Below are 56708 nucleotides of genomic sequence, written 5' to 3' on the forward strand. Positions count from 1 at the left end.
CTGTGGTTGCTGTGGCTGTCCGAACCCGGGTCCGGGCTGCCCGTCGTCAACTGAGTTCGGGACCTTCGATCGACCCGCCGGGCGGTGTCCGATTAGTTACGGTGAGTTGACCCGTCCGAATGGTTGACACCGACCGCGCGGTCCGGCCCGGACCGGCGGCATGCTGTACCGAAGTGAGGTTCCATCATGGGGAAAGTCGTTGTAGCCGAATTCGTTTCGCTCGACGGATTCATTCAGGACCCGGCCTGGACGGCGCCGTTCTGGCATGACGAGATCGGCAACTACAAAGACGCGGAGCTACAGGAGGCCGACGCCTTACTACTGGGTCGCTCGACCTATCAGATGTTCGCGGCGTCCTGGCCGGGCCACCCCGAGGAGGGCGCCTACAAGGACAAGATGAACAGCATGCCCAAACATGTGGCGACCACCACGCTGACCCAGCTGGAGTGGAACGCCCAGCGCATCGAGGGTGATGTCACCGAGGGCATCGCGAAGTTGCGCACCGAGAAGAATCTGCTGGTCTTCGGCAGCGGCACGCTGGTCGACTATCTGCGGGCGCACGAGCTGATCGACGAATACCGGCTGGTGATCTACCCGGTGCTGCTCGGTAACGGACTGCGGCTGTTCAACCCCGCCGAGGCCGAGGCGACCCTGGCGCTGACCGGGTCGCAGGTGATCGAGAACGGGGTGATCCTGGCGACCTATCGGGTCAGCACCAATACTGTCGTCCGGCCCAGCTTCGGCTGATCCCGTCGCGTCGCGTCTGCCGCCGGTCCATAACCTGATGGCATGGACGTCGATACGCGGCTGCTGCGGTATTTCGTCGCCGTGGCGGAGGAGGGCCACCTGACCCGCGCGGCCGGGCGGTTGTTCGTCTCCCAGCCGGCGCTGACCAAACAAATCAAGCAGCTGGAGAACCGGCTCGGTGTGCAGCTCTTCGAGCGCTCCCACACCGGCATGACGTTGACGGCGGCGGGACGCGTGCTCGCCGAAGAGGTGCCGACGCTGCTGGCGGACTGGGACCGCATGCTGCGGGCGGCCAAGGGCGATGCCGCACAGGAGGCCCGCCTGCTGCGAGTCGGGTTCATCGCCAGTGCCGCAAACGAATTCACCGCCGACATCGTCGCCGCATTCCGTGCCGAGCACCCCGACTGGCGCATCGATATGCGGCAGTTCGGGTGGACCGACCCCTCCGCGGGGCTGGCCGACGGCGAGGTCGATCTGGCGCTGGTGCGCATGCCGTTTCCCGGTCAGGAGTCCTACCGGTTTCGGGAGTTGTTCTCCGAACCGCGGTGGATAGCCCTGCCCGCCGCGCACCCGCTGGCACAGCAGACGGAGATCGCGTTCGAGCAGTTGTGGTCCGAACCGTTCGTGGCAGCGCCGCCGGAGAACGGCAGCTGGCGGGACTTCTGGATAGGCGCCGACGAGCGGCCCGCGGACACGGCCGTCGTGGGTGCGATCGCGCACAACACCGACGAATGGCTGACCGCCATCGGCAATGGGTTCGGCATCAGCTTCACCCCGGCCTCTTCGGCGCGGTATTACCCCCGGCCGGGTATCGTCTATCGGCCGGTGACCGGAATCGGTCCGAGCGTGGTGGCCGTGGCGTGGCCGGCGGCCGCCGAGTCGAATCCCTTGGTACACAGCTTCATTCATTGCTGCCTCACCGTCACCCGCTCCGTGGGCCAATAATGGCAGGTCCCGCTGCCTGTACGGCGATAGCATGGCCAGGTGGTGGATGAGCGGCAGGCCGAGGAGGCCGAGCTGAGGGCACGGCGGGCGAATTCCTTTGGGCCGCAAGCGGCAGCCTATGCCGAACACCGGCCGGACTATCCGGCCGCGGGGATTCGATGGGTGTTGGAACCCTTGGGCGCCAAGGCCGCACTGGAGGCGGTCGATCTCGGCGCGGGGACCGGGAAGCTCAGTGCCGGACTGGCCGATGTGGGCGCCAGGGTGATCGCCGTCGAACCGGACGAGGCGATGCGGGCCGAGTTCGCCAGGCGGTGCCCGGAGATTCCCATCTGGGGCGGGAGCGCGGAAGCCATTCCGCTGCCCGATGGATCCGTCGACGCCGTGCTGGCCGGGCAGGCGCTGCACTGGTTCGATCAGGCGCGCGCATTTCCGGAGATCGCGCGAGTGCTGCGGCGGGGTGGTGTTTTCGGAGCGCTGTGGAACGCCTACGACGACGACGTCGCGTGGGTGGCGGGACTGGACCGGGTCTCGCGCTCGCGCGTCTCGTCCACCCGCTCCCTCGAGGACCGAGTCCCGGGCCATCGGCTGTTCCATCCGTTCGAGCGCGCCGAGTTCGCACACTCCCAGCGCCGCACCGCCGAATCGCTCACCGCCACGATCGGAACCCACTCGCATACGCTGGTGATCACTCCGGAGGAGCGCGCCGAACTGCTCGCGAGCATCTCCGACTATCTGCGCAGCCTGCCGGAGACCCGGGACGGGGAATTCGACCTCCCATTGCGCACCTTCGTGATTCGCGCCGTGCGCCGCTGAATCACGGCAGGTCGAGCACGGCCATTGCGGCATTGTGCCCGGCGATACCGCTGACCCCGCCGCCGCGGACGGCTCCCGCGCCGCACAGCAGGACGTTCCGGTGGCCGGTGCGTACTCCCCACCGCGCGGCGGGGTCGGGATCGGTATCGGTGCGGAAGGGAAAAGCCAAGTCGCGGTGGAAGATATGGCCGCCGGGCAGGCCGAGCTCGGCCTCCAGATCGAGCGGTGACTTCGCCTCCAGACAGGGACGCCCGTCGGGTGATGTGGCCAGACAGTCCCGAATCGGCTCGGCCAGTACCGCATCCAATTGCGCCAGCGTCGCCTCGACCAGACGCGCCTTGATCGCCTCGGGGTCGCTCGTGAAAAGCCTTGCGGGAGTGTGCAGCCCGAACAGAGTCAGCGTGTGGGTTCCCTGTGCGGCCAGTTCGGGCGACAGGATGGACGGGTCGGTGAGGGTGTGGCAGTAGATCTCCGACGGCGGTGCGGTCGGCAGCTGCCCCGCGGCGGCCTCGCGATAGGCGCGGTCGAGCTGGGCGTAGCTTTCGGCGATATGGAAGGTTCCGGCGAATGCGTCGCGGGGATCGACGCGATCACGCAGGCGCGGCAACCGTCGCAGCAGCATGTTCACTTTGAGCTGGGCGCCTTCGGGTTTGGCGGGTGTGCTCTCGTTCATCAGGCGCGCCAATTCGTGTGGTGCGGCGTTCACCAGGACATACCGCGCAGCGACCGCACCGCCGTCGTAGCGGACCTCGGCACGGGTGCCGTCGGTCTCGACTGCGGTGACCGCCCGACCGGTCACGAGTTCGGCGCCCGCCGCACGGGCGGCATCGGCGAGCGCGTCGGTGAGCGCACCCATCCCGCCGACCGGCACGTCCCAGTCGCCGGTGCCGCCGCCGATCACGTGGTACAGGAAACAGCGGTTCTGACGCAGGTCCGGATCGTGTGCGTGAGTGAAGGTGCCGATCAAGGCGTCGGTGAGGACCACGCCGCGGACCGTGTCGTCGGCAAAGGTGGTCTCGATCGTCTCACCCAGGGGGCGTTCGAAAATCGCCTCCCAGGCCGCGGAATCGTCGATAATGCGCTGCAATTCGGTTCGCGAGGGCAGCGGGGCGGTCAGGGTGGGGAACACCCGCTCGGCGAGGCGCCCCGTCATCGTGTAGAACCGTTGCCACGCTTCATAATCCGCATCGGAGCCGGTGAGCTGTGCGAAGCCGGCCCGCGTACGGTCCGGATCGGCGGTGTCGATCAGCAGTCCGCCGTCGCCGACCGGGGTGTAGGAGGAAATCCGCCGCCGCCGCGTCTCGAATCGTAGCCCCAACTCCCGCACCAGCTGCCGCGGCAGCAGGCTCACCAGATACGAATACCGCGACAATCGCGCGTCGACGCCCGCGAACACCCGCTCCGAGACGGCGGCGCCGCCGGTATGCGGCTGCCGCTCCAGCACCAGCACCGATCGCCCGGCCCGGGCCAGATAGGCGGCGGCCACCAATCCGTTGTGGCCGCCACCGACGATGACGACGTCGTATCCGGCGCGTGTGGGCTGCATCTGCCCTGAATATCACGAACCGGTTGGGCGCGGCGTCGATTGGTCGGTCCGTGTCCCCGACTTCCGGACCAGCAGATAGCCGTGCCGGGTGCGTTCCTCGCCCTCGGGTTCGCGCAGCATCCGGGCCACCGGCTCGAAACCGCCGTCGTGCAGCAGCCGGGCCAGGGCGCGCAGCGGCCAGACGCTCGCCTGTGCCACCTTGTGGTCATAGGGCTGCACATCCTGGGAATCGTCGACCGCCATGAAGCCCAGCAGCAGATGCCCGCCCTCGACCAGGACGCGACGGAATTCGCCGACAACGTTCGGCATCCGCTCCGGCGGAGTGTGAATGATGCTGTACCAGGCCACGATTCCGCTCAGCGAGCCGTCGGCCAGCGCCAGCTCCTCCATGGTGCCCTTGTCGAATCGCAACTGCGGATGCGCCGCCCGGGCCAGCCTGATCATTTCCGGTGACAGGTCGATGCCGAAGACGTCGAGACCCAACTCGTCCAGATACGTCGTGATCCGACCCGGCCCACAGCCGATATCGGCGACCGTCCCGTTGCCGTCGGCCCGCACCAATTCCGCGAACACCCCCAGCATCGCGCGGTCGAAGGGCTGGACGTCGAGGTGCCGTTCGAACATCGCCGCATAGAGCTCGGCAACGGCATCGTAAGCCGCCTCGGTGGCCTGAACATCCGGGAATTCGATCTTCTGCACCGAGCCAGCCTACGAGTGTGCGGGAGAATTCGAGCATGGAAACCCTCGGATCGAAGACGGTCTACACCAACCCATGGATGGAGGTCCGCGAGGACACCGTCCGCCGCCTCGACGGTTCCACCGGAATCTACGGCGTCGTGCACCGTCCCGATTTCGTGATGGTGGTACCGATGGACGGCGACCGCTTCCATCTGGTCGAGCAGTACCGCTACGCGCAGGGCCGACGATGCTGGGAATTCCCCGCCGGCACGCTGCCCGACCGGGCGAGCGGCGACCCGATCGATCTGGCGCACCGAGAACTCCGCGAGGAGACCGGCCTTCGAGCCGCTCGGCTGACCCACCTCGGCGTCGTCGACATCGCACCGGGTTGCCTCGCCCAGCGCGGCCGAGTATTCCTCGCCACCGACCTGACCCCCGGCGAACCCGACCGCGAACCCTCGGAACAGGACATGCGCTCGGCCTGGTTCGCCCGCAGCACCGTGGAAAACATGATCCGCTCCGGCGAAATCACCGACGCCCAAACCGTCGCCGCCTACTCCCTCCTGCTCCTCCACGAACGTCCCTGACCGCCGTCATGCCCGCCCGTCGCCGATGAAGCCCGGTATCCCGTGGGGTTTCGCACGAGCCAGCCGAATCGGTGGCTGCGCGCCGGTTCGCAGGGTGAGGAGGAAGCCGTTGCGGTCGTCGGGGGTGTTCTGCGGTTCGAAGCAGATGTGGGCGAATCCTGCATCCGAATGAGACTGGGCGGCAAGGCGATCCAGTTCCGCTTGTACCAGACTCCACTCGGCGCCCGAAACATATTGGCGCATCACCGAATGCCAGACCACTGTCAGGGTTCCGGGGGTCAGGTCGATTCCGGCGAGGAAATCGTGCGCGCCCAGGGGTACGACCTCGGCGGGGATCTTCTCCGCCAAGCGCAGCGCGCCGTCGAGGCGAGCCAATCGGTCGGCCTGGTCCGGCCAGACGTACGCGCGCAGTGCCAGTGCGTCGGGTGGCGACAGCGGATCCAGAGGTATCGGGTCGCATCCCCTCCGTTCGACGACCGTCACCCGCGGATGCCGCCGCACGGCATCGGCCAGCCAGGCGGGGACCGGCCCCTGCCAGGCATTGTCGAGGAGGACCGGCGAATTCTCCGGGCCCCACGCGAGAGTGCCTGCGACCCAACGGAAGTGGTCGGCACGCAGGTTGAGCCCGGCGCTACTGCCCAATTCCAGCAGCCGGACGGGCAGCGGCATCTCCGCCACGGCCGCCAGCAGTCCGGCCAGCAGCGGAACGGCCCGGCCGACCTCATTGGTCTGTGGCGGTCTGGTCAGCCACTCCCGAATCCAGTCCGACCGCTCGGCCACGACCCGCCGGAACGCCTCCCACGCCGCCCGATTCGTCTCGGTGCCCGCCCGCACGAGCGCACCGGTGCTCGGATAGCAGGCGGCAAGTTCCGGAGCCTGTCCGGACAGCGCCAGCGCATGCACGGCGGCCATGAAGCGCAGCGGCAGCCCGGCCTCGCGCGTGGCGTCGGCATGGTCGCTCAACACCTGCGCACACGGCCCACCCACCCGCAGGTCCCGGCCCACCTCGGTCAGCAACGCGGCATACAGCGGCGAACCGAGCTTTTCGCAAGCGCGAGCGTGCAATTCGACATTCTCCACGAGGGACATATCTGGACTCTGCGCCCGGACCGGCACGAAATCAATATTGATTATGATCAACCCGTGCAGTCGGAATGGATCGATTCCTCCGCCGCCGCGGACCGACTGGGTGTGAAGCCCGCAACGCTCTACGCCTACGTCAGCCGCGGTATCCTGCGCCGACGGTACGATCCGCAACGGCGGCGCAGCCTGTTCGATCCGGAGGAGGTCGAGCGGCTGGCCCGGCGCGGCCGCCCGCGCCGCAAGCCGGCGCCCACCGAGGTCGTGGTCGAATCACGAGTCACCACACTGGGTTCTGATCGGCCGTTCTATCGCGGTCGCGATGCCCTCACCCTCGCCGAGACGCACAGCTTCGAGGCGGTCGCCGAATGGCTGTGGAGTGGCGAGCTGTGCGACGCCGGCCCCTGGCGGTCGCGTCCGGAGGCCGTCGCGGCGGCGCGGGCGGCCCAGCGGCGCCTGCCCGCCGATCTGCTCTCGCTGGACCGGTTGCAGATCGTCGTCACCGCCATGGCCGTCACCGACCCGCTGCGGTTCCATCGCGAACCGGAGGCGGTGGTGGTGACCTCTCGCGCGTTGATTGCGGGCATGATCGAGGCGTTGCCGGCTCGGTCGAAGCCGTTGGATCGCACCAGCGCGGCCGTGCTGTGGTCCCGGCTGGCCGCCCGCCCACCGACCACCGCCGAGGAGCTGAAACTGCTGGAGACGGCCATGGTTCTGCTGGCCGACCACGAATTGGCCGCGTCCACCTTCGCCGCCCGGGTCGCCGCGTCGGTGCGGGCCGATCCGTATGCGGTCGTGAGCACCGGCCTCGGCGTGGTGGGCGGTCCCATGCACGGTGGTGCGTCACTGGCGGTGGAACGCATGCTCGCCGAAATCTCCGATCCCGCAGACGTTCCCCGCGTAATCGGCGAGCGGCTGCGCCGGGGGGAGCACATACCCGGCGCCGGTCATGCCGTTTACCGTTCCGGCGATGCCCGCGGCACCCGGCTCCTGGATCTCCTTCGTCGACTGAGCCCGGGACACCCGAAAGTTATTGTGGCCGAGCGCATTCTGGTCGAGTTGCAGATGCGACGCCTGCCCGCCTACAACATTGACTTCCCGCTGGCTGTGTTTACCACGATGTTCGATATGCCGCTCGGATCCGGTGAAACCGTCTTCGCCGTCGCCCGTACCGCCGGTTGGCTGGCGCATGCTCTGGAGGAATACCGAACCCGGACTCGGTTCCGCCCTCGTGCCATCACACCGCGGTAAGTCGGTGTAGGCACCGGGAATTCGTCACTTCCGGAGGTGGTGGTGGAGGAGTACGGCGAGTTGGGTGTGGGCGTCGTCGAAAGGGTGGCTGGACTTGAGGGCTCGGCTCTGGACGATTGCGCCCTCGATGGCCGAGAGCAGCAGGCCCGCCAGTGAGCAGGCGGTGGAGCGTTCTATGCCCGCGGCCACCAGGCCGTCGGCGAGGCGGGCGGTCCATTCGGTGAAGGCCTGGCCGGCGGTGGACTGTACCGCCGGATTCAGTTCGTCCAGGGCCGCGGCCATCATGAACGATCCGTCCCGATAGTCGCTGGACTCGAGGGGGGTGCGCCAGAAGGCGAGAAGGTCGTCCAGCCACTGCTCCACGGAGGGGGCGGTCGCGAAGGCGTCGGCCGTCGTGCTCAGGTGTGAATAGACCACCCGGGACACGATCCGCGCGGCCGCCTCCACCAATTGCCCTTTGCCGGAGGGGAAGTGCTGATACAGCGAATTGCGCGAGGCATTACTGCGTTTGAGCAGCTCACTCAGCCCGGCCGCGTGCACGCCGTGCTCCTGCACCGTGGCGATGGTGCTTGCGATCAGTCGGGCGCGCGGACCAGCGGTCGCCATGGAAGCTCCTCCAACCCTTGATTGAACCGATCGGTTCATGTTAGATGGTGTTCGCGTGAACCGATCGGTTCACCTGGAGAGGATGTCGTGCCCACCCCAATCGCCACCGCCACCCCGGTCACCCATGCCGCCCCCCTCGGTCTGGGGGTGTACCGACCCCGCCGGGTCGTGCCCAATGCCGAGATCGTCGACCGGATCAATTCCTCCGACGAGTGGATTCGCACCCGGTCCGGTATCGCCGCCCGCCGGTGGGCCGACCCGGACGAAACGATCGTCGGCATGAGCACCGCCGCCGCCCGCGACGCCCTCGCCGCCGCCGGTGTGGCGGCCGAGCAGATCGACGCGGTGGTGCTGGCCACGTCCTCGCAGATGGTGCTGGGACCGTCGGCGGGCGCGGTGGTGGCCACCGAACTCGGGATGCACGACACCGCCGCCTTCGACGTCTCGGCCGGATGCGCGGGCTTCTGCTACGCGCTCGCCAACGCCGCCAACCTGATTCGCGCGGGTCAGGCGGGCCATGTCCTGGTGATCGGCGTGGAGCGGCTCTCGGATCTGCTCGACCCGGCCGACCGCAGCTGCGCGTTCATCTTCGCCGACGGTGCGGGCGCGGTGGTCGTAGGACCCGCCGAATCGGAGGGCATCGGGCCGGTCGCCTGGGGTTCGGACGGCAGCCAGACCGCGGCGATCAAGCAGGACAAGGATTTTCAGCAATACTTCGCCGAGGTCGCCGCGGCCGAGGCGAGCGGCGGTACCTCGGTGCGCCCCTACATCCGGATGAACGGCCAGGCGGTATTCCGCTGGGCCGTCACATTTTTGGAGAAGGCGTGCCGCGACGCCCTGGACCGCGCCGGTGTGACCGTCGAGGACCTGGATGCCTTCGTCCCGCACCAGGCCAATATCCGCATCACCGACGCCCTGGTCCGGGCCCTGGGAATTCCCGACACCGTCGCCATCGCCCGCGACATCGTCGAAACCGGCAACACCAGCGCCGCCTCGATCCCGATGGCCATGGAACAACTCCTCCGCTCCGGCGACGCCCGCCCCGGCGACACCGCCCTGCTGCTCGGCTTCGGCGCAGGCCTGGCCTACGCGGGCCAGGTGGTGCGTCTCCCGGCCATCGCATGAGGCCGCGAAGGCTCAATTGTTCCCCTCGGGAACCGGCGGCTACGGCATTGCGGGTTGCGCCAGGCCGTAGATGACGTCGTTGGCGGCGATCTCGTCGAAATCCCAGTGCAAGTCGCGACCCGGTTCCGCGGACACGGGCACGAAAGGTGCTGCCATCAGCACGCCGCACACCGCGACCATGGATCCCCACCGCCATACGACGGTGCCTTTCCGCACCATCGCCATTCCTCCCCGTGCGGTACCGGAGTCGCCACCCCGACACCCGGAACAACCCGACTGTACCTATCGACCGCGGCCCGGGATGTCGATATGGCGCGGCGGGCGTCGACGTTTCAGGTGAGGATGGGTCATCCGGGCGCATCCCGCGATATCGAGCAAGGGGCCGATGATGAAGTACGTGATCATGATTCACTCCAACCCGCAGCCGTGGGGGCATCCGACCTCCGACTATCTGCCCGAGTATCGGGACATGACGCAGGCGGAGCGGGATCGGGTGAACTCCGAGTTCGAGAAGTTTCTCGGGGAGTTGCACGAGAAGGGGGAATTGATCACGGGGGAGGCGCTCGGGGCGCCGGAATCGTCGCGGCTGTACCGGTGGGGTGATGGGAAGCCGCTGGTCACCGACGGTCCGTACTCGGAGGCCAAGGAACATTTGGCCGGATTCTTCCTGATCGATGTGGAGAGCCGGGCCCGAGCCGAGGAGGTCGCCGCGCGGTTCGCCGGTCCGGGGGAGACCGTCGAGTTGCGGCCCACCATGTGGCCGGGCGGCGACGACCAGTGAGCACCTCGGTGGTGCAGGACGTGTGGCGGCGCGAGTCGCCGCACGTCCTCGCCGCCCTGCTGCGCAGGCACGGCGATCTCGGCGACTGCGAGGATGCGGCGCAGGAGGCGGCCGAAGCGGCGGCGCGGCAATGGGATCGCGAGGGTGTGCCCGACAATCCGCGCGGCTGGCTCATCCGGGTCGCCTCGCGACGGCTGATCGACCGGGTGCGTGCCGACCGCGCGCGGGCGGGCCGGGAGGAGGCGGTCGCGGTCGCGCAGCCCGGTGATGCATACGTGATGCCGTCGGCCGATCAGGCGTGCCACACCGAGGGTGATGACACCGTGCAGTTGTTCCTCCTGTGCTGTCATCCGAGTCTGAGCCGCTCGTCGCAGGTCGCCCTGACGCTGCACGCTGTCGCCGGTCTCGGTACCGCCCAGATCGCCGCGGCGTATCTGGTGCCGGAACGCACCATGGCACAGCGGCTTACCCGTGCGCGGGCCACGCTGCGGGCCGCGGGGGCGGTATTCGAGCTTCCGACAGCGGCCGAGTTGCCGGTGCGCATCGCCGCGGTGCTCGATGCCTGCCACCTGCTGTTTACCGAGGGGCACACGCGCTCCGCCGGTGGCGCGCTGGTGGATTCGGGCCTGGCCGAGGAAGCCATCCGCCTCACCCGGCAGCTGCACGCGGCGATCCCGGACCACGACGAAATCGCCGGGGCCTTGGCCCTGATGCTGCTCACACACGCCCGCGCGGGCGCGCGCACCGACGGCGGCAACCTGGTGCCGCTGGCCGAACAGGACCGCTCCCGATGGGATCGGCAGCTGATCGCGGAAGGAGTGCGCATCCTCGAGCGCGTCCTGCCGCGCGGGCACGTCGGCAGATTCCAGCTGCAGGCCGCGATCGCCGCCGTGCACGCCGAGGCCCCCGCCTCGGAGGAGACCGATTGGCGGCAGATCAGCCTGCTCTACGGCATGCTCGCGCGAGTGGCGCCCAGCCCGATCGTGACGCTCAACCGGGCGGTCGCGGTCGGCATGGCGCTCGGCCCGGAGGCCGGTTTGGCCCTCGTCGATCCGCTGCTCGACGACCCGGCCATGCTGCGGCACCACCGAACCCACGCCGTGCGCGCCCACCTCCTGGAGATGGCGGGTGACCCAGTGGCCGCACTCGACAGCTACCGCCGGGCCGCCCGCCTCACCGCGAGCAGGCCCGAACAGCGCTACCTCAATTCTCGAATACGCCGCCTGGATGCTGTCGATCCCTGAGGGCTACTGGCCGGACAGGGCCTCCCGCACGGCTTTTGCGCTGTCAGCCGGGGAGTAGTCGTCGGGGACGCCCTCGACCAGGATGATGTCACCGTCGATGTGGCGCGAGCGCAGCGGTGCGATCTCCTGGTAGGCGGGCGAGTCCCACCAGGCCCGCGCCTCGGCGATCCCGGGAAAGCCGATCACCACGACGCTCCCGGGCCAGCTACCCTCCTTCACCTCGTGCCGCGTCATATGCACGAGAAAGCGGCCACCGTACGGCTCGAAGGTGGCGGGGATGCGCTCGATGTACTCGGCGATCTCCGGGTGCGGGTCAGCCTCCTGCAGATGGGCAATGGCATAGGCGGTCATGGCATCCTCCGGTCGATCGCGCTTCGTTACGCCGCGATCATGGCATGCACCCGAAACCCCGGTCGATTACCTGTCGAGTAAGCAACCCGCTGCACACGTGTAGGGTCTCAAAACTCGTGGCATGTGCTGGTGGGCTGACCTCGGTGTTTCCGGTTTGCCTCAGGTCTTCGCGGCGAGGGTTTGTCTCAGTTCGATGGCATTTCCTCGGGACAGTGAGTTGGTCGGCGGCATTCGGGATCTGATGGCGTCGAGGACATTTAGGCCAAGTGGCGTCAGTGCCGCGCGGCCCCCGGCCGCTGCCCGGGGTGCGCGTGAAGCCGTCGACGACGACGCCGCCATTCACCGCGCGGTGCTGTCCAGCGACAATCCCGCGGAAGCCATGGCTCGACGGAGGACCACACATCGCGACAGAACGGGCACGGGCCGTCAGCCTCTACGCCAAGGCAAAGCGGTAATGAGCGCGGTGTCTCGAATTGTCCTCTGGCGGAGGAAGAAACGAGGCCGCCGATTGTCGGTAGCACCTGCCATCATGCACGCTATGACAACTTCCGACCCCTTGGCCCCATTCCAGTGGCTCCTCACTCACGACGGCCGTCACTGCCCGCTGGACGAGATCTACACCGTGGCCTTCTTCCGCGGGCTCAAGCCGTCGGAGGTGGTGCGCCGCTTCAGCCGCGGCGAGGACCACGGCCAGGAATCGAGCTTCGATGAGCTCATGGAGCAGGCCACCGAGAACGCCTCCATATCCGGCGGATCCGGGGGAGGCACCGTGGGTGTCGTGCAGGTCGGTGAGTGGAGCGTGGCCATCGAGCCGATGGGGTGGATGGCCACGCTCCACGATGTCCTGGCCGAATTGTCGCGTGATTGTGAGGTACTGGCCATCACTCGCCACGACTACGCCGAGGCCAGCTTCGCGTACGCGATCGACGGCACGATTGTCACGGGGTACAAACCCTTGGATTGCCCCTACCTTCGACACGGCTCCGAGCCCGACCGGCTCAACGGGTTCATGCGGGAACTCGGCATGGCGGTGGACAGGTGGGACGACGAGAACGATCGCGACGACGAGTACGACTGGGACGACGAGGACGACAGCGACTACTTCTCTGCCCTGCCGAGTGCTTTCGCCTTGGCCGCGAAGCTCACCCAAGTGCGGTTCATCCCGGAAATCCTCGATCGTGCGATGCTCGTCGGACCCGTCGCGTACAGGTGATCGTCAAGTAGCCGCAGCGACGAGTACGGAATCTCAGAACCATGGCGGATCCGCCACGTCACCGCCACTCATTCTGAGATTCCGTCACGAGTTCCGAGACCCTACAACACGCCGCTATCCGCGTGCCATGTCCACGAATCGGCTCAGGTGCAGCTGGTGGGCGACGGTGATTGTGGCGGTTGGGCCGTTGCGGTGTTTGCCGAGGATGAGGTCGGCTTCGCCGCCGCGGGGGTCGTCGCGTTCGAATGCGTCGGGGCGGTGCAGCAGGATGACCATGTCGGCGTCCTGTTCCAGCGAACCGGATTCGCGGAGGTCGGAGACCATGGGGCGCTTGTCGGTTCGTTGTTCGGGGCCACGGTTCAGCTGGCTGATGGCGACCACCGGGACCTCGAGTTCCTTCGCCAGCAGTTTGAGGCTTCGGGAGAATTCCGAGACTTCCTGCTGACGGGATTCGACCTTCTTGCCGGAGGTCATCAGCTGCAGGTAGTCGACCACGACGAGGCGTAGATCATGACGTTGCTTGAGCCGCCGGGCCTTGGCCCGGATCTCCATCATCGTCATATTCGGTGAATCGTCCACGAACAGCGGCGCCTCGCTGATCTCGCTCATCCGCCGAGCCAGCCGAGTCCAGTCGTCATCGCTCATTCGCCCCGACCGCATATCCCCCAGCTTGATCTTCGCCTCCGCCGACAGCAGACGCATCACGATCTCGGTCCGGCTCATTTCCAGCGAGAAAATCACACTCGCCAAACCGTGCTTGATCGACGCACTGCGCATGAAATCCATTCCCAGCGTCGATTTACCGACACCGGGCCGGGCCGCGACGATGATCATCTGGCCGGGGTGGAGGCCGTTGGTGATTTCGTCGAGTTCGGTGAAGCCGGTGGGGACGCCCAGGGACATGCCGCCGCGGCTGGCGATGGAGTCGATCTCGTCCATCGTGGGCTGCAGCAGTTCCTCGAGGGGGAGGAAGTCGTCGCTGGAGCGGCGCTCGGTGACCTCGTAGATCTCGGCCTGGGCGCGGTCGACGACCTCGGCGACGTCCTGGCCGTCGGCGCCGGCGTAGCCGTATTGGACGATGCGCGTGCCGGCTTCGACGAGGCGGCGCAGGATCGCCTTCTCCGCAACGATTTCCGCGTAGTAGGAGGCGTTGGCGGCGGTCGGGACGGTCTGGGTGAGGGTGACCAGATAGGGCGGGCCGCCGATGCGCTTGAGTTCGCCGCGCCGGTCCAGGGCGGCGGCGACGGTGACCGGGTCGGCGGGCTCGCCGCGGCCGTAGAGGTCCAGGATGGCGTCGAAGACCGCCTGGTGGGCGGGTCGGTAGAAATCGCCCGGGCGGATGACCTCGACGACGTCGGCGATGGCATCCTTGGACAGCAGCATGCCGCCCAGCACCGACTGCTCGGCGGCCATATCGTGCGGGGGCTGGCGACCGAAGTCCTCACCGGGCGTGTCGGAGTAGTCCGAGTGTCCGCGATCATCGACGACTGCCACCAGACTCGACCGTCCTCTCTCATCACACCCGGTGTCGACGGTATCGACCACTCGTTGTACGCCCGGGGTACGACACGTTCGAATTCCGTACGACCGCCCCACCGGATGCGCACCAGCTCAGAGGCGGTGTCGCAGCAAACCGATGGTGCGCTCGGAAAGGCTCACGAAAACGCGTCGTTCGGGGCGCCGGAGTGCGACACCGGGAAGAACCTAAGGGACCGAACTGGGGACTACCAAACCGTGGTGTGCACACGCCTGTGGATAAACTGGGGACTGTTCACCTGCTGTTGTGCAGCCCCTGTGCATTACCTGGGGAAAACCGACTCGGTAATACCAATTTCCACTGGTAGGCGCGGATTTTCATGGATGCCCACATGTGGATCGATTGCGCATCGGCGTGTCTTTCGAGATGAACAGCCGGGCGTGTTGGGTTAACAGTGCTCTCCCGGGTTATGGCCTGGATCACATTACGGGTGGTTGGTTTGGAAAGTTGTCCCCAAACAGTCCCGAGCTGGGGTTAAACCTCGCGGCCATAATCAACCATGCGGTCTGTTGATAGCTGGGCGCGGAATAGCTAATAAATAGTTACCCCCGAATTTTGCCCACACGGGCGCAGCCGAAGGCCACCCTCGTGGAGATACGAAGGTGGCCTTCGGCGATGCGTCAGCGGCGTGCCGTCACTCGGCGGCGACGACCTGCAGCTCGACCTTGGCACTCACGTCCGGGTGCAGGTGCACCACGACGGCGTGCTTGCCGGTGGTCTTGATGTGCGCCTTCGGCAGCTCGATGCTGCGCTTGTCGACGACCGGGCCGCCGGCGGTCTTGATGGCGCCCGCGACGTCGGCCGCGGTGACCGAGCCGAACAGCTTGCCGGTGCCGGCGGTCTTCACCGACAGCGAGACATCGGACAGGCCCTCGATGGCCTGCTTGAGCTCGTTGGCGTGGTCGAGGTCGCGCACGCGGCGGGCGTCCTGGGCCCGACGGATGCCCTCGACCTGCTTCTGTGCGCCCTTGGTGGCGGGGATCGCCAGGCCGCGCGGCAGCAGGAAGTTGCGGCCGTAACCGTCCTTGACCTCCACGGTGTCGCCGGGGGCACCGAGGTTGTCCACATCAGCGGTCAGAATCAGCTTCATCGTGTGCCTCCCGTTCTCAGCGAGCCGTGGACACGTACGGCAGCAGCGCCAACTCGCGGCTGTTCTTCACCGCGATGGCGATATCGCGCTGGTGCTGAACGCAGTTGCCGGTGACGCGGCGGGCACGGATCTTGCCGCGGTCGCTGACGTACTTGCGCAGCAGCGTCGTGTCCTTGTAGTCGATCTTGACCGTGCCGGACTTGCTCTCCTTGCAGAAGGCACACGCCTTCTTCTTCAGCACCTTTTCGCGCGCCGGTGCTTTGGCCATTGTCTTACTCCGTAATTCCTGGGGGCCCGTGTGGCCCCGATGTGAAAGCCGTTGTCAGAACGGCGGTTCGTCGTCCATCTGGCCGCCCCCGAAGGAGCCGGCCGCGGGAGCGCTGCCCCACGGATCGTCGCCTGCGCTCTGAGCGCCGCGCGAGCCGCTGGAGCCACCGAAGCCCCCACCACCACCGGAGCCGCCACCGAAGCCGCCGCCGCCACCACCGCGGGTGGTCTTGTTGACCTTGGCGGTGGCATACCGCAGGGAGGGACCCACCTCGTCGACCTCGAGCTCGACGACCGTGCGCTTCTCACCCTCGCGGGTTTCGTAGGAGCGCTGCTTGAGCCGTCCGCTCACGATGACGCGAGCGCCTCGGGTCAGGCTTTCGGCGACATTCTCCGCGGCCTCACGCCAGATGTTGCAGCGCAGGAAAAGCGCCTCGCCGTCTTTCCATTCGTTGGTATTACGGTCGAACACGCGGGGCGTCGACGCGACGGTGAAATTCGCCACCGCCTGGCCCGCGGGCGTGAATCGAAGTTCCGGATCGGCCGTCAAATTTCCGATGACGGTGATAACCGTGTCGCCTGCCATGGTTCCTCCTGCTCTCCGGTGCAGTCCGCTGTAGCACTCGCCTGTTGCGCTAGAGCCTAGAGATAGGCACCGACGACTACGAGGGCTGATTGCGGGGAGGTGGGGATTACTTCTTGTCGTTGCGCAGCACCTTGGTGCGCAGCACCGACTCGTTCAGCCCCAGCTGACGGTCCAGCTCGCTCACCGTGGCGGGCTCGGCGGTCAGATCGACGACCGCGTAAATGCCTTCGCTCTGCTTGTTGATCTCGTAGGCCAGACGACGGCGGCCCCACAGATCGACCTTGTCGATCTTGCCACCCTGCTGGGAGACCACACTGAGCATCTTGTCCAGGTTCGGACCGACGGTGCGCTCGTCCAGGTTCGGATCGAGAATGACCATCACTTCGTAATGACGCACGGGAACCCATCACCTCCTGTGGACTAAGGACGGCCCACGGACGGTCCGTGGGCAGGAGGGTCGTTGCGTCAGCAACCCGACAAGGCTACATGAACGGTCCTTCACCAGCGAAATCGATCCCCACCGGTGGGGAATGCGGGCGATGGCCGGGTATGGCACATATCGTGGTGGCCATGTCGAACCGACCCGCCGCCCGCGTCGCCGTCCCGGCGGGAGCGATGGGGCAGGAGGCAGTGTGCGCCGCCGCCTAGCCTTCCGCAGCGAGCGCGCATCCGGCACACCGCGACCGGTGGGCCGGGTCGCGGCGGCGAGTGCGCTGCTGCTGTGCGGGGTGACGCTGGTGTTCGCCTATCTCAACAAGGCGCGCTGCGCCGGAGGGCCGTTCACCGAGGACGGCCGGAGCGAACTGTTCGACCGCGTCAAGGACTCCGATGTCTGTTATTCCGACATCCAGTTCCTGTGGCTCGGCCGCGATATCAACGAGCACGTCTTCCCCTACATCAGCGGCGGCATCACACCCGACGGCACGCTGACCGGCGGCGCCGTGGAATATCCGGTGCTCAGCGGGCTGCTGATGTGGCTCGGGGCGGCGGGTGCGGACAACGACGCCGCGTTCCTGTTGCACTCGGCGCTGCTGCTGGCGCCGTTCGCCCTGCTGACGGCGTGGATGCTGGGCCGGCTGTCGGGGTCGGCCGCGCTGCTGTGGTCGGTGGGTCCGCCGCTGGTGCTCTACGCCTTCCACAACTGGGAACTGCCCGTGGTGTGCACGGCGGTGGCGGCCGTGTACGTGGTCACCGTGCCGACCCGATATTCCTTGCGGGCCAGAGCGATCGCGGCCGCGGTGCTGCTGGGGATCGGCTTCTGCCTGAAGCTGTATCCGGGCATCTTCGTCCTCCCGCTGGCGCTGTATGTGCTGGTCCGGGCGGGCCATGGCGATGATCGGCGGCGCTACGACGTGCGCGGGGCGCTGGCCGTGGTGGGTGCGGCCGTGGCCACGGTGGTGGCGATCAATCTGCCGTTCGCGCTGGCCGGTTACGACGGCTGGCGGGCCTCCATCACGTTCCAGCAGTTGCGGCAGGCCGATATCACCACCAACTCGATTTGGTACTGGGGTCTTCGGCCGATGTTCGGCGACACCCCGGGGGCCGAGGAGTCGTTCCAGGACGTGGTGTCGACGGCCTCGCCCCTGCTGGTGGTGCTCGCCTTCGCCGTGGCCGTGTGGCTCGGGTGGAAGCGGTATACGAACGGCGGCCCGTTCCCGTGGGTCGGGGTCAGCGCCTCGATGCTGTGTGGATTCCTGTTGTTCCACAAGGTGCATTCACCCCAATACACGCTGTGGCTGATTCCGTTCCTGGTGCTGCTCGAGGTGCCGTGGTCGGCGATCGGACTGTATCTGCTGGCCGATGCCGCCATCGGCGTCGGCGTGTTCCGCTACTTCTATGCGCTGGGCAGCGGTGCGCCCGCGGAGCTCGACGAGCACGTCGTGCAGTTCGGGGTGTGGGGTCGCGCGATTCTGCTGGTGCTGTTCTTCTTCCTGTTCCCGCGTGCCGAGATGCGCGGGCAGCGCAAGGAGCCGCCGCCCGTTCCCCGGTACGAACCGGGCGAATTGGTCTCGGCGGCGCACTGATTCACTTCGTGCGCCGGGCGCGGAATGCCGCACTCTTGGCGCGGTTGCCGCAGCGCGTCATATCGCACCAGCGCCGCGAGCCGGCGCGGGAGGTGTCGACGTAGAGGCGGGTGCAGACGCCCTGTTCACACTCCTTGATCCGCGTGCGGTCCGGGCCGCCGAGCAGTTCGACCGCGGCGCGGGCGATGGCCGCCAGCGCGGCGCCCACGTCGCCGGTGCGTCGTACCGTCGCGTCGGCCTCCAGCATCACACTCGGCGGATCGCCCGCGGCGAACTCGTTGATCAGTGCCCGGTCGTCCGCGTCGTACGGCTGACCGTGCCGGGCGGCCGAGGCCAGTCGGTAGGCGGCCTCGCGGAGCTCGACGGCGCGGCGCAGGGTCGTCGTATCGCAGTCGGGCTCGGCGTCGAGTAGTCCGGCGGCGACCAGCCACCGGGCCAGATCCTGCGGGGTGACCAGCCGTTCCCTGCTCTCGGTGGTGCGCGTGTGGAGCGTGCCCGCGAAGTCCAGGGCGAGGTTCCCGCTGACGAAGGTGAACATCCTCCCATAGTAACCGGCTTGACAGGTTATCGACGTCGATGCCACGGTGATAACCGTTCTAGGTGGTTAGTTACGGAGGGTGTGTGAAGACTCGAGTGCTGGACGTGGCCGCGCCGACGGCGTTCGTCCTGATGTGGAGCAGTGCTTTCGTCGTCGGGATCATCGGCGTGGGCGCCGCCCCTCCGCTGCTGGTGTTGTTCGCCCGGTTCGGACTCGCCGGTGTGGCACTGACGCTGTACGCCTTGGCGGTGCGTGCCGCCTGGCCGCGCGGTGCGCAGTTGGGTCACACGGTGGTGGTCGGCCTGCTGATGCAGCTGATTCAATTCGCCGCGTTCTACACGGCCATGGCCGATCATGTGTCCGCCGCGGTGATTTCCCTTGTGCAAGGGCTGAATCCGGTGGTGATCGCGCTGTTCGCCGGTCGCGTGCTCGGGGAGGTCGTGACCCCGCGGCAATGGCTGGGATTCGGGATCGGCGGTGTCGGAGTCGGCTTGGCCGTGGCCGATCAAACGGCGTTCTCGGTGGCCGGACTGGTGTTCTGCGTCATCGGTCTGCTGGGGTTGAGCCTGGGGACGGTGTATCAGAAGCGATTCACCCCCACTGTCGATTCACGGTCGGCGACGGCGGTGCACGTGCTGGTCAGTACGCCCTTCGCGGGCGTAATGGCCTTGGCGCACCACGATTTTCACGTCGAGCATCCAGGCCGCTTGGCCGCCGCACTGCTGTGGATGGTGCTGGTGAATTCGATGGGCGCATTCCTGCTGTTGAATTCGATGCTGGGGCGCTGGGACACCACCCGGGTGGGCAAGCTGTTCTTCGCCATCCCCGCGGTGACCGCCGTGATGGCCTGGCTGGTGATCGATCAGCCCTTGCGGCCGTTGACGATTGCCGGGCTCGGTGTGGGCGTGCTCGGGATGGTGCTCGCGTCCCGGCGTGCCGCCCACGGCGAGCCGACCACGTCGCTGGGCGAGGGTCCCGGCGAGCCCGCGAAGGCCAGAGTCCCGGTGGCCGCGCGCTGACCGTCCGGCACGCAAAAGGCGGCATTCCGGATCGCCGCCGATCCGCACCCGGGTCGGCGGCGAGGCATGTCACCGTTCCCCGTGCGCGAAATCCTCACCGTGTGCCGCGCGAATCACCCCGTCCAGCACCTCGCGCGTGCGGTGCAGATCCTTGATGGAGGCATCGATCCGATCGCGTTCGGCCTCGAGCGTTTCGGTCAGCAGGGTCGTCGCGAGGGCGTTCGGAGTGCCGTCGGAGTCGTGGATGCACGGCAGCAATTGGGCAACGGTGCGGCTGTGCAGCCCGGCGGCGAACATCTCCTGGATGCGAATCACCCGATCCACGGCCGCTTCCGGATACTCGCGCTGTCCGCCCGACGTGCGGGTGGACGCCAGCAGTCCCTGACTCTCGTAGTAGCGCAGCGACCGGACGCTCACTCCGGTGCGTTTCGCCAGCTCACCGATGCGCACGGTTTCGCTCCTTGCACCTGACATTGATGTCAGGTTCTACGGTACGCCCATGTTGCTGCTGACCGAATATCGCACTCGTCACCTCGACCTCCCCAATCGGGTGGTGATGGCGCCGATGACCCGCCTGCGCTCGCTGTCGGACGGCTCGCCCACCGCGGACGTCGCCGACTACTATGCCCAGCGGGTCGCGGCGGGACTCATTGTCTCCGAAGGCATCTGGCCGCACACCACCGGACAGAGCGAAGCCTGGGTGCCCGGCCTGCAGACGGCGGCCCACGTGGCCGCCTGGCGTCGGGTCACCGATGCGGTGCATGCCGCCGGTGGGCGAATCTTCGCGCAGCTCATGCACGGTGGCCGCAAGGGACACCCGCTGGCCCGCATCGACGGCACGCTGCCCGCGGGCCCCTCGGCGGTCTCCGATGGTGACGTATTGCATTTGCTCGACGGCGGTAAAGCGGCGTCGCTCACTCCGCGCGCGATGACCGGTGCCGACATCGGCGCCGCGGTCGAACACTATGCGGCCGCCGCGGCCAATGCGCTGTCCGCCGGTTTCGACGGTGTCGAAATCCACGGCGCCAACAGTTATCTGATTCACCAATTCCTCGCCGACAACACCAACCTGCGCACCGACGAATTCGGCGGATCGATCGAGAATCGGATGCGTTTCCCGCTCGCGGTCGTCGATGCCGTTGCCGCCGTGGCCGGTTCGCATCGAACCGCCATCCGGCTGTCTCCCGGCAATCCGCAATTCGGTATGCGCGAGGACGATCCGGCGCCGCTGTACCGCGCGCTCGTCGCGGAATTGGACGGCCGCGAGCTGGCCTATCTGCACCTGACCGACAACGATGCCTATCCGGCACTGGCCGATCTGCGCCCGCGCTGGCGCGGCACGCTGATTGCGAACGTCGGGGAGAATCGGGAGCCGACCTCCGCGGCCGCCGCCGAACGGGCGCTGCGCGAGGGATACGCCGATCTGGTGTCGTTCGGGCGCGCTTTCATCGCCAATCCCGATCTGGTGCACCGAATCACGAACGATCTTCCGCTCGCCGCTATTCGCAACGACGTCCTTTACGGCCGGACCGCGACCGGCTATACGGATTACCCGTCCTGGAGTGCGATCCCGGAAGCGGCAAGTTCCGTCTTCCGAAGTGGCGCCAGCAACGTTGACCGACGAGTAGCAACTTCGTAGCGATACATCGGGATTTTGAGCCGAACACGAAACGAAGAACACAAAACGACAGGATCGTGAGAATTGGGGCAGCCAGCCGCTACGCTCCCCCTCTATGACCCCGATCTCATCGGAGGCATCGGTCGATGCCGACGCTCACGAGCCCGAGCGACGGCATCGACCTGCCTGGAAACAGCGGTTGATCTCCTTCAGGCCCGGGCCGTTGCACGCGTCGGCAATCGTTTCCTGCGTGGTGGCATACAAATCTTTCGAGATGTCGTACGCCGCACTGCACGACCTCGCGGTGCGCAATCTCGTGGCGCCGCAGCTGGCCGCCAATGTTCCCATAGTGACCGATGGGCTAATGGTCGGATCCATCATCGCCACCGCCTCCTTCCGCAAAGGCGGGTTGGGTTGGTGGTACGCAACGGGCTTGTTCGTGTTGTCGACTCTGCTGTCGGTGGCGGGAAATATCGAATATGCCCGAGAGATCGGTGGCGACATCGTGTCGGTGAGCATCTACGCCGGCATGCCCATGACAATGATGTTCGCCGTGCACCTCACGCTGATGCTGTGGAATCGGCGGCAGGATCGCAAGCCGCGCACCGTCGCCCAGGAACTCCCCGAGCCCGTCCGGGCCCATGAAACCGCGCAGAACCACGAGTCCGCCGAGACCTGCGAGACGACACGGCATCTCGACACCGAGCCGATCCATGCATTCGGCGAACCGGACTCGGACGACTTGCCCGTGCCGGATATGTTCGACATGTCCGATCTTCCGACCGAGCCGGAGCGCAAACCCTTTCTCGGTCCATTCATTGCCGCCCCGCTCACCGAGCCCCGCCGCTACCCGCCCGCGGCGACGGTGGACAACCGTAGCCTCGTGCACACGAGCGCACCGCTGTAGTACCCGTCCAGTCCTTCCGAATTCTCATCGAGGGAGCCGACTCATGTCGTCAAACGTTGGGCAGTACCAGGATATGGGGCAATATCGCGAATTGGCAGGCCGATTGGCGTCGATCATGCAATCCGGTCCCGAACGAGCCGGGGCGCTCAATCAGTTCATCGAGGCGGTGTCGAATCCGCAGATGTTCACCGATATGTTGATCGCCTACGCCGGGCGCTGGTTCAACGAGACCGGCGGGGCGTCGGTACTTCTCGGCCCGGAGATGTTCTGGGCGCTGTCGGCACCGGATGCGCCGGTCGGCAATTCCCTTGCCGCCGAGATGGCGACCTATGCCGAGGGCAGCATCAGCGGCGGCGAGCGCAATCGCAAGATGCTGCTGATCTGCCTGCTCGAACATCTCGCCCAGAATCAGTGGCAGGCCGCCACGGCCGGTCTCGCCGAACCGCGGATCAGTACCAACGGGTTGGTCTGAGCCGTCTCAGTGCCAGCGTTCCAGCAGCCGATTCGCCTCGGCCGCCAGCGCTCGCTGCAAAAAGGGGCCGAAACTGACGCGGGCGACACCTAGTTCGGCGAACCAGGCGCGGCCGCCGCTGTCGGGCGGGGCGATGGCATTGACCGGCAGCGGCAGTTCCGTGCACAGCCGACGCAGGATGTCGGCGTCGCGCGTGCCGACCGGATACAACACGTCGGCACCGGCCTCGGCGGCCAGGAGCAGGCGGGCGATGACACGCTCGACGCGGTCGGCGGCATCCCCGTCCTGGCGCAGGAAAAGGTCGGTGCGGGCGTTGATCACCACATGCACACCACTGCTGTCGGCGGCCCGGCGTAGCTCGCCGACGAATTCGGCATGCTCCTGCGGCTCGCGCAGCCGTCCGCCCTCGCTGTGGACGGTGTCCTCGATATTGAGTCCGATCGCGCCTGCCTCGAGCAGACCGTCGATCAGCTGCGCGGGCTTCAACCCGTAACCGGATTCGATATCCACCGAGACGGGAACGTCGACGGCCGAGGTGATTTCGCGAACACGGGCCATCGCCTCCGCGTAGGTCATCCCCTCCCGATCGGATTTGCCCAGCGAATCGGCCAGCGGATGGCTGCCCACCGTGAGACCCGAGAACCCGGCCTCCTGGGCCAGTTTCGCCGACCATGCGTCCCAGACCGTCGGCAGGATCACGGGATCCCCGGGTCGGTGCAGGCTCAGGAAGGTGGTTGCCTTCTCGCTCAGCGTGCTCATGGCTCGATCCTTCCGTACGGGACCGCTCCCGCGCCAGGGTGTTATTGCGGGGCCGGGACGTGCGAGTGGGTGACGGTCACCGGCGCCAGCCGCGGCCGCAGCGCCGCGGGTAGCCACGGCAGCAGGGGATCGGCCGCCCGGTCCAGGATGCCGCCCACCGGATCGTCGACGCCGTCGCGGCGCACCGGATCCTCGGTGGGGCGGTAGATCTGCCGCACGATCAGCACGCACAAGCCGATCACCGCGAGATCGCGCAGGACGACGGCGCCGGTGAACCACTGCTCCGGCACGCCCTTGCGGTCGGTGCCCAGGTAGTAGTACATCCGCGGGAACCACACCAGCGCGTCGATCGTCATCCACGCCAACAGGATTCGCCGATGCGGCAGCGCCAGCACCGCCAGCGGGACCAACCACAGCGAATACTGCGGGCTCCACACCTTGTTGGTGAGCAGGAAGGCCGCCACGACCAGGAAGGCCAACTGTGCCAACCGCGGCCGCCGCGGTGCGGTCAAGCCGATGTAACCGATCGCCGCGCAGGCGCCGGCGAACAGCAGCAGCGAGACCAGATTCAGGACCGTGGGCGTCTCCGACGAGGCCAGCGGGCCGTCGAAACCCTGCCAGCCGGTGAACGAGGTGATCACGTTGTAGAGCGAATCCGGGTCGGCGTGGCGTTCGGTGTTGAGGCGGAAGAACTCCCGCCACCCGTCGGTGAACGGCACCGCGATCGGCAGATTGACCAGCAGCCAGGTGAACGCCGCGGACGCGACGGCGACCCCGGCCGCCCGCAGCGGGCGGATCCGCGCGCCGTCCAGATACTCGCGCACCGCCTGCAGCGGACCGGTTCCCCGGTGGCGCAGATGTTCCCACAGCGCGGGCAGTCGCTGACGGCTGTCGGCGCGCAGGCACAGCACCACGATCGGGCCCAGCAACAGCAACGGATACAGCTTCGCCGCCCCGCCCAGGCCGAGCAGCACCCCCGCCAGCACCGGCCGCCGCCGCGACCAGGCCAGCAGCCCGGTGGCGGCGAAGGCCGTTGCCAAGGCATCGAAATTGGTGAACACGTGCACCAGCACCAGCGGCGACAGCGCCACCAGCGCCGCATCCCAGACGCGTCGGCCCGACAGCCGCGCCGACGCCCAGACCGTCACGAGCCAGGCCATCGCCAGGCCCACCACCGCGACGTTGAAATACACCACCACCGGAAGCGCACCGGGCAGGCGCAGGGCCTGCCACGCATTGGACACTTCCATCGACAGCCACTGGTACAGGCCCGACAACACCGGATATTCCATGTAGCGGGTCTGCGGTCGGCCGTCCGAGCCGAAGTCGGTCCACTGCTTCTTGTACGGGAACGCGCCCTCGTCGAGATGTTCGGCGCCGTAGAGCGGGACTGTGTCCGAGTAGCACATGGCCACGTATTGGCGGCCGTTGTTCCAGTCCAGCGTGAGACGGCCCTGGCCGTCGGTGGTCTGCTGGATGCAGCCGGCCTTCCCGGCCCAGCCGAGCGCGAGAAATACCACGGCGAAGGCCAGCATCACGCGCAGCGGCGTCCAGAACCGGCTGCGGCCGATCAGGGCGTGATCACCGACCGGCCCGCCCACGATCGTGGCCGCCTGGGAGGTCAGCGAATCGGTGCGACTGGGCTTGTCGCGCCAGTCCGCCGAGCGCAGATCCGGTGCCAACGGCGCCGGGGACGTGGGCCGGGCCTCCCCTGCCGATAGCGGGTCGTCCCCGGCTGCCGCGGGTGTCACCAGTTGCTGCTCGATCACGACATCTGAGGCTACCGGCGCCCGGAGTCGTATCCGTTCCCGGCGGTCGGTCGCGAATTACCGCCGGTACCACCGGATTCCGCCGTCGTCGGGGACGAGCCGTCGGACGGGGCGACCGGCTGGCCGGGCAGCGGGCCGGGGCCCTGCTGCTGCTGTTGCTGCTGCGGCGCTCGCTGCTGCGACTGCGGGTTGGGCACGATGCCCGGTACCGGGATCCGGACGCCCGGCAGCACCTCGACCTCGCTGGGTGTCACCACGACCGGCGGCTGGTACTGCTCCTGGGTCGTCGACGGCGGGGTGTAGGCCGCGGTCCACGACGGCACGCCGGCCTGGCCGCGGATCGGCTTGGGCGGTGGGAACTTCTCGACGGGCGTGCCCTTGAGCGCGCCGTCCATGGTGTCCTTCCAGATATCCGACGGCAGGCCCGAGCCGTAGATCATGCCGCCGCCGGCATTGCGCAGCTTCTCACCCTGCTCGGTGCCGACCCACACCGCGGTCGACAGCGACGGGGTGAAGCCCACCATCCAGGCGTCGCGGTTCTCTTCGGTATCACCCAGCTGTGCGGTACCGGTCTTGGTGGCGGATTCGCGGCCACCGGCCAGCCCGTGCTGGCGCGAGTACTGCGCGATCGGCTTCATCGCATCGATCAGGTTGCTGGTGATGGCGTCCGAGACGCGTTGCTCACCGGCGACGTCACCGCGGTCCAGCAGCACCTGCCCGTCGGCGGTGACCACCTTCTGCACGAAGTGCGGCTTGTGGTAGACGCCGTTGGCGGCGATGGTGGCGTAGGCCGAGGCCATATCCAGCGGCCGCACCTGGTACTGGCCCAGGATGATGCCGTTGTTCGGCGGCCCGCCGTCCGGCTCGACCAGCGACTTGCCCACGCCCGGAATGTTTTCCGGAATGCCCATCTTGTGCGCCATCTCGGCGATCTTCGACGGGCCGGACGGGCCCATATCCATCTCCATGCGGTAGAAGCTGGTGTTGAGCGATCGCTTGAGCGCCTCGGCGATGGTGCAATTACCGCAGGTCTCGTTGGCCACGTTGGTGATCTCGAAGCCGTGGTTCTGCGAGGCGGGGATCGGCCCGCTGTCGTACATCGTCGACAGCGGCTTGCCCATCTCCAGGTTCTGCGCCAGACCGAACACCTTGAACGACGAGCCGGGCATCAGGCCCGCATTGGCGAAGTCGAAACCTTGGCCGTTCTCACCGCCGTAGTAGGCCTTGACCGCACCGGTCTTCGGATCCACCGACACCGCCGCGGTTCGCAGATTCTCCGGCTCGCCCTTCATGTTCTTGTTGACGGCATCGACCATGGCCTGCTGGGCCTTCTGATCGATGGTGGTGGTGATCTGCAGGCCCTCCTTGTTGATCTGGGTCTCGGAGATGCCGGCGTCGGTCAGCTCCCGCATCACCTGCCGCTTGATCAGGCCCTCCGGACCCGAGCCGGCCGAATCGGGACCGGTTGCGCTGGACGGCTGCACCTTCGGGTACACCATCTTCGCCCGATCGGCGGAGGACAGATTGCCCATCTGGACCATGCCGTCGAGCACGTAATTCCAGCGCTGCTCCGCGCCTTTCGGGTTGTTCTCCGGATCCAAGCCGTAGGGCTGGTTGATCACGGCGGCGAGGACCGCGCCCTCCTCGACGGTCAGATCCTGGACCTTCTTGTCGAAGTAGGCATGCGCGGCGGCATCGATGCCGAAGACGCCGCGGCCGAACGGAATGACATTCAGGTAGGCGGTGAGGATGTCGTCCTTGCTCCACTGCCGCGCCATCTTCGCCGCGATCACCAGCTCGCGCATCTTGCGGCTGAGCGAGTGCTGATTGCCGACCATCGCGTTCTTCACGTACTGCTGGGTGATCGTCGAACCACCGCCGGCGGTCTCCTTGCCCATCAGGTTGTCGCGCAGCGCGCGGGCGAAACCGGAGACGGAGAAGCCCGGGTTGGTGTAGAACGAGCGGTCCTCGGCCGCGATCACGGCATTGCGCACATGCGGCGGGATGTCGTTGATCGTCACGTCGGTCCGGTTGCCCTGCGGCGGAACGATCTTGCTGATGACCGATTCGCCGTCGGAGGCGAGGATGGTCGCGACCTGATTGGTTTTGAGATCGCCCGGTTGGGGTACCGACACGGTGGTGTAGGCGACCAGGAAGGTCGCACTGGGCACCACGATTGCCAATGCCACCAACACGTACAGCACCCGGCGCACGATGCGCCACGGCGATTTCTTCTTCTTGGCCTGTGGACGACGACCACCGGGTCCGCCCGAACCGCCGCCACCGCCGCCCCGCCGCGGCGGGGGGCCCGACGGGGGAGTCGTCCCGCCGACCGTGCGGCGGCTGCCGGTGTTCGGACCGGTCGAGCCGTTGCCCTCGCCTGCCGGACGCGGGCGCGTCGCCGTACCGCCGCGCTGCGCGCCCGCCTCACCCAGCGATCCGGCCGCCAGTTTCTGTGTGCCCTGGGGGCCGGTCGGCGCACCGGGGCGCTGCGGCGGCGGGCCGGGGCGACGCGGTGGCTGACCGTTGGGCCCGCGCGGCGGCTGGCCGGCCGGGCCGCGCGGCGGTTGGCCGCCCGGAGTCTGTGCGCCCGGGCCGCCCCGGCGTGGACCGGCGCCGGGTGGCGGACCTTGACGGAGCGGTGGCAGTGGCCGTGCGCCCGGAGGTGGTCCGGCGGGACGTGGCGGCGGATAGCCACCCGGCCCCGGTTGCGGGCCGCGCGGACGGCGGCCGCCGTTCGGTCCATCGTCGTAGGGCGAAGTCACAGCCTGGATCTCCATAACTCGAAACGGTCCGGATGCGGTCACACGACCGCGCGGGCACGCCGGTGCTCCGCATGTCAGTGGGCGGCGAGCCCCCTCACTCGGCCGCAGTCCGGCGGGTGCCGGTGCGGCGACGCGTGGGCGTCGGAGCGCGACCGAGCACATAGGACTGCACCAGGTGATTCCAACTGCAGGTCCGGCACACCTCCACGACGTGCACCGTGAACTCCTCGCGAGTTTCCGCCAGCCGGATCAGCTCCTCGGGCGTGCGGGCCGATCCCGCCATCGGCCCCAGCCCCTCGCCGTAGACCCACGATACGAGAGTGAGCTGCTCTTTTCGGCAGATAGGGCATGTGACCTCGCTCCCCCGCCCATGAAATTTGGCCGCCCGCAGCAGATACGGATTCGCATCGCATACCTCGGCGACATCCACCCGGCCCGCATACACGTCGGCCAGCAGTGACCGGCGCCGAAGCGCATAGTCCACTACCTGCCGCTGAATTCGCACGACAACCAGAGTAGCGGGGACGACCGACTACCGCTGCCGCGCTGTGGGCCGTCGTTGCGGTCCCGTGGCGGCGGGCCAGGGGTGTGCACCGCGACGCTGTCGACGCAGATATATCAGTCCGATATAGTTTGTCACTGCATCCATCGGTTAGGTCTGCAGATAACAGTCAGGAGGTGAGGCCCGATGCTCGAGCTGGCGATTCTCGGGCTGCTCCTGGAGTCGCCCATGCACGGCTACGAGCTGCGTAAGCGGCTGACGGGCCTGCTGGGGCCGTTCCGGGCCTTCTCCTACGGATCGCTGTATCCGACTCTGCGGCGCATGCAGGCCGACGGCCTGATCGCCGAGGAGAGCCCGGCGGGCGCGGTCACGCGACGCGCGCGGCGGGTCTACCAATTGACCGAGGCGGGGCGGGAGCGGTTCAACGAACTGCTCGCCGACACCGGCCCGCAGAACTACACCGATGACGGCTTCGGCGTTCATCTCGCCTTCTTCAGCCGCACTCCCGCCGAGGCGCGGATGCGGATTCTCGAGGGCAGACGGCGGCAGGTCGAAGAGCGCCGAGAAGGACTGCGGGAGGCGATCAAACGGGCCAGCGGGACCCTGGATCGCTACACCCGCCAGCTCCATCAGCTCGGTCTCGAATCCAGCGAGCGCGAAGTGCGCTGGCTCAACGAGTTGATTGCAGCGGAGCAATCACTGAAGGCGGCACCACAGAAAGAGGGAAAAAACGGCCATGAGTGATGTCAACACAGCTGAACACGCCACCGAGATTCGCGTGGCCATCGTGGGTGTGGGCAACTGCGCGTCCTCGTTGGTCCAGGGTGTGCAGTACTACAAGGATGCGGACGAGTCCGCGACTGTCCCCGGCCTCATGCACGTCAAGTTCGGTCCCTACCACGTCCGCGATGTGAAGTTCGTCGCCGCGTTCGACGTCGACGCCAAGAAGGTCGGATTCGAACTGTCGGATGCGATCTTCGCCAGCGAGAACAACACCATCAAGATCTCCGATGTGCCGCCGAGCGGCGTCACCGTGCTGCGTGGCCCGACGCTCGACGGTATCGGCAAGTACTACGCGGAAACCATCGAGCTGTCCGACGCCGAGCCCGTCGATGTGGTGCAGGCGCTGAAGGACGCGAAGGTCGACGTGCTGGTGTCCTACCTGCCGGTGGGCTCGGAGGAGGCCGACAAGTTCTACGCGCAGTGCGCCATCGATGCGGGTGTGGCCTTCGTCAACGCGCTGCCGGTGTTCATCGCCTCGGATCCGGTGTGGGCGAAGAAGTTCACCGACGCCGGTGTGCCGATCGTCGGTGACGACATCAAGAGCCAGGTCGGCGCGACCATCACCCACCGCGTGATGGCCAAGCTGTTCGAGGACCGCGGCGTGCAGCTGGATCGCACCATGCAGCTGAACGTCGGCGGCAACATGGACTTCAAGAACATGCTCGAGCGCGACCGGCTGGAGTCGAAGAAGATCTCGAAGACCCAGGCCGTCACCAGCAACATCAAGAAGGAGCTGGGCGCCAAGGACGTGCACATCGGCCCGTCCGACCACGTCGGCTGGCTCGACGACCGCAAGTGGGCCTACGTGCGCCTCGAGGGCCGCGCCTTCGGTGACGTGCCGCTGAACCTGGAGTACAAGCTCGAGGTGTGGGACTCGCCGAACTCGGCCGGCATCATCATCGACGCCATCCGCGCGGCCAAGATCGCCAAGGACCGCGGCCTCGGCGGCCCGATCATCCCGGCCTCGGCCTACCTGATGAAGTCCCCGCCGCAGCAGCTCGCCGACGATGTCGCCCGCACGCAGCTGGAGGAGTTCATCCAGGGCGCGTAATGCCTTACGCATCAAGGAGATAGGGCCGACGGGATCTGCTCCCGTCGGCCCTTCGTCCGTCCGGGACGACGACGGTCAGTCGAGGGAGACGTATACCTCGACCGACGTCGGACCCGTGTAGCGCTCGAGCTCCGCGGTGTGCGAGCGGGTGATGGTTCCCGCGTTCTCCGCCTTGGCCACCTTTGCCCAGGCGGTGCGCAGCAGGTCGTAGGGCTTGTCGGAGACGACGAATTTGGCGTAGCGCCCGGGCGGGATCCGGGTGAGCACGTCGCCGACATCGAGGTCGTCCAACGAGCGCAGCTCATAGCCCAGTACCGCCACGGCATGGTCGTTCTGGCCGATATAGGCCGCCACCCGCGGCACGTTCTTCTCCCGCGCCAGGTAGCGGTCCCAGGTGAAGTTCACCAGGTCGAGGTCACGCGCGGTGACCTCGCGCCCTGCCAGCGGGACGGTCAGCCCGCCGACGAGGCTGCCGTCCAAGGTGACGATTTCGAAGTCCACGGTTGTCCCCTACCTGTCGCCCTCGCCGGTCGTGCCCTCGTCGGTCAGCGCGACGAACACCTCGGCCGTATGCCCGTCCGGATAGTGTTCGAAATCGCCGGTATAGGCCCGCACCAGCGCGCCGGCCGCCTCCAGATCCCACACCGCGCGCCAGATCGACACGATGGTGTCGCCGAGGTTGTCACCGCTGCGGATGAACCGGGCGAACCGGCCACCGGGCACGCGCGCGAGCACGTCCCCCGGCAGCAGATCGTCCAGGCTCTCGCAGCGGTAGCCGACGATATGGGTCAGATACGAGCCGATTTCCGGCGCATGGTCCACATATGCGGTCGCGGGCGGTCCGGGCAGACTGCGCGAAAGGTTGCGCTTCCAGGCCTCCTCCACCTTCACCCGGCGCGGTCCCTCGACCGCCAGCGCCGGGCTGCGTAGCACCGTCCCCGCCACCAGCGTCTCGTGGCGCTCAACGACATTGAAATCCACCGGTGTCGCCCCTATGTCTTGTGTTGTGTGGTGGTCCGCCCGGCTTCCGTCGGTGCGGTAGACCACCCTGCTCTCAGCCCTGCTCCCGGTCGTACCCGATCCCGGCCCGCTGCCGCTCGCGTCTGCAGCCAGCGTAACCGCACCCTGCGGTGGTCCATCTCTGCGAACATCCTCCCGCATCCTGCCACTGTCGTCGCCCATCGGCCCGCTCGAATATGTCCGGTTCGCGGGTCGAGCCCTGCCACCTCTTCGTACCGAATCGTGCCCGCGCCGCTCGCCTCGTGGGCAGCGTTCGTGCGGGCCCGGTGCACCGAGTTCGCACCGCGCTCCACCCTATCGGCGTGTCCTGAGCAACGGTCGTGGAACGCGGATTCGGTTCGTCACAACAACGCCGCCGTCACTTCCGCGACGTCACCCGGGTACCGGGATGCTCAGGCCCGGGAAGATCTCCACCTGCTTCGGTGGGGGCGGCGGCGGGATCACCAGGGGCGGCTGCGGTGAGGGCGGCGGGCCGGCCGGGGGCGCGAGTACGTCGAACGGTCCCTGGGCCGGGCCCGCCGGAGCGGGCTCGAGGCCGAACGGTCCCACGCCCACCGGGTTGCCGGTCTGTTCGGGCACCGGGAACTGCTCGACGGGCGCCCCGGCCAGGGCGCCGTCCATGGTCTGCTTCCAGATATCGGCGGGCAGGCCCGCGCCGTAGATGGGCGCACCGCGGGCGGTGCGGATCGGCTGGGACTGTTCGGTGCCGATCCACACCGCGGTCGACAGCGACGGCGTGAAACCGATCATCCAGGCATCCTTGTTGGCGCCGGTGTTGCCCAGCTGGGTGGTGCCGGTCTTGGCCGCGGACGGCCGACCCGCCAGCGCGTGCCCGTTGGAATAGGCGGCGATGGGCAGCATCGCCTGGATGGTGGTCTCGGCGATCCGGCGCGGAATGCGCTGCTGCTCGCGCGGCTGCTGGTCGGGCGCACCGCGATCCAGTAATACGCGGCCGTTCCCGGTGACGACCCGCTGCACGAAGTACGGCTCGTGGTAGACGCCGGACGCCGCGATCGTCGCGTAGGCCGAGGCCATATCGATCGGACGCACCGAATAGACGCCCAGCACGATCGACGGCTGCGGCGGGGCGCCGCCGTCCTCGGTCAGCGTTCGCCCCGGCACGCCGGGAATCTGTTCCGGAATCCCGGCCTCATGGGCGGCATTCGCGATGGACTGCGGGCCCACGCCCTGGGCGAGTCGATAGAAGCTGGTGTTCAGCGAGCGTTTGAACGCCTCGGCCAGCGAACAGGTGCCGCAGGATTCGCCCTCCACATTGGTGACCTTCACGCCGTTGACCGTGACCGGCGAGCTGTCGAGGGGATAGGACATGGTGATGCCCTGCTGCAGTGCCGCGAGCACCGCGAACGTCTTGAATGCCGAACCGGTCTGCAGCGGGGCCTGCGCGAAGTCGTAGCCCACGCCGTCCTCGCCGCCGTAGTAGGCGCGCACCGCACCCGACCTCGGATCGATCGAGACCACCGCACTGCGCAATTCGGGCGGCTGGCCGGACAGCCTGCCGTGCACCGCGTCCAGCGCGGCCTGCTGCGCACGGGGGTCGATGGTGGTGACGATCTGCAGCGCCCCGGTGTTGATCTCCTCCTCGCTGATCCCCGAGGCGCGCAGTTCGCGCAGCACCTGGGTGCGGATGAGACCGGACGGACTGCGCGCCTCGCCGTCTGCCAGCGCGGTGATCGGCACGATGGCCGGGAACTGGACCGTTGCGCGCTCCGCGGCCGGGAGCGTTCCCATCGTCACCATGCCGTCGAGCACGTAGTTCCAGCGGGACTTCAGCTGTGCCAGATGGTTTTCCGGGTCCAGGATCGACGGCGTGCGCACGACGGCGGCCAGCACGGCGCTCTCGGCCAGGGTCAGCTGCGGCACCGGCTTGTCGAAGTACGCCCTGGCGGCGGCCGCGATCCCGTAGGCGCCGCGGCCGTAGTAGATCGTGTTCAGGTAGGCGGCGAGGATGTCGTCCTTACTCCACTGCCGCGCCATCTTCGCGGAGATGATCAGCTCGCGCATCTTCCGCGACAGCGTGCGTTCGGAGCTGAGGAAGGCGTTCTTGACGTACTGCTGGGTGATGGTGGAACCACCGCCCGCGTCGTCACGCCCCATGATGTTGTCGCGGGCCGCCCGCACGAATGCCTCGGCGGAGAAGCCGGGATTGCGATAGAAGTCGCGGTCCTCGGCCGAGAGCATGGCGTCGCGCATCCACTGCGGCACGTCCGACAGCGGTACCGGTGTCCGATTTCCTTCCGGCGGAACCACTCTCGCCAGCACCGTGGTGCCGTCGGAGGCGGTGACGGTGGCGATCTGATTGGTCTGCACGGCCGTCGGGTCGGGAATGTCGGCGCTCCAGTAGGCCAGCACCATGAGCAGCGAGGGTATGGCCACGAAGATCAGGAACAGCGCGAGCAGCAACCGGCGGACGCGCTGGCCGCGGGTGCGCGGCGGGCGCTGGTGGTCCGCGTCCGGAGCCTCCGGCTTCGGACGCCGCCTCGGCCTGCCCTTCTTGGCGCGTTCGCGGCGGGCAGCGACCCCCGGCAACTCGTTCCACCCGGCAACCGACGGATACGGCGCACTCTCTCGGTCACCACGCCGCCGCCTTTTGCGGATCGAGCCCACTGTGCCGCCTCCCCGCGCTTCAGGCCATACGAGTAAGTGCCTCTACTGTCACGTACAGGTCCTGCGTTGGGTGCCGCTCGACTTCTGGGCGTACCCGACGAGTTACCCATGTTCTCGCGAAATCACGTGCTCGGTGCGTAACCGCTCTGGGCAAGCCTAACCCTCCTGGTCCCGGCGGTTTCACTCGTCGTACCCGGCGCAGCCGGGAGTCCCTAGCTCTTGACGCCGCCCGCGGTCAGACCGGAGATGATTCGCCGCTGGAACAGCAGGACCATGATCACCAGCGGGACCGTGACGATGGTTCCTGCCGCCATGATGGCGGCGTACGGCGGGACCAGCGGGTCGTTGCCGGAGAAGCGGGCGATGGCGACGGTCACCGGTTCGGTCGCGTCGGCGGACAGCAGCCGGGCCAGCAGGTATTCGTTCACTGCGGCGATGAACGCCAGGATGGCGGTGGTGAAGACCGCCGGGGCGGCCAGCGGCAGCATCACCAGGCGGAACGCCTGGAACCGGGTCGCGCCGTCGATGCGGGCGGCCTCCTCGAGCTCCCAGGGCAGTTCGGAGAAGAACGAGGCCAGGATGTAGACGGTCATCGGCAGCGCGAACGAGATGTTCGGGATGATCATCGCCTGGTACTTCCCGATCCAGCCGATATTGGTGAACAGCTGGAACAGCGGGGTCACCAGCACCACCACCGGGAACATGGAGGCGCTCAGGATCAGCCCGGCCACCAGGCGCTTGCCGCGGAAGGAGATCCGGGCCAGCGCGTAGGCGGCCATCGTCCCGATCACCAGGGCGATGACCGTGGTGGCCGCGCCGATGACGATGCTGTTGGTCAGCGCCCGGCCGAAGTCGTTGCCGCGGCTGGTGTCGAAGGCGTTGCGGAAGTTCGTCAGCGTGACGTGGGTCGGCCACGGGGTGTTGTCGAAGGTGTAGGCCGGATCGCGGAATGCCGTCACCGCCATCCAGTAGAACGGCCCCAGCCCCCACACCAGGACGATCAGTGCGCCGAGGTAGACCCGCGCCGAACCCAGCCGCTTGGTCCACGGCACCGCGGCGACCGCGGCGCCGTTGTTCTCCGAGATCGTCGTCGTGGCCATCAGTGCGCCTTCCGCTGTTCTTCCTGGGTCGCGACCGCATTGGCGCCCAACACCTTCACCAGCACGAAGGCGACCGCGAAGATCATCAGGAAGGTGATCACCGACAGCGCCGAGGCACTGTTGGCGCCCTGGCGCACCTGGTCGACCACGAGGATGGAAATGGTCCGGGTCGACGGATTGCCCTGCGTCATGATCGCGGGCAGATCGTAGAGCCGCAGCGCGTCCATCGTCCGGAACAGGACCGCCACCAGCAGTGCGGGTTTCAGCAACGGCAGCGTGATATGCACGAACCGCTGCCACGCCGAGGCGCCGTCGACCCGGGCGGCCTCGTACACATCGCCCGGAATCACCTGCAGCCCGGCCAGAATCAACAGGGCCATGAACGGGGTGGTCTTCCACACGTCGGCCACGATCACCGCCACCCGCGACCAGGTCGGATCGGTCTGCCACAGGATGTGGGTGCCGAGCACCCGGTTGACCACGCCGTCGTACTGGAACATGAACTCCCACAACCGGGCCGTCACCGCGGTCGGGATGGCCCACGGGATCAGCACGGCGGCCCGCAGCAGCGCGCGGCCGCGGAAGGTCTTGCCCATCACCACGGCCATGCCCAGCCCGATGCTCGCCTCCAGCGCCACGGTCACCACCGTGAACAGCAGCGTGATGGCGATCGCGGCCCAGAACTGCGAGCCCAGATTGCCGGTCGGGCAGGACTCGATGCCGCCGCCGGGCAATTGGCACTGCTGCAGCAGCCAGTGCGTGTAGTTGCTGAAACCGGCGGCGCCGCCCTCCTCGAACATGCCGGTGGCCTCGTTGAGCCCCGAATCCTTCTGGAAGGACATCCATACCGCCCGCACCACCGGATAACCGATGACGACGGCCAACGCCAGCAGCACGGGGGCGACGAACAACCATGCGCGCCCGGCGCCCCGCAGCGGGTTCCGGAACCAGCCTCCGGCCCGCGGTGGTGGCGCGGATTCCGGGGCGGCCGAGGGCGGCGCGAGGTCGATCGCTCCCGAAGGATCCGACACGTTCTACTCTCCTACGGGCTCTCTCGACACCGACGATGCCGTCCGCTACGAGCCGGCGGCCTCGATGCCCTTCTTCATACCGGTGATCGCGTCGTCAACCGACTTCTGTTCGGTCAACGCAGCATAAGCGTTGTCCTGGATGGCCTTCGACACCGCGTTGTAGTACGGGGTCACCGGGCGCGGCACGGCGCTGGCGATGGAATCCTTCAGCGCGGGCAGGTAGGGGAACTTGGCGATCAGGGCCGGATCGTCGTACAGCGAGGAGCGCACGGGCGGGAAGGCGCCCTCGGCGACGATGCGCTGCGCATCCTCGCTGATCATGAAGCGCAGGAAGTCCAGCGCCGTCGCCTTGTGCTTGGAGTAGGCGCTGATGGCGGCGTTGTAGCCACCGAGGGTGGAGGCGCCGATGCCGTCCTTACCGGGTAGCGGGGCGACGCCGGTATCGCCCTTGACCACCGACGAGTCGGCGTTGGCGACACCGTAGAAGTTGGGCCAGGTGCGCAGGAACAGCAGTTTGCCCTGGGCGAAGGCGTTCTGGCTCTCGGGTTCCTTGAAGGAGATGGCCTCCTTGGGGATGTTGCCGTTGCGGTAGGCGTCGACGAGCACCTGCAGGCCGGCGCGCGACTGCGGGCCATCGACCGTCGGGGTCTTGCCGTCCGGGCCCACGAAGGTGCCGCCGTAGGCGTTGATCACCTCGGCGGCGTTCACGGTCAAACCCTCGTAGGGCGCGAATTGCCCGGCGTAGCAACCGATGCCGTGTTCGGTGGCGATATGGCACTGACTGATCAGTTCCGACCAGGTCTTGGGCGGGTTGGGCACCAGATCCTTGCGGTAGTACAGCAGGCCGCCGTTGGTGTTGCGCGGCGCGGCGTAGAGGGTGCCCTTGTAGGTCGCGCTGGCCACGGTCGGCGAGAGCAGGGTTGAGGTGTCGATGGCGAAGTTGTCCTTCAGCGGCTGAATCCAGCCCTTGGCCGCGAATTCGGCCGTCCACGGCACGTCCAGCGCCATCACGTCGTAGTCGGACTGCTTGGCCCGCAGGTGCTGGGCCAGGTCGTCGTACTGCTGGGAGGCGTCGTTGGACTGTTCCTTGAAGGTGACCTTCTCGTCCGGGTGCGCGGCATTCCACCGGTCGATGAGATTCTTCACCGCACCGGTTTCGGTGGTGTCCTTGCCCTCCACGTAGGTGATGGGGCCGCGACCGCTCAGATTCTCTTGCGTCGGGTTGTCACCGCCGCCGCCCCCGCAGGCGCTCGTGAACGTCGCGGTCAGCAGCGCCACCGAGGCAGCGGCCAGCGCGGCTCGGGACACGAGGGACGAGCGTCGTGACGACACCTTGTTCAAAGCCATCGATACTCCAGGGTCGAAAACGAGCGTGAGCGGCAGCACACTCAGCCGGTTGCACAAGGCAAGATACATTGTTCCGGGCGGATTGTGTCGCTGGGTTCTCGTATCCTGGCCACGATGTCGACCCAGCTGACCCAGGACAAACTGCTCACCCGCATCGGCGGGCTGCTGCGCCAGGCCGAGTCGACCGACAACGAGCACGAGGCCGAGGCGTTTCTGGCTGCCGCACAACGGCTCGCGACTCGGTCGTCGATCGACCTGACGGTGGCTCGCGCCCACGTCGCGGGCCGGGAGCGTCGGCCGACGCCGGTGCAGAAGATCATTCCGATCGGGGAGCCCGGTAAGAAGGGGTTGCGCACCTACGTACAGCTGTTCGTGTCGATCGCGGCGGCCAACGATGTGCGCTGCGATGTGGCACGCTCGTCCACCCAGGTTTACGCCTACGGGTTCGACACCGACATCGCGACCTGCGAGGCGCTCTATGCCAGCCTGCTGGTGCAGATGGTGCGCGCCTCCGATCACTACATCAAATCCGGGACCTATCGATCGGCGACGATGGAGAAGATCGTGGTCGAGAGCCGGTGGGGCCGAAAAGTGCAGCGGCGCATACAGGCCCCGGTCGCGGCCGTGACGGCGCGGCTGAACTTCCAGATGGCGTTCGCGGCGCGGGTGGGTAAGCGGCTGGCCGAGGTGAAGGCGGACGTGGAGGCCGAGGTACGGGCTGAACCCACCACCGCCCCCGGTACTGCCCTGGCGCTGCGCAACAAGGAACTCGAGCTGCAGGATTTCTACAGCAGGACATCCGAGGCCCGGGGCACGTGGCGCGGACCGCAGGAATCGGCGAGCTATTCGGCCGCGGCCCGCCGCGCCGGAGACCGTGCCGGGCGGGCCGCGCGCCTGGGTACCTCGCCGGAACTCGGTTCTGCCCGAGGGCAATTGGGTTCCGGCCGCGAATGAAAACCTGGGGCCACCCGGCGTACCCCGGGTTCGTCGGCCGCGTGCTCGTGTGTCGGCGCGCCGGGGCCGCCCAGGGGGCTCGCCGGTGAGCGCGCGTGATGGCCAGCGCGCCAAGGTGTACGACGCCGAGGGGCTGGTGCGGCGGATGTTCGACCGGGCCGACGAATACGGGGTGCGGACCGTGGAACTGCACGGATCGCAGATCACGCTGCCCGTCGAGCGGCGGTTCGCGTCGGTGGAATCGGTGCAGGGCTATGCCGATCGGGTGCTGGCGTTGAACTGGGTTCGGGCACAATGGGATCGGGCCCGCGTGCCGGTGACGGTCCGGGCCCGTGCGGGCGCGACCGCCGCCCACTACGAATCCGAGCGCGCGGTCCTGGCCGTCCCCTTACACGCCCGCGGAACCGCCTGGGCCCTGCGCGAATTGGTGATCCTGCACGAACTCGCCCACCACCTCGAGCCCACCGGCGCCGATCTGGCCCCGCACGGGCCCGAATTCTGCACCCGCTACCTCGATCTCGTCGACGGCATTGTCGGCCCCGAGGCGGCCCTCGTCCTGCGCACCACCCTCCTCGGCTGCGGTGTCCGCCTGGGCTGATCCCCTCCGAGTCCCTTCGGAATGACGCACGAAGGGTGCGTTTGCCGAGAAAGGGTGCGGCTGAGCGAAATCGGGTGACGGGGGTGCGCCGGGCGTGAGAACGTCGGAGGTGTCGGTGCAGGGGAGGATCGGAAGGAGAGGCCATGAAACTGGAAGCCGGTCAGGTCGCGGTGGTCACCGGGGCTGCGAACGGAATCGGGCAGGCGGTGGCACAGACGCTGGGAGAGCGCGGCCTGCGCGTGGTCTTGGCCGACCTCGAGGGTGACCGGCTGACGCAGGTCGCGGGCGAAGTGCCCACCGAAACCCTGGCGGTGCCCGTGGATGTCGCCGATGCGCAGCAGGTGCAGAAGTTGGCCGAGTCCGCCCTGGAGCGGTTCGGGCAGGTCGACCTGGTGTTCAACAACGCGGGAATCAGCGCGGGCGGGCCGACCTGGCAGATCGGGTCGGCCGAATGGCAGCGGGTGCTGGCGGTCAATCTGGAGGGCGTCCTCAACGGCATCCGCGCATTCGTCCCGCAGATGATCGCCGCCGGTCGCGGTCACGTCGTCAACACTGCATCGGTCGCGGGGCTGACCATCGGCCCGTTCAATGTGCCGTACACGGCCAGTAAGCATGCGGTGGTCGCGCTCTCGGAATCCCTGCAGGCCGAATTGTCCATCCTGGCACCGGAAATCGGTGTCACCGTCGTCTGTCCGGGCCCGGTCGACACCCGGTTGTTGCGCAGTGCCACCGAGGGGGTTGCCGACCTCCTCGCGGGCGGTCCCGAGGCGTTTCGCGGCAATCCGGAGGCGGGCTGGCTCGCCGACCTCACTCCCGAGCAGTGGGACCGGATCAGCCCGATGTTCAAAGACATCACCGCCATCGGCGACCAGACCATATCCGCGAGAGAGGCCGCCGGCATCATCCTGGCAGCGGTCGAGGCCGACCGCCTCTACGTCACGACTCATCCGGAGTACGCCGCCGGCGTCCGCGAGCGCGCGGACCGCATAATCGCCGACATGCGCGCCTCCCGCTGATCGGGACGCCGACGTAGCTCCGTCCTCAGGGCAGCAGGCGGCGGACTCGGTCGAGGCGGGCCCGCCACCAGGCGGCTCGGTCGGGGTCGGGGTGGCTGAAACGGGCCAGCAGCTCGGGGTCGGGTCGCGGCGGGCCCTTCGGCACCGGGAGGTACCCGTCGACAGGGCGTAGCGAGTCGGCGACGATGTCGCCGTCGAAGAGGTTCAGCGTGCCCAGGCCGCAGGCGAAGTCGAGTTCCGGCAGTGCGGCGGCCAGGGCGAGCTGGGCGGACAGGCCGATGCTGGTCTCCAGGGCGGAGGAGACGACGCAGGGGAGACCGGCGGCCTCGGCGACCTGCAAGGCGCGGCGCACACCGCCGAGCGGTGTGCATTTCAGCACCGCGACGTCGGCGGCCTCGGCGACGGCCACCCGCAGGGGGTCCTCGGCGCGGCGGATGGATTCGTCTGCGGCGATGCGGACGTCCACGCGGCGGCGGACGGCGGCCAGCTCCTCGATCGTGCGGCAGGGTTGCTCGACATATTCCAAACCCCCTGCGGCACGGTCGATCTGCCCGATGTGGTCGACCGCGGTGTCGACATCCCAGACGGCGTTGGCATCCACGCGGATCGCGCCGCCCGGGCCCAGGGCCGCGCGGACCGCGGCCACCCGCTCCAGATCCTCGAGCAGCGAATCCGGGTGGTCGGCGATCTTCACCTTCGCCGTGCGGCAACCCGATCCGGCGACGATGGCGTGGGCGCGGTCCGGCCCGACCGCGGGCACCGTGCAGTTGACCGGAATGCGGTCGCGCGCACATTTCGGCCAGCCGACGGTGATCTGTTCGACGGCCGTCGCGAGCCAGCTCGCGGCCTCACGGTCGTCGTATTCGGGAAACGGGCAGAACTCGCCCCACCCGAGCGGCCCCTCGATCACCATGCCCTCGCGCACGGTGATCCCCCGGAACCGGGTGCGCAGCGGTATCGCGTAGACGAAGGCGGACGCGGGATCCAGCAGGTCGCTCACGTCGCCGAGCCTATCGACCGCGCCCGGGTCCGGATTGCCTACCACTCGCCATCCGGACCCGGCGGCAGTTGCTACCGTCGGGGCGGTGACGCCAGCCGCCCCTGGTGACTCACAGCCGCTCGTAGATGGTGGCGTTGGCCAAACCGCCCGCCTCGCACATGGTCTGCAGGCCGTAGCGGGCGCCGCGTTCCTGCATGGCGTGGACGAGGGTGGTGGCCAGCCGGGCCCCGGAGGCGCCGAGCGGATGGCCGAGGGCGATCGCGCCGCCGTTGACGTTGATCCGCGCCGGGTCGGCGCCGGTGTCGTGCTGCCAGGCCAGCACCACCGAGGCGAAGGCCTCGTTGATCTCGACCAGATCGATGTCGGCCAGCTGTAAACCGGCCCGCTGCAGGACCTTTCGGGTGGCGGGGATGACCGCGGTCAGCATCAGCAGCGGATCGTCGCCCGCGACGGCGAAGCTGTGCAGCCGGGCCAGCGGTTTCAGGCCGAGCTTCCGGGCCTTCTCGCTGGTCGTGATGAGGACCGCCGCGCTGCCGTCGTTGATCTGGCTGGCGTTGGCGGCGGTGACATTCCAGCCGATCTCCGGGAACCGTGCGGCGTATTCCTCGCTGTAGTACGCCGGACGCAGGCCCGCCAGGGTTTCCAGCGTGCTGCCCACCCGGATGCCTTCGTCGGCGGTCAGGCCGGCGAGGGGTGTCAGTTGCGAGTCGAACGAACCGTTCTTCGTTGCCGCCGCGGCCTTCTCGTGGCTGGCCAGGGAGAACTCGTCCATCGCGGTACGGCTGATGCCCCAGCGCGCGGCGATCAGCTCGGCGCTGATGCCCTGCGGCACGAGCTCGTCCGGGTAACGCTGCTTGAACGCCTCCCCTTCCAGGTCGGTGGCGCCGACCAGGTTGGAGCCCATCGGGATACGGCTCATGGATTCCAGCCCCGCGGCCACCACCACGTCGTAGGCCCCGGCGATCACGCCCTGCGCGGCGAAGTGAATGGCCTGCTGGCTGCTGCCGCACTGCCGGTCGACGGTGGTGGCGGGCACCGATTCCGGATATCCGGCGGCCAGTGCGGCGCGACGGGTCACGTTGGCGGCCTGCTCGCCGACCTGGGTGACCACACCGCCGATCACGTCGTCGATCAGCTCCGGATCGATGCCGCTGCGGTGTACCACTTCACGCAGGCTGTGGGCGAGCAGATCCACCGGATGCGCCTGGTGCAATGCGCCGGTCGGTTTGCCCTTCCCGATCGGGGTGCGCACGGCTTCGACGATCACTGCGTCTCTCATGGGATGTCCTTCCGAGACCCGCGACGATGCGGATACCTAACTAAATTCCCTATAGTCAGGCTAGATGCTGACAATAGTTGCCACAAGTCAGACGCGGTATGATGAGCGTCATGTCGGCTGTACTGGAAGGACCACTGCGTGATCTGAGCAAGTGGAAGCCGGACGAGTGTTCGATCGTCAAGGCGCTCGACATCGTCGGCACCCGGTCCGCGATGCTGATCCTGCGCGAGGCCATCTACGGCACCACGCGCTTCGACGGCTTCGCCGCCCGGGTGGGAATCACCGACGCCGCCGCGGCCGCGGCACTACGCAAACTCACCGAGGCCGGCCTGCTGCGCAAACGGCCCTACCAGGAGGAGGGCAAGCGCACCCGCCACGAATACGTGCTGACCGACATGGGCCACGACGTGATGCCGGTAATCATCGGCCTCTGGCAGTGGGGCGACAAATACCTCCAGAACGGCGTCCCCCCACTCGAACGCGTCGAAAACACCACCGGCGCCCCGATCCGCGTCGACATCCGCACCGACTCCGGCACCGAGGTCCCCCTCGAAAACATCCGCATCCGCCTCAACAAAAACTGGCGCAAACCCCGAGGCTGAACCAAGGCCCCAGCCAATGCACGCAGAACCATGAAGTGCGGGCACGCCGGGATCCAAGAGGTGCGGGTACGTCGCGCCTGTTGCTTGCGCGGCGCGCCTGGTTGCCTGCGTTGTTTGTGCAGCGCCCCGATTCCCGCACTTGCTTGTGCGGTACTGCTATCCCTGCGCTGCTTGCGCAGCAACGCTGATTCCCCGCACCGTCCGCGCAGCGGGCGGTGCGGGGGTCCTCACGTCAGTTGAGGCGTTCGCCCGTGGTCGGTTCGAAGAAATAGATGTGTTCCGCCGTTGCTGTCAGCGAGAGCTTTTCGCCCTTGGCGGGTGGTTTGCGCCAGTCGGCGCGGGCGACGATGGTTTGGTCTGCGGAACCGTTCTCGCCCACGCTGCGGCCGTAGATGTAGGCGTCGGAGCCGAGTTCCTCGACCACGTCGACCTCCATCGCGATACCCGAACCGGCCGCGGCGATCTCGAAATGTTCGGGCCGGATGCCCACCACGACGGAGCCGTCGGTGGCGTCGGCGACGGTGCGCGGTACCGGCAGCGCATGCCCGCCCAGGGTGACGGCGCCGTCGGACAGCGGCAGTGTGAACAGATTCATCGCCGGTGAACCCATGAACCCGGCCACGAACAGATTCGCCGGATTCCGGTACAGATCACGCGGCGACGCACACTGTTGCAGCAGACCGTCTTTCAACACCGCGACCCGGTCGCCCATGGTCATCGCCTCCACCTGGTCGTGGGTGACGTAGACCGTCGTGGTGCCGAGCCGCCGCTGCAGCTGGGCGATCTGGGTGCGGGTCTGGACCCGCAGCTTGGCATCGAGATTCGACAGCGGCTCGTCCATCAGGAACACCTGCGGCTGCCGCACGATCGCCCGCCCCATCGCCACGCGCTGGCGCTGACCGCCCGACAGCGCCTTCGGCTTGCGATCGAGATACTGCTCGAGATCCAACAGTTTGGCGGCCTCGCGGACCCGCTGCTCCTTCTCGGCCTTGGGCACCTTCGCCATCTTCAACGCGAAGCCCATGTTCTCGGCCACGGTCATATGCGGATAGAGCGCGTAGTTCTGGAACACCATCGCGATATCGCGCTGCTTGGGTTCGGCGTGGGTGACGTCGTTGTCGCCGATCAGGATGCGACCGGCATCGACGTCCTCGAGTCCGGCGAGCATCCGCAGCGAGGTGGATTTGCCGCAGCCGGACGGCCCGACGAGGACCAGGAATTCGCCGTCGGCGATCTCCAGATCCAACTGGTCGACAGCGGGTTTCGCGGCACCCGGGTACAACCGGGTCGCGCGGTCGAAGGTGACCGTGGCCATGATGAATTCATCCCTTCACCGGCAGGAACGTGCCGGACGATCCGAGTAGAGGGTGGTGCGGCAGGGCCGCTGCCGGAATCCTACTGGTCGTGTGCTCGAGATGGTGACGATGCGCACAATCCGGTCTCGGCGGCCGACCGGAGTAGCCTCGGCAACGGCGTGTCCCCCGCACCTGATCACAACGAGGAGTGCCCTAATGACTCGACCGGTTCGTGTCGGTGTCCAGATTCAGCCGCAGCAAGCTCCCCGCTACGACCTGATTCGCGACGCGGTGCGCCGCGCCGAGGATGCGGGTGTGGACATCGTCTTCAACTGGGATCACTTCTTTCCCCTCTACGGCGACCCCGACGGCGCCCATTTCGAATGCTGGACCATGCTCGCGGCCGTCGCCGAGCAGACCGAGCGCGTACAGCTGGGCGCGCTGGTCACCGGCGGCGGCTACCGCAATCCGGATCTGCTCGCCGATATGGCCCGCACGGTCGACCACATCTCCGGCGGCCGCCTGATCCTCGGCATCGGCGCGGGCTGGTTCGAGCGGGACTACGACGAATACGGCTACGAGTTCGGTACCCCGGGCACCCGCCTGGCCCTGCTGAAGGACTACCTGGCCCGTATCGACGGCCGCCTGAAGAAGCTCAACCCGCAGCCGCTGCACGATATCCCGATCCTCATCGGCGGCGGTGGCGAGAAGAAGACGCTGCGGCTGGTCGCCGAATATGCCGACATCTGGCACACGTTCGCGAAGGTGGATGTGCTGGATCATAAGTCGAAGGTCCTCGCCGACCATTGCGCGGCCGTCGGTAAGGATCCGGGCGAGATCGAGCGTTCGGTGGACTGGCCCGGTGCGGACAAGGCACCGGAACTGGTGGCGGCGGGTGCCACGCTGTTCACCGTGGGCACCGGCGGCCCCGACTACGACCTGACCGAGGTGGAAGAGGCCATCCGCTGGCGCGACGAATTCAACCGGGGATAGCTCGCCGGGGGTTGCACCGGGGCGTGGTCGGTTGACCGGTATCGCGTCCGGCTAATGTTTTCGGCTATGGCCCGTTTGCCCGTATCCCGATCCCGTGTGCTGTTCGCGGTGGTGTCGGCCGTCACCCTGCTGTTCGCGGCGGCATGTGGCTCGGACAGCAGCAACTCATCGGCAAGCCGAGACCTGTGCGCACCTCCGGGCGTCGCCTCGGCCTCGGCGGCGCCGACGAACCTGGCCTCGGGCGCCTCCGCAGGAGTGGACCGCTACACCACGGCGAACACGGTCCCGCTGGATCGGGTGGACGTCACCAAGCTCGGCCTGATCACCCCCGGCAAGCTGAGCGTCGGCACGCTGTCGGATGCCCCGCCGAGTATCTGTGTGAACTCCGGCGGCGCCTTCACCGGCTTCGACAACGAACTGCTGAAGGCGATCGGCGCCAAGCTGGGGCTGCAGGTGCAGTTCTCGGGCACCGAGTTCGCGGGCCTGCTGGCGCAGGTGGCCAACGGGCGTTTCGACGTCGGCTCGTCGAGTATCACCACCACCGACGCGCGGCGGCAGCTGGTCGGCTTCACCAACGGCTACGACTTCGGGTATTTCTCACTCGTCGTGTCGAACGGCAGTGCGGTGAAAGGCTTTTCGGATCTGAATCCCGGCGTGCGGATCGGTGTCGTGCAGGGCACGGTGCAGGACGAGTACGTGGTCAACACCCTGCACCTGGACCCGGTGAAGTTCCCCGACTACAACACCGCCTACGCGAATCTGAAGTCCGGGCAGATCGACGCGTGGGTGGCGCCGTCGGCGCAGGCCACCGGCGCGGTCAAACCCGGCGATTCGACCTCGATCGTCCAGAACACCTTCAGCCTGGACAATTTCACGGCCTGGGCGGTGCGCAAGGACAATCAGCCGCTGATCGACGCGCTCAATGCGGGACTGGATGCGGTGATCGCCGACGGCACCTACGCCAAGCTGTACTCCGATTGGGAGCCGCGGCCCTTCCCGCCGGGCTGGAAGCCGGGCTCCAAGGCGGTCGCGCAACCGGAGCTTCCGGACTTCGACAAGATCGCCGCCGACCATCGGCCGACGGGTGATACCGCGCAGGTGGCACCGAAATCCACACTGGCGCAATTGAAGGACACATTCTTCGATTGGTCGCTGTACCGCAAGGCATTTCCGGATCTGATCAAGACCGGGCTGCCGAATACCCTGATCCTGGCGGTGGTTTCGGGAGTGCTGGGAACCCTGCTGGGCATGCTGCTGGCGGTGGCCGGGATCTCACGGACCCGCTGGCTGCGCTGGCCCGCACGGGTGTACACCGATATCTTCCGCGGGCTGCCCGCCGTGGTGATCATCCTGCTGATCGGCCTCGGCATCGGCCCGGTGGTCAAGAACCTCACCGGCAACAACCCGTACTGGCTCGGCGCCGTCGCCCTGGCCCTGTTGGCCGCCGCGTACATCGGCGAGATCTTCCGCTCCGGGATCCAATCCGTGGAGGCCGGGCAGCTGGAGGCGGCGCGGGCCATCGGATTCGGCTACCGGCAGGCGATGACGCTGGTGGTGATTCCGCAGGGCGTGCGGCGAGTGCTGCCCGCGCTGATGAATCAGTTCATCGCGCTGATCAAGGATTCGTCGCTGATCTACTTCCTGGGTTTGCTTGCCACCCAACGGGAATTGTTCGCCGTCGGACGAGATCTCAACGCGCAGACCGGAAATCTGTCCCCGCTCGTCGCGGCCGGTCTGGTCTATCTGCTGCTGACGATTCCGCTGACCCATCTGGTGAACTACATCGACAGACGACTGCGCACGGGACGCCCCGAGGATCCCGTCGATCCGGTCGAGCAGGCCGTCATCACGGAAGGTCGAGGGGCATGAGCAAGGACACGAACCGCCGGAGCTCGTCGCTCACCGGGACCGGGCTGCATTTGACCCTGGGGCAGAACCAGGTGCTGCGCGGGGTGGACATCCATGTCGACGCGGGTAAGACCACCACGGTGATCGGGCCCTCGGGCTCGGGTAAGTCCACGCTGCTGCGGGTGCTGAACCGCTTGCACGAACCGGATGCCGGGGATGTCCTGATCGACGGTGTCTCGGTGCTCACCGAGAATCCGGATCGGCTGCGTCAGCGCATCGGCATGGTGTTCCAGCACTTCAATCTGTTCCCGCATATGACCGTGGCCGAGAACGTGGCGCTGGGACCGCGCAAGCTGCGCGGACTGTCCAAGGAGCAGGCCCGTGCGGTGGCGGTGGAACAGCTCGAGACGGTCGGCCTGGCCGGACGTGCCGACACGCGGCCCGCCAATCTGTCGGGTGGCCAGCAGCAGCGTGTCGCGATCGCCCGGGCGCTGGCGATGAAGCCGGAGCTGATGCTGTTCGACGAGGCCACCTCCGCGCTCGACCCGGAACTGGTCAAGGGTGTGCTGTCGCTGATGGCCGAGCTGGCCTCGGGCGGTATGACGATGATCGTGGTGACCCACGAAATGGGTTTCGCCCGTTCGGTCTCGGACAACGTGGTGTTCATGGATCACGGCCAGATCGTGGAATCCGGTTCGCCGGACCAAATCTTCGACGCCGCCGAGACCCCGCGGCTGCGGCAGTTCCTGTCCCAGGTGCTGTAGAGCAGGGCGCGAGTAACTCGCAAACGTATGGCTATTACTGTATGTGATCGGTACCACACTTATCCATCCACGTGGAAAGAGGGTAGTTCGATGACCACAGCGCATGCTCCACACACCGATCACGACCATGTGCACGGCGAGGGTTGTGGACACGTCTCGGTGCCGCACGGCGACCATGTCGACTACGTCCACGACGGCCATCTGCACCGCGCCCACGACGGCCACTTCGACGAATGCGAACCCGCCGGACACCGTGAACACACCGGCCACGACCACGTCCACGGCGAGGGCTGCGGACATGTCGCGATCCCGCACGGCGACCACGTGGACTACATCCACGACGGCTGCCGCCACGCGGCCCACAACGGCCATTACGACGAGCACTGATTCCGGCCAGAGCGCGCCGGAATCACCGGCGGTTCGCCCGTGGTCCCGGCGCGCCACCTTCCTAGTCCCGGCACTCCACCTTCCCAAGTCCCGGCACTCCACCTTCCTAGGTCCCGGCCCGCTCTTGGCCGGGACCGTCGCTACATATTCGCGAATCGGGCGAAATCGCCTTGGGCGCCGCTGTAGACGTTGAGGTCGGTGTTTCCGGCGATGCCCGGGATTCGGCCGGAATCGGTGGTCTGCCAGAAGGTCCAGGTGGGCCAGCCGCCCGGCACCTCCGGCTGGGCGTTACCGCGGTAGTCGGCGATCCACAGGGGGTAGCGGGTGAATTCGCGGGAGTCGGCCATCGCGGTCTGCCAGAACCGCGGGTAGGTGTAGATGATCGGCACCCGGCCGGTCAGGGCCTGCACTGTATTCAGGTAGCGGTGGGTCCAGTCGATCAGGGCGGCGGGCGGCAGTCCGCCCGAATTCTCGATATCGAGCACCGGCGGGAGATCCAGCGGACCGTTCTGTCCGAGCACCACGCTCGCATAGAACGCGGCCTGCGGTTCCGGCGGCAGCTGCGGGCGGGCGTAGTGGTAGGTGCCGCGGGCGACACCCGCGGCCCGCATCAACAGGCTGTCGGGCACGAAGTAGGGGTTGATGTAGTTCAGCCCCTCGGTCGCCTTGACCATGGCGAAGTGGTGCCCGGCCGCACGCACCTCGAACCAGTTGATGAACCGGCCGTCGATGTGCTGCCAGGACGAGACATCGGGCCCGGTCGGCTCCGCCACGGCGGTGCCGGTTGCCGTGAGTATGCCTGCGGCGACGAGTGCGGGCAGGGCGAGGACCGTGCGACGAACTTCAGGACGAACCACGTTGCGTCGGTACATGGTAATGAGGGTAAGCAGCCGAGGCCGGTGTGACTACGTTATGGCCGTGAATCCGCGGTGAATGGTTGCCCGAGATGTGCTTACCGACGCCGGATCTCGGCTAGCCCAGCCAGTCCAGCACCGAGGCCGCGGTCCACGACTGCTGCATACTGCCCAACGGCTCGCCGGTGAAGGGGTCGTAATACTCGGCGAAGCTGCCGTCACTGGCCTGGCGCAGCCCCTCCGCCCGCAGCATGAACGAGCGTTCGGCCCAGCCGCGGCGCGCGAAGACCCAGGAGAACAGCCAGCTCATCACCGGCCACACCGGGCCGCGCCAGTACTCGCGGGGCCGGAAGTCCTTCGACACCGGGGAGGTCGACGGCGGCAGTGCATAGCGCAGATCCGGATGACCGCAGAACCGTGGCCCCTCGAACAAGCGCAGCAGGGCGCGTTCGGTATCGCGGGGCAGTCCGCCGCACAGCAGCGGCGCGAACATCGCCAGCGTCTCGGTGTCGATCCACCGGCCCAGGCGGATGTCGAAATCCCGGGCGGCGCCGCTGCGGGGATCGGTGGTGGCGATGACCCCGGCGCGGAAGTAGTCCGCCCACTCGTACAGTTCGCGCACATCGGCGTGCGGCATCCGATAGTCCTCGCCGATATTCGCCAGGACCTCACAGGCCAGGGCGAAGACGGCGGTGACGAATACGTCCTCCACCGCGAAGCTCATGGTCGACGCGAGTTGGAAATCGTCGTATCCACATCGCCGCATCTGCTCGACCAACCACAGGTAGCGGTCGTATTCGCGGTCGCTGGGGCGCTGCGTCGGATCGATCAGGTGGATGTCGGCGCGCTGATACGGCGGCAGGTCCGGTCCGGGGGTGACGTTCTCGTAGGCGCGATCCCAGCGCGGCGAGTTGTCCATCCCCGATTCCCAGCCGTGGAACAGGGTGATGCGGCCGTTCTGTTTGGGGTCGCGGGCGTGGGCGAGCCAGCGGTGCCAGCGCATCAGGTTCACCCAGCGACGGTCGAGGAATTCCTCGGCGGCCGCCCGGGTGCTGCGGCCGTGCCGGCGCGAGTGATCGAGAATCCGCTGCACCGCGATCGCGTGGACGGGCGGTTGGGTGATGCCGGAGGTGTCCGGGCCGTCCGGGGCGTTGGCGGCCAGCCGACGGCATTCCCAGCGGGCCGGGCCCGGGAAGTAGCCGTCCTTACCGCCCGCGAACACGATGTGCGGGATCATCCCGTTCTTCCACTGCGCCGACAGCAGCGTGTCCAGTTCGACGACGGCCCGCTCCACGCTCAGGGGGGCCAGGCCCACCGCGACGAAGGCCGCATCCCAGCTCCACATGTGGGGGTACAGCCGGGGCGCGGCACTGGTCATCGTCCCCAGGTCGTTGCCGCGCAGCAGATAGGCCGCACGCGCCGCCAGCTGTGTCGGCGTGAAGCCCGGTCCGTTCATCCCCCTATTCTGCGATGCCACCCGCAGGTACGTGCGCTGTGCGGGTTCCCCACCCGCTGGCCGGCATGCGACCGGCTGTCGATCGACAGTGCTCACCCTGTCCGCCTCGGTTCGTGGATCGGATTGCCGAGATTGATACACCCACCCGGGCGGTGATCGCCAGCTGTGTGGTTGCTGGTAACTCCCTGTGAAGGATGGGCTGTGGAGACCATCGTCAGAAGATCGCCGGCGGTTACGGTCCGGCCCCTCGCGAGCGGCGACGCAGGGCCCCGTTACCGTGAGGGCATGGCCGAGCCCAGCACCGACACCAAGCCGACCGCCCTGATCACGGGGGCGAGCCGCGGACTCGGCGCCGCGATCGCCCGTGAACTGGCACCTACGCACGATCTGCTGCTGGGTGCCCGGTCCGCCGATTCACTGACCGACATCCTGGCCGAATTGCCCGATGCCACACCGTGGCCGGTCGAGTTGACCGATTACGATGCGGTGGCCCGCGCGGCCACATCGATCGAACGGCTGGATGTGCTGGTGCACAACGCCGGTGTGGCCGAAGAGCTCGCCACCATCGCGGAGTCGTCGGTTACGCAGTGGAGGAACACTTTGGAGGCCAACCTCATTGCCGTCGCCGAGCTGACGCGGTTGTTGCTGCCTGCCCTGCGAGCGGCGAAAGGCCATGTGGTCCTGATCAATTCGGGTGCCGGATTGCGTGCCAACCCGCGCTGGGCCGTCTACGCCGCCAGCAAGTTCGGGCTGCGCGCCTTCGGAGACGCCCTGCGGCAGGAGGAATCGGATCTGCGCGTCACCTCCATCCACCCCGGCCGCATCGACACCGACATGCAACGAACCATCGTCGAAGGCGAACAGCGCGACTACCGCCCAAACGAATTCCTCACCCCCGAAACGGTCGCCCGCACCATCCGCAACGCCCTCGAAACCCCCCGCGACGCCCACCCCACCGAAATAGTCCTACGCCCAATCCCCCGCTGACCCCGGCGAAGAACGCGCCGGGGACCGAGGCTGCGGCCGCGCCCGGGGGCCGAGGCTGCGGCCGCGCCCGGGGGCCGAGGCTGCGGCCGCGCCCGGGGGCCGAGGATGCGGCCGCGCCCGGGGGCCGAGGATGCGGCCGCGCCCGGGGGCCGAGGATGCGGCCGCGCCCAAGGGCCCCCATTTAGGGAGCGGCCACCCTCATTTAGGGAGCGGCCGCCCTCATTCCCCGAGCGAAGCGAGGGGTGTCAGGCGACCACGTTGACCAGGCGGCCCGGGACGACGATCACCTTGCGGGGTTGCTTGCCGTTCAGGAACTCCAGGAGTTTTTCGTCGGACAGGGCGGCGGCTTCGACCGTTTCGGGGTCGGCGTCGGCGGGGACGCTGACGCGGCTGCGGACCTTGCCGTTGACCTGGATCGGGTATTCGACGGAATCCTCTACCAACAGAGCGGGATCGGCGACCGGGAACGGGCCGTGTGCCAGGGCGGTGGTGTGGCCCAGGCGCTCCCACAGTTCCTCGGCGATGTGCGGGGCCACGGGGGCCAGCATCAGCACCAGCGGTTCCACCACCGAGCGCGGGGCACCCTGCGGGTACTCCTTGGTCAGATGGTTGGTCAGCTCGATCAGCTTGGCGCCGGCGGTGTTGTCGCGCAGTGCGGCGTAGTCGGCGTCGACGCCGTCGATCGTCTTGTGCAGCAGCCGCAGCGTGGCCGCGGCGGGTTCGGCATCGGTGACCCGCACCCCGCCGGTCTCCTCGTCGACCACCAGTCGCCACACCCGCTGCAGGAACCGATGCGCACCCACCACATCCTTGGTCGCCCACGGGCGGGAGGTGTCCAGCGGTCCCATCGACATCTCGTAGAAGCGGAAGGTGTCCGCGCCGTACAGGTCGTACATCTCGTCCGGCGAGACGGCGTTCTTCAGCGATTTGCCGATCTTGCCGTACTCCTGGAACACCTCGATCTCCACGCCGGATTCGTTGGTCCAGAAGAACTTCCCGTCCCGCTCGACCACCTCGGCCGCGGGCACGTAGGCGCCGCGCTCGTCAGTGTAGGCGTAGGCCTGGATATAGCCCTGGTTGAACAGCCGCCGATACGGCTCCGAGCTCGAGACCTCACCCAGATCGAACAGCACCTTCTGCCAGAACCGCGAGTACAGCAGGTGCAGCACCGCATGCTCGACACCGCCGACGTACAGATCGACACCGCCCGGATCGTTCGGGCCGTGCACATCGGGGCGCGGGCCCAGCCAGTAGCGCTCGTTCTCCGGTGCGGCCAGTGCCTCGTGGTTGGTCGGATCGGTGTAGCGCAGCTGATACCAGGAACTACCCGCCCAGTTCGGCATGACATTGGTGTCGCGCCGATACTTCTTGGGCCCGTCGCCCAGATCCAGTTCGACCGTCACCCAGTCGGTGGCCTTGGCCAGCGGCGGAGACGGCTCGGAATCGGCGTCGTCCGGATCGAAGGTGACCGGCGCGAAGTCCTGCACGTCCGGAAGTTCCACCGGCAGCATGGATTCCGGCAGGGCATGCGGTCGATCGTGCTCGTCGTAGACGACCGGGAACGGTTCGCCCCAGTATCGCTGCCGGGCGAACAGCCAGTCCCGCAGCTTGTACTGCACGGTTCCCGTGCCGTGGCCGTCCTTCTCCAACTGCTCGACGACCTTCACCTTGGCCGTCTCCACGTCCAGGCCGTTCAGGTAGTCGGAGTTCACCAGCGTGCCCTCGCCGGTGTACGCCCCGGTCGCCACGCTGGCACCCGGATGCTTTTCGCCGGGGGGCGCAATGACTTCCACGATCGGCAGGCCGAAGGCGGTCGCGAATTCCCAGTCCCGCTGATCGTGGCCGGGCACCGCCATGATGGCGCCGGTGCCGTAGCCGCTCAGCACGTAGTCGGCGATGAAGATCGGCAGCTGCTCGCCGTTGACCGGGTTGGTGGCGTAGGCGCCCAGGAAGACACCGGTCTTGTCCTTGTTCTCCTGGCGCTCCAGATCCGACTTCGCGGCGATCGAGGTGCGGTATGCCGCAACGGCTTCCGCCGGGGTGGGGGACTGGAAGGTCCAGTGCGGATCGACACCCGCCGGCCACTGCGCGGTCACCAGGCGGTCCACCAACTCGTGTTCCGGAGCCAGGACGACATACGTTGCGCCGAACAGCGTGTCGGGCCGGGTGGTGAAGACCTCGACGGTCTCGCCATCGGCCGCGAAGCGCACCTGCGCGCCCCGCGAGCGCCCGATCCAGTTGCGCTGCATGGCCTTCACGTTCTCCGGCCAGTCCAGCAGCTCCAGATCGTCCACCAGCCGATCGGAATAGGCGGTGATGCGCATCATCCACTGCCGCAGCCGCTTGCGGAACACCGGGAAGTTGCCGCGCTCACTGCGGCCTTCGGCGGTGACCTCCTCGTTCGACAGCACCGTGCCCAGCCCCGGGCACCAGTTGACCACCGAATCGGACAGATACACCAGGCGGTAGGAGTCCAGCACCTCGCTGCGCTCGGCCTGCGACAGCTCCGCCCAGGCCCGCCCGTCCGGCGTTTCCCGCTTCCCGGAGGCGAATTCGGCCTCCAGGTCCGCGATCGGCCGCGCCTTGTTCGCCTCGGTGTCGTACCAGGCGTTGTAGATGCGCAGGAAGATCCACTGCGTCCACTTGTAGAACTCGGGATCGGTGGTCGCGAACGAGCGTCGGCTGTCGTGGCCCAGACCCAGCCGGGACAGTTGGCGACGCATATTGGTGATATTCGCCTCCGTCGTCGCCCGCGGGTGGGCGCCGGTCTGCACCGCGTACTGCTCGGCGGGCAGGCCGAAGGCGTCGTAACCCAGGGCGTGCAGGACGTTTCGGCCGTGCATGCGGTGATAGCGCGCGAACACGTCGGTGGCGATATAGCCCAGCGGGTGGCCGACGTGCAGGCCCGCGCCCGACGGGTACGGGAACATGTCCTGGATGAACAGCTTGTCGCGCGGTGTCTCACCCCGCAGCGGGCCCACCGGATTCGGCGCGTGGAAGGTGCCGCGCTCCTCCCATGCCTGCTGCCATTTGCGTTCGATTCGCCCGGCCAGGTCGGCGCTGTAGCGGTGTGCAGGCACGTCGCTGTCACCGGTCGCCACGGCGCCGGTCGTTTCGGTTACACGAGTGTCCTGCACGGTCCTGCCTTCTTGTTCGCCGACATCCCCGGATAAAGGTCGCTCACCAGGGTAAAGCGTGCCCGTGTCCGGACCCAAAAAGGGCCGCCCTGCCCGCACGTCGCCCGCGGGCGCCGGGTAGCGTGGGCGGAGTGTTCGTGGTGGCTGTGATCCTGTTCGTGCTGGCGGCGGTGGCCGTCGTCACCGGGGTACTGGGGTTGACCGGTGCACTGCCCCGCAATCGGTTCTTCGGAGTGCACACCGACGCGGCGCTGAGCTCGGAAGAGATCTTCCGGATCGCCAACCGGGTCGCCGCTCCCACCTCGATCGGTGCCGGTGTGTTGCTGGCGGCGGGTGGTCTGGTGGCACTGGCCGCGGGCGGTGTGATCGGGATCGGGGCCGCGGTGGTCGCCGCGGTGATCGCCCTGTTCGCGCTCGGCGCCGGGGCCAATGCGGCAGCGCAGTCCATTGCGGGCCTGGCTCCGGCTCCGCAGGTCGGCGGCTGTGGTCAGGCGTGCGGTGCCTGCTCACTGCGCGACGCCTGCCAACCCGCGAATTGAGTTGTCGGTCGGATGATCGACTGGTTAGCGTGACCTTGTGGCGCGCGGATTGACGGTCGGGTTCGACCTCGACATGACCCTGATCGACTCGCGTCCCGGCATCCGTGCCTGCTATGCGGCCCTGTCCGCGCGCACCGGCACGTATATCGACTGCGATCTGACGATCACCCGCCTCGGCCCGCCGCTCGAGCAGGAACTCGCGCACTGGTTTCCCGCCGACCAGATCTCGGCCATGGCCGACCTGTATCGCGAGATGTATCCCACCCACGCCATCACCGGCACGGTCATGATGCCGGGTGCGCGGGAGGCGGTCGAGGCCGTGCAGGCCGCCGGTGGTCGCGCCGTGGTGGTCACCGCGAAATACCAGCCGAATGCCGAACTGCACCTGACGCATCTGGGCATCGCCGCCGACGCGGTGATCGGCGATCTGTGGGCCGAGCGCAAGGCCCGGGCCCTGCGCGAGCACGGGGCCGCCGTCTACGTCGGTGATCATGTGGGAGACGTGCTCGGCGCGCGAACCGCCGAGGCGTATTCGGTCGCGGTCACCACCGGGCCGTGCGATTCGGACGAATTGCAGGCGGCGGGAGCCGATGTGGTGCTCGCCGATCTGACGGAATTCCCCGCGTGGTTGCGTGACTACTGTCGCTGACCCGTCCGGTCCGCGCACTCCGGCGGCGGAATGCTGTGCGACAGCGGGCTGCCCGCGGGATTGATGTAGACGACCGTGAGCATCAGCGGCTTCGTGCCGCCGTTGCGGGCGAGGTGGGCGTGCCGGGGGCCGCTCTGTTCGCGGAAGACGCGCCAGGGCCGATAGGTCACGGGTAGGCAGTCGGTACCCGGATGATCCAGTGCACTCCCGGTGACCAGGACGAACAACGTCCCGTCGTGAAAGTGCCAGCCACTGTCCCCGCCCGGCTCGATGACGGTCTGCCGGAGCACGAACTCCCAACGGGCGATCCGCAGGCGGGCCAGCACGCGACTGCGGGTGCCGGTCGCCGGTGCGGGATTGGGCCGGAAGGTTGCCATGTGGACATGATCCCCGCCCGGCCCGCAGAGCGGACCGGGCGGGGAAACGAGGGGGCGCTGCGGCCGACCGGGCGGGGAAACGCGGGGCAAGCGAAAGCCACGGCCGGGCGGGTTTCCATCCGGCCGTGGCTTTACCCCTCGTGGTTCAGCTGGTCTTGCGGCGGAATGAGCGGGTGGCCCACAGGTAGCCGACCAG

General features: G+C 67.6%; 59 protein-coding genes (2 of these 59 only partly in view). 28 read left to right on the plus strand and 31 right to left on the minus strand.

All coding sequences use genetic code 11. From position 1 onward, the window contains the following. The 4 genes from IU452_RS10175 to IU452_RS10190 form a co-directional block, all read left to right on the plus strand. Positions 1-54, plus strand: partial view of a GDSL-type esterase/lipase family protein gene (locus IU452_RS10175; protein WP_195108698.1) — the 3' portion only. 573 nt of this gene lie to the left of the window's left edge; only the last 54 of its 627 coding nucleotides appear in the window; the start codon falls outside the window, past its left edge; it ends in the stop codon at positions 52-54. A 132-nt stretch (positions 55-186) separates the two neighbouring features. Beyond that, the gene (locus IU452_RS10180) at positions 187-747 is read left to right on the plus strand and encodes a dihydrofolate reductase family protein (RefSeq protein ID WP_195108699.1); all 561 of its coding nucleotides are present in this window, start codon (positions 187-189) and stop codon (positions 745-747) included. A 42-nt stretch (positions 748-789) separates the two neighbouring features. Next, positions 790-1692, plus strand: coding sequence for a LysR family transcriptional regulator (locus IU452_RS10185; protein ID WP_195108700.1), 903 nt, complete (start codon positions 790-792; stop codon positions 1690-1692). Between the two features lie 39 nt (positions 1693-1731). Continuing rightward, positions 1732-2505, plus strand: coding sequence for a class I SAM-dependent methyltransferase (locus tag IU452_RS10190; protein ID WP_195108701.1), 774 nt, complete (start codon positions 1732-1734; stop codon positions 2503-2505). 1 nt (position 2506) lies between these two features. Here IU452_RS10190 and IU452_RS10195 read toward each other — a convergent pair whose 3' ends face one another. Both IU452_RS10195 and IU452_RS10200 read right to left on the minus strand, forming a co-directional pair. Next, positions 2507-4051: a phytoene desaturase family protein gene (locus IU452_RS10195; RefSeq protein ID WP_195108702.1), complete on the minus strand. Its 1545-nt coding sequence runs from the start codon at positions 4049-4051 to the stop codon at positions 2507-2509. Positions 4052-4063: 12 nt separating this feature from the next. Next, a complete protein-coding gene (locus IU452_RS10200; protein ID WP_324192535.1) occupies positions 4064-4750 on the minus strand; it encodes a methyltransferase domain-containing protein in 687 nt (228 codons plus the stop codon). Between the two features lie 35 nt (positions 4751-4785). Between IU452_RS10200 and IU452_RS10205 the strand changes: the two genes are divergently transcribed. Further along, complete coding sequence (locus IU452_RS10205; RefSeq protein ID WP_195108703.1) at positions 4786-5316, plus strand: NUDIX domain-containing protein; 531 nt, start codon at positions 4786-4788, stop codon at positions 5314-5316. A 6-nt stretch (positions 5317-5322) separates the two neighbouring features. Here the strand turns inward: IU452_RS10205 and IU452_RS10210 are convergent, their stop codons facing one another. Beyond that, complete coding sequence (locus tag IU452_RS10210) at positions 5323-6405, minus strand: DUF2332 domain-containing protein (protein ID WP_195108704.1); 1083 nt, start codon at positions 6403-6405, stop codon at positions 5323-5325. A 54-nt stretch (positions 6406-6459) separates the two neighbouring features. On the opposite strand from IU452_RS10210, the gene IU452_RS10215 reads away from it, so the two are divergent. Continuing rightward, positions 6460-7647 carry a citrate/2-methylcitrate synthase gene (locus tag IU452_RS10215; RefSeq protein ID WP_195109036.1) on the plus strand — a complete coding sequence of 396 codons (1188 nt, stop codon included), beginning with the start codon at positions 6460-6462 and terminating at the stop codon, positions 7645-7647. 24 nt (positions 7648-7671) lie between these two features. On the opposite strand, the gene IU452_RS10220 is transcribed toward IU452_RS10215, so the two are convergent. Then, positions 7672-8253: a TetR/AcrR family transcriptional regulator gene (locus IU452_RS10220; RefSeq protein WP_195108705.1), complete on the minus strand. Its 582-nt coding sequence runs from the start codon at positions 8251-8253 to the stop codon at positions 7672-7674. An 87-nt stretch (positions 8254-8340) separates the two neighbouring features. Between IU452_RS10220 and IU452_RS10225 the strand changes: the two genes are divergently transcribed. Further along, entirely contained in the window at positions 8341-9378 is a 1038-nt protein-coding gene (locus IU452_RS10225; RefSeq protein ID WP_195108706.1) for a beta-ketoacyl-ACP synthase III, read from the plus strand. A gap of 39 nt (positions 9379-9417) precedes the next feature. On the opposite strand, the gene IU452_RS10230 is transcribed toward IU452_RS10225, so the two are convergent. Then, on the minus strand, positions 9418-9597 hold the full coding sequence (locus tag IU452_RS10230; protein ID WP_195108707.1) for a hypothetical protein: 180 nt from the start codon (positions 9595-9597) through the stop codon (positions 9418-9420). Positions 9598-9766: 169 nt separating this feature from the next. Here IU452_RS10230 and IU452_RS10235 point away from each other — a divergent pair, with 169 nt between their 5' ends. Further along, complete coding sequence (locus tag IU452_RS10235; RefSeq protein ID WP_195108708.1) at positions 9767-10159, plus strand: YciI family protein; 393 nt, start codon at positions 9767-9769, stop codon at positions 10157-10159. Further along, positions 10156-11403 carry an RNA polymerase sigma factor gene (locus IU452_RS10240; RefSeq protein WP_195108709.1) on the plus strand — a complete coding sequence of 416 codons (1248 nt, stop codon included), beginning with the start codon at positions 10156-10158 and terminating at the stop codon, positions 11401-11403. The genes IU452_RS10235 and IU452_RS10240 overlap by 4 nt, the downstream gene beginning before the upstream one ends. A 3-nt stretch (positions 11404-11406) precedes the next feature. Here the strand turns inward: IU452_RS10240 and IU452_RS10245 are convergent, their stop codons facing one another. After that, a complete protein-coding gene (locus IU452_RS10245) occupies positions 11407-11754 on the minus strand; it encodes a DUF1330 domain-containing protein (RefSeq protein ID WP_195108710.1) in 348 nt (115 codons plus the stop codon). Between the two features lie 538 nt (positions 11755-12292). Here IU452_RS10245 and IU452_RS10250 point away from each other — a divergent pair. Beyond that, positions 12293-12967, plus strand: a complete 675-nt coding sequence (locus tag IU452_RS10250; RefSeq protein WP_195108711.1) for a DUF6461 domain-containing protein — start codon at positions 12293-12295, stop codon at positions 12965-12967. A 114-nt stretch (positions 12968-13081) separates the two neighbouring features. Here the strand turns inward: IU452_RS10250 and dnaB are convergent, their stop codons facing one another. The 5 genes from dnaB to rpsF all read right to left on the minus strand — a co-directional run bounded on the left by dnaB (position 13082) and on the right by rpsF (position 16844). Continuing rightward, on the minus strand, positions 13082-14461 hold the full coding sequence (gene dnaB, locus IU452_RS10255; RefSeq protein WP_195108712.1) for a replicative DNA helicase: 1380 nt from the start codon (positions 14459-14461) through the stop codon (positions 13082-13084). 677 nt (positions 14462-15138) lie between these two features. Continuing rightward, the gene (gene rplI, locus IU452_RS10260) at positions 15139-15594 is read right to left on the minus strand and encodes a 50S ribosomal protein L9 (RefSeq protein ID WP_195108713.1); all 456 of its coding nucleotides are present in this window, start codon (positions 15592-15594) and stop codon (positions 15139-15141) included. Positions 15595-15610: 16 nt separating this feature from the next. Further along, on the minus strand, positions 15611-15862 hold the full coding sequence (rpsR, locus tag IU452_RS10265; RefSeq protein ID WP_195108714.1) for a 30S ribosomal protein S18: 252 nt from the start codon (positions 15860-15862) through the stop codon (positions 15611-15613). 54 nt (positions 15863-15916) lie between these two features. Continuing rightward, positions 15917-16447 carry a single-stranded DNA-binding protein gene (locus tag IU452_RS10270; protein WP_195108715.1) on the minus strand — a complete coding sequence of 177 codons (531 nt, stop codon included), beginning with the start codon at positions 16445-16447 and terminating at the stop codon, positions 15917-15919. Positions 16448-16553: 106 nt separating this feature from the next. After that, positions 16554-16844 carry a 30S ribosomal protein S6 gene (gene rpsF, locus IU452_RS10275; protein WP_195108716.1) on the minus strand — a complete coding sequence of 97 codons (291 nt, stop codon included), beginning with the start codon at positions 16842-16844 and terminating at the stop codon, positions 16554-16556. Between the two features lie 289 nt (positions 16845-17133). On the opposite strand from rpsF, the gene IU452_RS10280 reads away from it, so the two are divergent. After that, the gene (locus tag IU452_RS10280; protein WP_324192556.1) at positions 17134-18471 is read left to right on the plus strand and encodes a hypothetical protein; all 1338 of its coding nucleotides are present in this window, start codon (positions 17134-17136) and stop codon (positions 18469-18471) included. Position 18472: 1 nt separating this feature from the next. Here the strand turns inward: IU452_RS10280 and IU452_RS10285 are convergent, their stop codons facing one another. Then, a complete protein-coding gene (locus tag IU452_RS10285; protein WP_195108718.1) occupies positions 18473-19009 on the minus strand; it encodes a CGNR zinc finger domain-containing protein in 537 nt (178 codons plus the stop codon). Between the two features lie 83 nt (positions 19010-19092). On the opposite strand from IU452_RS10285, the gene IU452_RS10290 reads away from it, so the two are divergent. Beyond that, complete coding sequence (locus IU452_RS10290; RefSeq protein WP_324192536.1) at positions 19093-20028, plus strand: DMT family transporter; 936 nt, start codon at positions 19093-19095, stop codon at positions 20026-20028. 69 nt (positions 20029-20097) lie between these two features. Here IU452_RS10290 and IU452_RS10295 read toward each other — a convergent pair whose 3' ends face one another. Continuing rightward, positions 20098-20478 (minus strand): MerR family transcriptional regulator, encoded by a 381-nt coding sequence (locus tag IU452_RS10295; protein ID WP_195108719.1) that lies wholly within the window; start codon positions 20476-20478, stop codon positions 20098-20100. A gap of 49 nt (positions 20479-20527) precedes the next feature. On the opposite strand from IU452_RS10295, the gene IU452_RS10300 reads away from it, so the two are divergent. The 3 genes from IU452_RS10300 (at position 20528) to IU452_RS10310 (ending at position 23025) form a co-directional block, all read left to right on the plus strand. After that, positions 20528-21667 (plus strand): alkene reductase, encoded by a 1140-nt coding sequence (locus IU452_RS10300; RefSeq protein ID WP_195108720.1) that lies wholly within the window; start codon positions 20528-20530, stop codon positions 21665-21667. A 94-nt stretch (positions 21668-21761) separates the two neighbouring features. After that, the gene (locus IU452_RS10305; protein WP_267467517.1) at positions 21762-22553 is read left to right on the plus strand and encodes a DUF2637 domain-containing protein; all 792 of its coding nucleotides are present in this window, start codon (positions 21762-21764) and stop codon (positions 22551-22553) included. A gap of 43 nt (positions 22554-22596) precedes the next feature. Then, complete coding sequence (locus tag IU452_RS10310) at positions 22597-23025, plus strand: hypothetical protein (protein WP_195108722.1); 429 nt, start codon at positions 22597-22599, stop codon at positions 23023-23025. Between the two features lie 6 nt (positions 23026-23031). On the opposite strand, the gene IU452_RS10315 is transcribed toward IU452_RS10310, so the two are convergent. The 4 genes from IU452_RS10315 to IU452_RS10330 all read right to left on the minus strand — a co-directional run bounded on the left by IU452_RS10315 (position 23032) and on the right by IU452_RS10330 (position 28823). Then, on the minus strand, positions 23032-23784 hold the full coding sequence (locus IU452_RS10315; RefSeq protein WP_195108723.1) for an isocitrate lyase/PEP mutase family protein: 753 nt from the start codon (positions 23782-23784) through the stop codon (positions 23032-23034). A gap of 41 nt (positions 23785-23825) precedes the next feature. Beyond that, positions 23826-25553 carry a glycosyltransferase family 87 protein gene (locus IU452_RS10320; protein ID WP_416382297.1) on the minus strand — a complete coding sequence of 576 codons (1728 nt, stop codon included), beginning with the start codon at positions 25551-25553 and terminating at the stop codon, positions 23826-23828. An 11-nt stretch (positions 25554-25564) separates the two neighbouring features. Then, positions 25565-28201: a transglycosylase domain-containing protein gene (locus IU452_RS10325; protein ID WP_416382307.1), complete on the minus strand. Its 2637-nt coding sequence runs from the start codon at positions 28199-28201 to the stop codon at positions 25565-25567. Positions 28202-28412: 211 nt separating this feature from the next. Continuing rightward, entirely contained in the window at positions 28413-28823 is a 411-nt protein-coding gene (locus IU452_RS10330) for a DUF5318 domain-containing protein (protein WP_195108725.1), read from the minus strand. A gap of 183 nt (positions 28824-29006) precedes the next feature. Between IU452_RS10330 and IU452_RS10335 the strand changes: the two genes are divergently transcribed. Together IU452_RS10335 and IU452_RS10340 are read left to right on the plus strand one after the other, a co-directional pair. Beyond that, entirely contained in the window at positions 29007-29564 is a 558-nt protein-coding gene (locus IU452_RS10335) for a PadR family transcriptional regulator (protein WP_195108726.1), read from the plus strand. After that, positions 29557-30654 carry an inositol-3-phosphate synthase gene (locus tag IU452_RS10340; protein WP_195108727.1) on the plus strand — a complete coding sequence of 366 codons (1098 nt, stop codon included), beginning with the start codon at positions 29557-29559 and terminating at the stop codon, positions 30652-30654. Before IU452_RS10335 ends, IU452_RS10340 begins: the two co-directional genes overlap by 8 nt. A 75-nt stretch (positions 30655-30729) precedes the next feature. Here IU452_RS10340 and IU452_RS10345 read toward each other — a convergent pair whose 3' ends face one another. From IU452_RS10345 to IU452_RS10370, 6 genes are all read right to left on the minus strand, one after another. Beyond that, positions 30730-31155, minus strand: a complete 426-nt coding sequence (locus tag IU452_RS10345) for a GyrI-like domain-containing protein (RefSeq protein ID WP_195108728.1) — start codon at positions 31153-31155, stop codon at positions 30730-30732. Between the two features lie 9 nt (positions 31156-31164). Further along, positions 31165-31635: a GyrI-like domain-containing protein gene (locus IU452_RS10350; protein ID WP_195108729.1), complete on the minus strand. Its 471-nt coding sequence runs from the start codon at positions 31633-31635 to the stop codon at positions 31165-31167. 411 nt (positions 31636-32046) lie between these two features. Further along, positions 32047-34221 carry a transglycosylase domain-containing protein gene (locus IU452_RS10355; protein ID WP_228817107.1) on the minus strand — a complete coding sequence of 725 codons (2175 nt, stop codon included), beginning with the start codon at positions 34219-34221 and terminating at the stop codon, positions 32047-32049. 290 nt (positions 34222-34511) lie between these two features. Next, positions 34512-35399, minus strand: a complete 888-nt coding sequence (locus IU452_RS10360; RefSeq protein WP_195108730.1) for a carbohydrate ABC transporter permease — start codon at positions 35397-35399, stop codon at positions 34512-34514. After that, on the minus strand, positions 35399-36430 hold the full coding sequence (locus IU452_RS10365) for a carbohydrate ABC transporter permease (RefSeq protein ID WP_195108731.1): 1032 nt from the start codon (positions 36428-36430) through the stop codon (positions 35399-35401). The genes IU452_RS10360 and IU452_RS10365 overlap by 1 nt, the downstream gene beginning before the upstream one ends. 45 nt (positions 36431-36475) lie before the next feature. Continuing rightward, positions 36476-37777 carry an ABC transporter substrate-binding protein gene (locus IU452_RS10370; protein ID WP_195108732.1) on the minus strand — a complete coding sequence of 434 codons (1302 nt, stop codon included), beginning with the start codon at positions 37775-37777 and terminating at the stop codon, positions 36476-36478. 126 nt (positions 37778-37903) lie between these two features. Here IU452_RS10370 and IU452_RS10375 point away from each other — a divergent pair, with 126 nt between their 5' ends. From IU452_RS10375 to IU452_RS10385, 3 genes are all read left to right on the plus strand, one after another. After that, on the plus strand, positions 37904-38731 hold the full coding sequence (locus IU452_RS10375; RefSeq protein WP_195109001.1) for a DUF2786 domain-containing protein: 828 nt from the start codon (positions 37904-37906) through the stop codon (positions 38729-38731). Between the two features lie 85 nt (positions 38732-38816). Beyond that, positions 38817-39329 carry a TIGR04338 family metallohydrolase gene (locus tag IU452_RS10380; protein ID WP_195108733.1) on the plus strand — a complete coding sequence of 171 codons (513 nt, stop codon included), beginning with the start codon at positions 38817-38819 and terminating at the stop codon, positions 39327-39329. Between the two features lie 143 nt (positions 39330-39472). Next, positions 39473-40345 carry an SDR family NAD(P)-dependent oxidoreductase gene (locus IU452_RS10385; RefSeq protein ID WP_195108734.1) on the plus strand — a complete coding sequence of 291 codons (873 nt, stop codon included), beginning with the start codon at positions 39473-39475 and terminating at the stop codon, positions 40343-40345. Positions 40346-40370: 25 nt separating this feature from the next. On the opposite strand, the gene IU452_RS10390 is transcribed toward IU452_RS10385, so the two are convergent. Both IU452_RS10390 and IU452_RS10395 read right to left on the minus strand, forming a co-directional pair. Continuing rightward, positions 40371-41345, minus strand: a complete 975-nt coding sequence (locus IU452_RS10390) for an o-succinylbenzoate synthase (protein ID WP_195108735.1) — start codon at positions 41343-41345, stop codon at positions 40371-40373. 109 nt (positions 41346-41454) lie between these two features. Then, the gene (locus tag IU452_RS10395; RefSeq protein ID WP_195108736.1) at positions 41455-42624 is read right to left on the minus strand and encodes a thiolase family protein; all 1170 of its coding nucleotides are present in this window, start codon (positions 42622-42624) and stop codon (positions 41455-41457) included. A gap of 110 nt (positions 42625-42734) precedes the next feature. Here IU452_RS10395 and IU452_RS10400 point away from each other — a divergent pair, with 110 nt between their 5' ends. Then, on the plus strand, positions 42735-43226 hold the full coding sequence (locus IU452_RS10400; protein WP_228817110.1) for a winged helix-turn-helix transcriptional regulator: 492 nt from the start codon (positions 42735-42737) through the stop codon (positions 43224-43226). Between the two features lie 232 nt (positions 43227-43458). Here the strand turns inward: IU452_RS10400 and IU452_RS10405 are convergent, their stop codons facing one another. Beyond that, a complete protein-coding gene (locus tag IU452_RS10405; RefSeq protein WP_195108738.1) occupies positions 43459-44541 on the minus strand; it encodes an ABC transporter ATP-binding protein in 1083 nt (360 codons plus the stop codon). Positions 44542-44737: 196 nt separating this feature from the next. Here IU452_RS10405 and IU452_RS10410 point away from each other — a divergent pair, with 196 nt between their 5' ends. From IU452_RS10410 to IU452_RS10425, 4 genes are all read left to right on the plus strand, one after another. Then, positions 44738-45514 carry an LLM class F420-dependent oxidoreductase gene (locus IU452_RS10410; RefSeq protein WP_195108739.1) on the plus strand — a complete coding sequence of 259 codons (777 nt, stop codon included), beginning with the start codon at positions 44738-44740 and terminating at the stop codon, positions 45512-45514. Positions 45515-45568: 54 nt separating this feature from the next. Further along, a complete protein-coding gene (locus tag IU452_RS10415) occupies positions 45569-47383 on the plus strand; it encodes an ABC transporter substrate-binding protein/permease (protein WP_195108740.1) in 1815 nt (604 codons plus the stop codon). Further along, positions 47380-48126 carry an amino acid ABC transporter ATP-binding protein gene (locus tag IU452_RS10420; RefSeq protein ID WP_195108741.1) on the plus strand — a complete coding sequence of 249 codons (747 nt, stop codon included), beginning with the start codon at positions 47380-47382 and terminating at the stop codon, positions 48124-48126. The genes IU452_RS10415 and IU452_RS10420 overlap by 4 nt, the downstream gene beginning before the upstream one ends. A 90-nt stretch (positions 48127-48216) precedes the next feature. Then, positions 48217-48513: a hypothetical protein gene (locus IU452_RS10425; RefSeq protein WP_195108742.1), complete on the plus strand. Its 297-nt coding sequence runs from the start codon at positions 48217-48219 to the stop codon at positions 48511-48513. 140 nt (positions 48514-48653) lie between these two features. Here IU452_RS10425 and IU452_RS10430 read toward each other — a convergent pair whose 3' ends face one another. Then, positions 48654-49385 carry a glycoside hydrolase family 25 protein gene (locus IU452_RS10430; protein ID WP_195108743.1) on the minus strand — a complete coding sequence of 244 codons (732 nt, stop codon included), beginning with the start codon at positions 49383-49385 and terminating at the stop codon, positions 48654-48656. A gap of 100 nt (positions 49386-49485) precedes the next feature. Beyond that, entirely contained in the window at positions 49486-50823 is a 1338-nt protein-coding gene (gene ggh / locus IU452_RS10435; RefSeq protein WP_195108744.1) for a glucosylglycerate hydrolase, read from the minus strand. 285 nt (positions 50824-51108) lie between these two features. On the opposite strand from ggh, the gene IU452_RS10440 reads away from it, so the two are divergent. Then, the gene (locus IU452_RS10440) at positions 51109-51810 is read left to right on the plus strand and encodes an SDR family oxidoreductase (protein WP_195108745.1); all 702 of its coding nucleotides are present in this window, start codon (positions 51109-51111) and stop codon (positions 51808-51810) included. Between the two features lie 245 nt (positions 51811-52055). On the opposite strand, the gene leuS is transcribed toward IU452_RS10440, so the two are convergent. Next, on the minus strand, positions 52056-54947 hold the full coding sequence (gene leuS / locus IU452_RS10445; RefSeq protein ID WP_195108746.1) for a leucine--tRNA ligase: 2892 nt from the start codon (positions 54945-54947) through the stop codon (positions 52056-52058). 137 nt (positions 54948-55084) lie between these two features. Here leuS and IU452_RS10450 point away from each other — a divergent pair, with 137 nt between their 5' ends. Both IU452_RS10450 and IU452_RS10455 read left to right on the plus strand, forming a co-directional pair. Further along, positions 55085-55486 carry an SdpI family protein gene (locus tag IU452_RS10450; protein ID WP_324192538.1) on the plus strand — a complete coding sequence of 134 codons (402 nt, stop codon included), beginning with the start codon at positions 55085-55087 and terminating at the stop codon, positions 55484-55486. 37 nt (positions 55487-55523) lie between these two features. Continuing rightward, positions 55524-56135, plus strand: a complete 612-nt coding sequence (locus IU452_RS10455) for an HAD family hydrolase (RefSeq protein WP_324192539.1) — start codon at positions 55524-55526, stop codon at positions 56133-56135. On the opposite strand, the gene IU452_RS10460 is transcribed toward IU452_RS10455, so the two are convergent. Together IU452_RS10460 and IU452_RS10465 are read right to left on the minus strand one after the other, a co-directional pair. Beyond that, on the minus strand, positions 56123-56512 hold the full coding sequence (locus IU452_RS10460) for a hypothetical protein (RefSeq protein ID WP_195108748.1): 390 nt from the start codon (positions 56510-56512) through the stop codon (positions 56123-56125). The genes IU452_RS10455 and IU452_RS10460 overlap by 13 nt on opposite strands. A 145-nt stretch (positions 56513-56657) precedes the next feature. After that, a protein-coding gene (locus IU452_RS10465; RefSeq protein WP_195108749.1) for an ABC transporter permease crosses the window boundary here: on the minus strand, positions 56658-56708 show its 3' end. Its footprint extends 723 nt past the window's final position; only the last 51 of its 774 coding nucleotides appear in the window; its start codon lies beyond the right edge, outside the window; it ends in the stop codon at positions 56658-56660.

This window comes from Nocardia transvalensis (assembly GCF_015477765.1).
In the GTDB taxonomy this organism is placed as follows: Bacteria; Actinomycetota; Actinomycetes; order Mycobacteriales; family Mycobacteriaceae; genus Nocardia; species Nocardia transvalensis_A.

Coding starts and splice junctions, on each gene's coding strand:
- IU452_RS10180 (WP_195108699.1), top strand. CDS start 187: ATGGGGAAAGTCGTTGTAGCCGAATTCGTTTCGCTCGACGGATTCATT.
- IU452_RS10185 (WP_195108700.1), top strand. CDS start 790: ATGGACGTCGATACGCGGCTGCTGCGGTATTTCGTCGCCGTGGCGGAG.
- IU452_RS10195 (WP_195108702.1), bottom strand. CDS start 4,051: ATGCAGCCCACACGCGCCGGATACGACGTCGTCATCGTCGGTGGCGGC.
- IU452_RS10205 (WP_195108703.1), top strand. CDS start 4,786: ATGGAAACCCTCGGATCGAAGACGGTCTACACCAACCCATGGATGGAG.
- IU452_RS10210 (WP_195108704.1), bottom strand. CDS start 6,405: ATGTCCCTCGTGGAGAATGTCGAATTGCACGCTCGCGCTTGCGAAAAG.
- IU452_RS10220 (WP_195108705.1), bottom strand. CDS start 8,253: ATGGCGACCGCTGGTCCGCGCGCCCGACTGATCGCAAGCACCATCGCC.
- IU452_RS10230 (WP_195108707.1), bottom strand. CDS start 9,597: ATGGTGCGGAAAGGCACCGTCGTATGGCGGTGGGGATCCATGGTCGCG.
- IU452_RS10235 (WP_195108708.1), top strand. CDS start 9,767: ATGAAGTACGTGATCATGATTCACTCCAACCCGCAGCCGTGGGGGCAT.
- IU452_RS10245 (WP_195108710.1), bottom strand. CDS start 11,754: ATGACCGCCTATGCCATTGCCCATCTGCAGGAGGCTGACCCGCACCCG.
- IU452_RS10250 (WP_195108711.1), top strand. CDS start 12,293: ATGACAACTTCCGACCCCTTGGCCCCATTCCAGTGGCTCCTCACTCAC.
- rplI (WP_195108713.1), bottom strand. CDS start 15,594: ATGAAGCTGATTCTGACCGCTGATGTGGACAACCTCGGTGCCCCCGGC.
- rpsR (WP_195108714.1), bottom strand. CDS start 15,862: ATGGCCAAAGCACCGGCGCGCGAAAAGGTGCTGAAGAAGAAGGCGTGT.
- IU452_RS10270 (WP_195108715.1), bottom strand. CDS start 16,447: ATGGCAGGCGACACGGTTATCACCGTCATCGGAAATTTGACGGCCGAT.
- IU452_RS10285 (WP_195108718.1), bottom strand. CDS start 19,009: ATGTTCACCTTCGTCAGCGGGAACCTCGCCCTGGACTTCGCGGGCACG.
- IU452_RS10300 (WP_195108720.1), top strand. CDS start 20,528: ATGTTGCTGCTGACCGAATATCGCACTCGTCACCTCGACCTCCCCAAT.
- IU452_RS10305 (WP_267467517.1), top strand. CDS start 21,762: ATGACCCCGATCTCATCGGAGGCATCGGTCGATGCCGACGCTCACGAG.
- IU452_RS10310 (WP_195108722.1), top strand. CDS start 22,597: ATGTCGTCAAACGTTGGGCAGTACCAGGATATGGGGCAATATCGCGAA.
- IU452_RS10315 (WP_195108723.1), bottom strand. CDS start 23,784: ATGAGCACGCTGAGCGAGAAGGCAACCACCTTCCTGAGCCTGCACCGA.
- IU452_RS10335 (WP_195108726.1), top strand. CDS start 29,007: ATGCTCGAGCTGGCGATTCTCGGGCTGCTCCTGGAGTCGCCCATGCAC.
- IU452_RS10340 (WP_195108727.1), top strand. CDS start 29,557: ATGAGTGATGTCAACACAGCTGAACACGCCACCGAGATTCGCGTGGCC.
- IU452_RS10360 (WP_195108730.1), bottom strand. CDS start 35,399: ATGGCCACGACGACGATCTCGGAGAACAACGGCGCCGCGGTCGCCGCG.
- IU452_RS10370 (WP_195108732.1), bottom strand. CDS start 37,777: ATGGCTTTGAACAAGGTGTCGTCACGACGCTCGTCCCTCGTGTCCCGA.
- IU452_RS10385 (WP_195108734.1), top strand. CDS start 39,473: ATGAAACTGGAAGCCGGTCAGGTCGCGGTGGTCACCGGGGCTGCGAAC.
- IU452_RS10395 (WP_195108736.1), bottom strand. CDS start 42,624: ATGAGAGACGCAGTGATCGTCGAAGCCGTGCGCACCCCGATCGGGAAG.
- IU452_RS10400 (WP_228817110.1), top strand. CDS start 42,735: ATGTCGGCTGTACTGGAAGGACCACTGCGTGATCTGAGCAAGTGGAAG.
- IU452_RS10405 (WP_195108738.1), bottom strand. CDS start 44,541: ATGGCCACGGTCACCTTCGACCGCGCGACCCGGTTGTACCCGGGTGCC.
- IU452_RS10410 (WP_195108739.1), top strand. CDS start 44,738: ATGACTCGACCGGTTCGTGTCGGTGTCCAGATTCAGCCGCAGCAAGCT.
- IU452_RS10415 (WP_195108740.1), top strand. CDS start 45,569: ATGTTTTCGGCTATGGCCCGTTTGCCCGTATCCCGATCCCGTGTGCTG.
- IU452_RS10420 (WP_195108741.1), top strand. CDS start 47,380: ATGAGCAAGGACACGAACCGCCGGAGCTCGTCGCTCACCGGGACCGGG.
- IU452_RS10425 (WP_195108742.1), top strand. CDS start 48,217: ATGACCACAGCGCATGCTCCACACACCGATCACGACCATGTGCACGGC.
- IU452_RS10430 (WP_195108743.1), bottom strand. CDS start 49,385: ATGTACCGACGCAACGTGGTTCGTCCTGAAGTTCGTCGCACGGTCCTC.
- ggh (WP_195108744.1), bottom strand. CDS start 50,823: ATGAACGGACCGGGCTTCACGCCGACACAGCTGGCGGCGCGTGCGGCC.
- IU452_RS10440 (WP_195108745.1), top strand. CDS start 51,109: ATGGCCGAGCCCAGCACCGACACCAAGCCGACCGCCCTGATCACGGGG.
- IU452_RS10460 (WP_195108748.1), bottom strand. CDS start 56,512: ATGGCAACCTTCCGGCCCAATCCCGCACCGGCGACCGGCACCCGCAGT.